A 55,897-nucleotide genomic window follows, 5' to 3' on the forward strand; every position below is an offset into this window, starting at 1 on the left:
CTCGATGTCGACCACGGCGCGGGCCTCTGCCGCGTCGCAGTCGGCGAGTCCGACGACGACGGCCTGCAAACCAACTGGATTCCCTGGCTCACCCCTGCGGCCGGCAGCACGCGCGAATGGCTTCCGCCGACGAAGGGCGAGCAGGTCGTGCTGCTCGGCCCGATGGGCGACTTCGCGCAAGCAGTCGCGCTGCGCGGCCTCTACTCGGACGCCGCGCCAGCGCCGGACAACTCCCCGAACACCCACACCCGCGTCTACGCGGACGGCGCGCGCGTCACCTATGACCATGCGGCGCACGCTCTGACGGCCGAGCTGCCGGCCGGCGCGACCGTGCACATCGTCGCGCCGGGCGCGGTGGTCGTGCAGACGAAGGATGCGACGGTACAGGCCGAGCACATTCTGCTCGACGGTGACGCGACCGTGACGAAATCGCTGACCGTGAAAGGCCCGTTCGCGTTCGAATCCGGTATGACCGGCAAGGGCGGCGACGGCGGCGCCGTGATGAAGATCGACGGCAGCGCTGACTTCACCGGCGACGTGCTCGCCAATGGCGTCAGCCTTGTCAATCACCCGCACCAGGCGCAGGGCGAGTTCGCCATTACGTCGAAGCCGATCCGGAGCGGTGCATGAAGGGCATGAACGCTGTCACCGGTCGCGCGATTTCAGGCGTCGACCACCTGTCGCAGTCGGTCGGCCGGATTCTGACGACCCCGCTCGGCTCGTGCATCCAGCGCCGTTCGTTCGGTTCGGAATTGCCCGACCTGATCGACGCACCGACCAATGGCGCGACGCGCATTCGCCTGTATGCGGCCGCCGCGACTGCGCTGATGCGCTGGGAACCGCGTCTGACCGTCACTCGCGTGCAGCTCGTGGCGGATACCGATGAGGCGCTCGCCGGTCAGCAGCTCGTCGACATCGAAGGATGGACCGACGAGCGCGACGAGCCCGTGTCGCTGCGCGTCCCCGTTTTGAACGGAGTCGGCGCATGAGAACGACCCCGATCGACCTGTCGCAACTGCCGGCGCCCGATATCGTCGACCCGCTCGACTTCGAAACGGTCTTTGCTGAACGCAAGGCGCGGCTCATTTCCCTGTACCCGGCCGACCAACGTGCCGAGATCGCCGCGACGCTCGCTCTCGAATCCGAACCGCTGACGCGATCGTTGCAGGAGAACGCTTATCGCGAAGTGCTGCTGCGCCAGCTCATCAACGACAAGGCGCGGAGCATCCTGCTCGCGTATGCACGCGGCACGACGCTCGAACATATCGCCGCCCTCTTCGATGTAGAGCGCCTGGTCATCTCGGCCGGCGATCCTAAGAACGGCGTCGATCCGGTTTACGAGGATGACGACAGCCTGCGCGAGCGCGTGCAGCTCGCGCCGCGCGGTTTCTCCGTCGCCGGCCCTGAAGAAGCGTACGTGTTCCATGCGCGCTCGGCTGATGGCCGCGTGCTGTCTGCCGCTGCGTTCAGCCCGGAACCGTGTGTGATGGTCGTCACGATCCTGTCGCGCGAAGGTGATGGCACAGCGAGCGACGAGCTGATCGAGATCGTGAAGAAGAGTCTGGAGGGCAAGCGGCCGCAGACCGACGAAGTGATCGTGCAGAGCGCGAAGATTGTGCGCTACGCGATCCGCTCGACGCTGCGCTTCTTCTCCGGCCCGGACCGCGCCGTCGCGCTCGCGGAAGCGAACAAGCGCACGGCGAAGTTCGCCGCCGACATGCACCGGATCGGCATGGAAGTGACGGTCGACGGCCTGCACGCGGCGATGCGCGTGGCGGGCGTGCAGAAGGTATTGCTCGACTCGCCGGCCGGTGGCGTCGCCGTGACGGGCGAGCAGGCGCCGTACTGCACGGGAATCGAGCTGATCGATGGCGGGGTCGCGGATGAATAAGCCGATGCCCTCGTTGCTGCCGCCGAACGCGACCGCGCTCGAGCGGCGCCTGGCCGAGACCAACGCGCGAATCAGCGGCATCCCGGTCGACATCGGCACGCTGATGGATCCGGACGCGATCCCGCTGGCGTTCCTGCCGTGGCTCGCCTGGCACGTCGGCGTCGAGACCTGGAAGGACTACTGGCCCGAGCAGGTCAAGCGCGCGCGCGTGAAAACCGCGATCCGCATCGCACGCATCAAGGGTACGGCCGAAGCCGTGCGCCAGGTGTGCGCGTCGTTCGGCGCGAACGTGGCGATGCGCGAATGGTTCGAGATGACGCCGCGCGGCCGGCCGGGAACGTTCGACATTGTGCTGACGGTCGGCAGCCGCGACGGTGTGCCTGTGACCGCCGAATACGTCGCCGATATCCGCGCGGAAGTCGATCGCGCGAAGCGCGGTACCGCGCACTACACCTTCAAGCAGGGCTTTGGCGCGACCGGCGCGCAGCGCGTCGGCGCCGGCGCGCGCGCCGCGGTCTATTGCCGCCTTTCCCTCTCGGATACCTGAACATGGCTGGAAACCTGATCCAAATCACCGACGCCGGCCGCGCGGCGCTCGTCGCGGCGGGAAACACCGGCACCGTCGCGCACCGCGTCACCGAAATCGGTCTCGGCACCGCCGCTTTCGCTTTCGACAAGGGCATGAAGACCCTGCCGAACGAGCGCAAGCGCGTGACGACGTTCGGCGGCGAAAACGTAGCGCCGGACACCGTGCACGTCGTCATCCAGGACGACACGAACGACCAGTACACGTTGTACGCGTACGGCCTGTACCTGGACAACGGCGTGTTGTTCGGCGTCTATGTGCAGAGCACGCCGATTCTTGAAAAGTCACCGGCCGCAATGCTGCTGCTCGCGAGCGACATCGTGTTCGCGTCGATCGATGCGGCGCAGCTTCAGTTCGGCCCGGCCACATTTCTGAACCCGCCGGCGACGACCGAACGCAAGGGCGTCGTAGAACTCGCCACGCAGGCCGAAGTCGACGCCGGCGCGGACGACACGCGCGCCATCACGCCGAAGACCGCTGCGGCCCGGTATGCTGCGCTGACTGGCGCGAAATTTACGGGACCGATCGTCGCGGAGTTTGACGCCGGCCCGGACACCGCCCATGTCAAGGTCATCCCGCCATCCGGCAAGACCGGCCGTGAAAGTCGTGTTCGACTGTACGGCACGTTCGGCGGCAACATCGCCGACACTGGCGCCCGTCTGGTCGCGACCATCCGGTCAGGGTTCGACAACGGTGCGTGGGGGCGCGAATACCTCGATATCTGGCTCAACAAAACGGGCAACGATACGCAGACCGACGCGTACCAGGCGCGCGCCGTACGCATCGCATACGGCGGCCGCGTTTTGGTCGGCGACGTGAAGAACGACGACAGCGGCTCGCGCCTTCTCGTCGGCGGCAACACCCTCACCGAAGGCACCAGCTATTCGAAGGCCGTTTCGATCGACGGCGGGGCCGGCAACTTCTCGACGCTGTTCTTTGCCGATGGCGGCAAGGTGCGGTGGTCGCTGTTCAAGCGGGAAGGCGCCGCGACCGGCGGCAATGCGGGCAACGATTTCGGATTGAACGCGTTCGCCGACGACGGCGTCACCCAGTTCTCGGCGTTTCGCGTCAATCGCAGCACGCTGGTGTTTTCGCTCGCGAAGCGCCTGCTCGTCGGCGACGTGTCCGATGACGGTCGAAATGTCATTCAGGCGGGCGGAAATGTCGCCGTCAAGGGTGGCGTGACCTCGCGGGAACTTGATGCCGGTGGTGCGAATTTCCGGGCAACTTGCGGCGACTTCGGCGCGTTCCTGCGCAACGACGGCACAAATTTCTATCTGCTGTCGACGGTGAAGGGCGATCCGGAAGGCATGTTCAACGGATTCCGCCCGTTCACACTGAATTTCGCAACGGGTCGTGTCACGATCGACGACACGGGAGCCGGTACGTTGATTGGCGGGCCCGCAACGGTGCGCGGCGAGCTTTCGGTCGGGCGCTCCACACCAGAAGGACAATTGCGCCTCGGCCCCATCGACGGCTACCTGTACGGTAATACGCAATCGTTCGGCTGGTGGGCAGGCAACGCGGGCTCATTCCAATACTTCACGGCCGACCATACCTTCCGAATTGATGGAAAGCCCGTGTGGCACTCGGGCAATGTAACGCCACTCGATCGCGCGAAGGGCGGCTCGATGGCGGGTGATCTGTGGTTCGATCCGGGTAAGCGCATTTTTCTGTCGGAAGGTAGCGTCGGGGCTCCTTCGCTCACGTTCCAAAACGACGGAGCGCCAGACACGGGCTTGTATCACATCGCTGACGGTTCGTTCGGGGTCACTTGCAACTCACTCCCCCAAGTGGCGCTTACGCCGAACGGAACGAATTTCGAAAGGCCGGTACAGGGACCAACGCCCCCACAAGGTGATCGCTCGACGCGCCTCGCGACGACGGAATGGGTGCTGTCGGCCATCTCGACTACGACGGTCGGTCAGATTGTCTTCGAGCCCCGCACCCTGGCGCGCGCCGGCTTCCTGAAAGCCAATGGCGCGCTCGTCAATCGCGCCGACTATCCGGCGCTGTGGGCCTACGCCCAGGCAAGCGGCGCACTCGTGTCCGACTCCGAATGGCAAAACGGCCGCTGGGGTTGCTTCTCGACCGGTGACGGCGCGACGACCTTCCGACTGCCTGAAATGCGCGGCGAATTCATCCGCTGCTGGGCGGATGGCCGTAACGACATTGACGCGCAGCGCGCCATCGGCTCATCCCAGGGCGACCAAAACCGCTCGCACGCACACGGTGCATCGGCCGCTGCTGTCGGCGACCATGCGCACTCGGCCTGGACAGACGCGCAGGGCAACCACGCACACTCGGTGGGTCAGGACGCACACGCGCACGGTGTTGGACTCGGCGCTGACGCCGCCCATGCAACGACCGTTGGACGCGCCTACGGCCCGGACAACGGGCGGCAGTACAGCATCGGCACGGACGGAGCGACCGTCAATATCTGGATCAACGCAGACGGCAATCACGGCCACAACGTCGGCATCGGCGGGGCCGGCGGCCACTCGCACGCAATCACGATCGGCGCAGACGGCGGCAACGAAGCGCGGCCGCGCAATATCGCGCTGCTTGCCATGATCCGCGCCTACTAATTTACGGACCTCGAAACATGCTGATTCACCACTACAGCCCATCGACCGGCGAATACCTGACCAGCAGTCAGCCCGACGCCGATCCACGCAATGACGGCCGCTGGCTCATTCCGTCATCCGCCACGCTCGACGCACCGCCGCCGCGCACGCCGACGACCTGGCCGTTCTATCGTGACGGCGCATGGTTCCTGCTGCCGGACTACCGCGGGCGAGTCTGCTACCGCACCGATACCGGCGAGCCCGTTGAAATCGCGATTGCCGGCAAGACGCCCGACGATCTGGAGCTGACGACCGAGCCGCGGCCGTCGCCGCGCCACGCGTGGATCGACGACGCATGGACCGTTCCGCCCGAGCTGATCGCGCGCGAAAAGCGCGACGCCGCGATGGCCGAGTTCGAACGGCTGATGGAAATCGCACGCCGCGCGAACGCGGGGAAGGCCGACGCGTATGCCGCCGGCTTGCTCGACGACGAAGGCACCTACTACTTCAAAGCCTGGTCCGCGTACCAGATGGCGCTCGTCTCCGCGATCAACGCCGACACGTTTCCGGATGCCGTGGCGTGGCCCGAGACGCCCGCGCCATACGTGGCGCCGGCCGAGCCGATCGAACCGCAAAAGCCGGCCCCCGTCACATCGACCTGACAACGGGCTTTCCCGTTTCCTCTCACCTGTACACCTATAGGAGCTGCACACCATGCCGCAGGATTACCACCACGGCGTACGCGTCATCGAAATCAACGAAGGCGGCCGGCCGATTCGCACGGTCTCCACGGCCGTGCTCGGCATCGTCTGCACCGGCGCCGACGCTGACCCGGCGACCTTCCCGCTCGACACGCCGGTGCTGCTGACGAACGTCATCGCCGCGCTTGGCAAGGCCGGAACGAAGGGCACGCTGCGTCGCACGCTGGATGCGATCGGCAAGCAGACGAAGCCCGTCACCGTCGTCGTGCGCGTCGCGGACGGTAAGGATGAAGCCGAAACGACTTCGAACGTCATCGGCACCGTCACGCCGGACGGCAAGTACACCGGTATGAAAGCGTTGCTGGCCGCGCAGGGGAAGCTCGCCGTGAAGCCGCGCATCCTGGTCGCGCCCGGCCTCGACACGCAGCCCGTCGCCGCGGCATTCGCGACGATTGCACAATCGCTGCGCGCGATGGTGTACGTCGCCGCGCACGGCTGCAAGACGAAGGAAGAGGCGGTCGCGTACCGAAAGCAGTTCGGCCAGCGCGAAATCATGGTGATCTGGCCGGACTGGCTCGGCTGGGACGACGTGACGAACTCGACCGTCGCCATCCCGGCGCCGGCGATCGCGGCAGGCCTGCGCGCGAAGATCGACAACGACATCGGCTGGCACAAGACGCTGTCGAACGTCGTCGTCAACGGCGTGACCGGCATCAGCGCGGACGTGTCGTGGGATTTGCAAGACCCGGCGACGGACGCTGGCTATCTCAACGAGAACCAGGTCACCACGCTCGTCAACCGAAACGGCTTCCGCTTCTGGGGCTCGCGCACGTGCGACGCGGACGGCAAGTTCTTCTTTGAGAACTACACGCGTTCCGCGCAGGTGATCGCCGACACGATTGCCGAAGCGCAGATGGGTGTCGTCGACGGGCCGCTCAATCCGTCGCTCGCGCGCGACATCATCGAGAACATCAACGCGTGGTTCCGCCGCGAAGTCTCGGTCGGCGAGCTGATCGGCGGCGGCGCCTGGTACGACCCGGAGCCGAACACGACCGACGAGCTGACGTCGGGCGGTACATGGATCGACTACGACTACACGCCGGTCCCGCCGCTCGAAAACCTGAAGCTGCGCCAGCGCATCACCGATCGCTATCTCGCCGATTTCGCCTCGCGCGTGTCGGCCTAACCAGGAGTCACACACATGGGTATGCCCCGCAAGCTGAAAGGCTTCAACCTGTTTCACAACGGCACCAACTTCGTCGGCGAGACGAAGGAGATCCAGCTCCCGAAGCTGTCGCGAAAAATGGAGGACTACCAGGGCGGCGGCATGAGCGGCCCGATTCCGATCGACTTCGGCCAGGAGGCTATCCAGCTCGAATGGACGTGCGGCGGCTTTATGGAGGATGTCGTTCGTATGTACGGCATCACCACGCACGACGGCGTGCAACTCCGTTTCTCGGGCGGCTACCAGCGCGAGGATTCGAAGACCTACGATTCCGTCGAAATCGTCGTGCGCGGACGCCACAAGGAAATCGACATGGGTTCCGGCAAGCCGAAGGAAGACACCGATTTCAAGGTCACGACCGCGGCCAGCTACTACAAGCTGTCCATCAACGGCCAGGAGCTGATCGAGATGGATTTCATCAACATGATCGAGAAGATCAACGGTAACGACCTGCTCGCCGGTCTGCGCCAGGCGATCGGCCTGTAACCGCTTGTTCCCACCCCGCCCGCGCACGCCGCGGGCACCCTTTGAATCATCATCAGGACACGCAACATGACGACCATCGACACCAACAACACCCCCACCGGCGGCGCCGTACTCGACGCGATCGCGGCCAACACGCACACCTTCGACACGCCGATCGTGCGCGGCGATCAGACCATCACGCACGTGACGCTCGCGAAGCCGTCCGCCGGCGCCCTGCGCGGCACGTCGCTCGCGGCGCTCGTGAATCTCGACGTGGACGCGCTGCGCAAGGTGCTGCCGCGCATCAGCACGCCGACGCTGACCGAAATGGATGTCACGTTGATGGACCCGGCCGACCTCGTGGCATTGGGGGGTATCTTCGCCGGTTTTTTGATGCCGAAGGCGCTGAAAGCGAGCATGGAATCCCAGAACGCGTAGAAGACGCGATGGCCGATGTCGCGACGGTGTTCGGCTGGACACCGCGCGACATGGACGACTTTTCACTTTCTGAGCTGATGGATTGGCGCGAGCGCGCCCGGATACGAAGCGGACACGAGTAACGATGGACAGCGCCCTGAAACTGCGCGTCATGTTCGACATGGTCGACAACTGGACGAAGCCCTTGCGGAACATGCTGAACAGCAACAAGGGGCTCGCGCAGTCGTTGAAGGCGACGCGCGGCGAGCTGGCCGAACTCGGCAAGCAGCAGAAGGCCGTCGCCTCGTTCCGCGAGATGCGCACCGGGCTCGCTGACACCACGAAGAAGCTCGGCGCGGCGCAATCCAATGTGAAGGCGCTCGCCGGTTCGCTGCACGCGTTCGGCCCGCCCACTCGAAAAATGGTCGACGATCTGGCGCGCGCGCGTCAGGCAGCGTCGCGCCTGCGCGCCGAGCAGAAGAAACAGACGGCCGCCGTCGACGAGATGCGCGGCCGGCTCGCTCAGGCCGGTATCGAGACGCGCAACCTTTCGCAGCACGAGCGCACGCTGCGCTCGAGCATCGCGTCGACGACGGCCACGATGCAGGCGCAGACGCGCCAGCTCGAAGCGCTGACGGAGCGCGACCGCAAGCTCGCCGCAGCGCGCGGCAAGATGCAGGCGATGCAGGGCGTCGCCGGCGGGATGGCGATCGGCGGCTACGCCGCTCGCTCGACCGGCATGCGGATGCTCGGCGGCCTCGGCGGCACGCTCGACGAAGCGAAGAAGATGACGAACGAGCGCGCGCGCATCACGGCGCTCGGCCTTGGCGACCAGGCGACGCAGGACGCCGAGAAATACGTGCGCGCGATGAACATGATGGGCGTCAGCACGTCCGACAACATGACGCTGATGCGCGACGCGCTGTCGATCTTCGCGGACGAGCATCACGCGCAGATGGTGATGCCGACGCTAGCAAAAATGAAGTTCGCGAACGAAACACTGTTCGGCGCGGAGGACGCCCACGCGAACGAAGAGAAGTTCATGAACATGCTGAAGGTGATCGAACTGCGCGGCGGCACGAAAGACGAAGCGACGTTCAAGAACGAAGCGAACATGGTGCAGAAAGTGCTGTCCGCAACCGGCGGCCGTGTCGGCGGCGACGAGTGGCGCAACTTCATCCAGACCGGCGGCGTCGCCGCGAAGCAGATGCGCCAGGACGCGTTCTATTACCAGATGGAACCGCTGATTCAGGAAATGGGCGGCCACGGCGTCGGCACTGGCCTCATGTCCGCATACAGCAACGCGTACCAGGGCAAGACAACGAAGCGTGCGGCGAACCAGATGATCGCGCTCGGTCTGCTCGACAGAAAAAAGGTCGTCGACACGAAAATCGGCACGATCAAGGAAATCAAGCCCGGAGCGCTCACCGGTGGCGATCTGTTCAAGGCGTCGCCGCTCGAATGGCTGGAAAAGGTGTTTCTCCCGAAGCTGGCCGCGAAGGGGATCACCGATCCGGACAAGGTGAAAGACATGATTTCGACGATCTTTACCAACCGGACTGCATCGAATCTGTTCACGACCATGTACATGCAGCGGGACCAGATTCACAAGAATGAAAAGCTCAATCGCGGCGCATACGGCATCGACGACGCGGCGAAGCTCGCAGCGCTGCAAACCCAGGGCAAGGAAAACGACCTGCTCGCGAAGGGGCGCGACTTGCGCCGCGAGATCGGCGAGCGCATCGCACCGCTGTACAACGCGGCGCTCGACAAGACCCGCGAGATTCTCGACGGCCTCATCGGCCTGATCCAGCGCCACGGCGCCGCGGCGAAGGTCATTCTGTCCGTGCTCGCCGCGTTCGCCGCGCTGCTCGTCGTGATGGGAACGTTCACGATCGTGCTCGCGGGCATCCTCGGGCCGCTCGCGATCGTGCGGTTCAGCATGGCGACGCTCGGCATTCAGGGCGGCTTCCTCGCGCGCACGCTCGGTGCGAGCGCGACCGGCTTCGGCCGGTTGTCGGGTGCGGCTTCCCGGTTCTCTGTTGTCGGCAACGCTGTGCGCGGGACCGCCGCTCGCATGCGCACAGCCCTGGCCGCCGCCTGGTCAGCGTCATCGCCGCGCACGGCCTGGTCGACGTTGCGCGGTTATGCACGGACGCTGCGCGAAGGCATTCCGGCCGCCGGCCGCGCTGCCGTGTCGACCGTCGCACAGTGGGGGCGCACGGCGACCTTGACGATGAAAAGCGGTCTGGTCGCAGCTCGGCAATACACCGCCCAGGTATGGCGCGCTGTCGCCGCGCAGGCGGCCGCGTCGCGCGCGGCCGTTGCCTCGCGCTGGACCGCCGCCCGGCAGTACACCGGCCGCCGCGGCGTCGCCGGGATGTCGGTCGATGCGCTCAAGGGTGCGGGCGGTCTCATCAAGGGCGGTGCAGTCGGCACAATCAACGGCGTCGGCGCCGCGCTCGGCGGACTCGCGCAAATGCTGATGTTCGTCGGCCGCATCGCGCTCATGAACCCGGTCGGCCTCGTCATCACCGGGATCGCGCTGGCCGCGCTGCTGATCGTTCGATATTGGGAGCCGATCAAGGCGTTCTTTTCCGGCTTCTGGCAGGGCTTGACCGAAGGTCTGCAACCGCTCGCGCCGATCTTCAACCGAGTCTTCGGCGTGCTCGGCGCGATGTTCGAACCGCTCAAACCTGCGTTCAACTGGCTGATGGATGCGGTCAAGGGCGTATGGGACTGGATTTCCCGTCTGCTGTGGCCGGTCGACGCGAGCAAGGAAAGTCTGGACAAGGCCAGCAACGCGGGCCGTGGCTTTGGCGAATGGCTCGCGAACATCATCGTCGTGGCCGCCAAGGTCGCCGAGAAGATGGCCGAATTCGGGGCGAACCTGATATCCGGCCTGGTCAACGGCATCACGAACGGCCTGGGCGCCGTGAAGGAAGCCATCACGAACGTCGCGACCTCGACCGTAACGTGGTTCAAGGAAAAGCTCGGCATTCGCAGCCCGAGCCGCGTGTTCGCCGAGCTGGGCGGATTCGTCGGTGAGGGGGCGGCGCTTGGCATGGAAGGCGAAGCGCCGAGCGTCGCGCGCGCGGCGCTGGGGCTCGCGACGGCTGCCGTGACCGGATTCGGTACGCCCGCACTATCGACGGCCGCGCCGCTCGTGCCAATCGACCGGCGGCCGCCGATCGCGGCGTCGGGTCCGGCTGCAGCGTCGTCTGCATCGGCCGCCGCGCCCGCGTCGATCATCATCAACATCTACCCGCAGGCCGGTGACGATCCGCGTGCGATCGCGCGCGCCGTGGCCGCCGAGCTGGATCGTCGCGAACGCGCGCAGCGTGCGCGCGCCGGCTCGCGCCTGTCCGACTGACATTCACGGAGGATCTGTCCCATGTTGCTGTCGCTGGATCAGTTCGTGTTCAGCCTGACTACCGCCCCCTTCCACGAGCTGAAGCGGCGCCGGAACTGGAAGCATCCGAAGAAATCGCGTATCGGCGCACGCGATGCTCGCCAGTACACCGGCCAGGGCGACGATGTCATCACGCTCGATGGCCTCATTGCGCCAGATCAAATCGGCACGAGCGCGTCGATCGACCAGCTCGTCCAGATGGCGAACGTCGGCGAAGCGTACGTGTTGGTCGACGGTCTAGGGACTGTCTACGGCGCGTACCTCATCGTGGGGCTCGACGAGACGCGACGTTACTTCACCCGCGAAGGCACTGCGCGCCGGATCGAATTCACGTTGACGCTCGAATGCGTCGACGACGACGCGCTGCGCATCGACCAGGATGCAGCGCTGGCCGATGATTCGGAGACCGATGCCGAAGTGGACGCGGAGCCGAAGGCATGACAACGCGCGTGATGGAACACTCGAACGCAGCCGTGTATCGCCTCGAACGTGTTGAGCCGATGGCCGACTACCGCATTACGCTCGGCGGCCGCGACATCTCGCGGCGGTTCCTGCCGCGGCTCGAATCGTTGACACTCACGGAATCTCGCTCTGACGATGCGGATACCGTCGACCTGGTGCTCGACGACTCGCGCGGCGATCTGGCGCTGCCGAAGCGCGGCGACGAAATCAAGGTGTCGATCGGCTGGGCCGGCGAGCAGCTCGTCGACAAGGGCACGTTCGTCGTGACCGAGTTCGAGCACAACGGCGCGCCGGATACGCTGGTCGTGCGCGCACGCTCGGCCTCGATGTCGAACGGCATGCAGGAGCGTCGTGAGAAGAGCTGGCACAAGCAGACGATCGGCTCGATCGTGCGCGCGATCGCGGCGCGCTACAAACTGACGCCCGCCGTCGCCGACACGCTGGCGAAGATCGTGATCGCGCATATCGACCAGACGCACGAAAGCGATATGTCGTTTCTGACGCGCCTGGCGAAGCGCTACGACGCCGTGATGAACGTGAAGGATTTGCGGTTGCTGTTCACGCCGATCGGCACCAGCAAGACAGTCAGTGGAAAAGCGTTCCAAGTGTTAAACCTGACACGCACGAGCGGCGACCAGCACGCCTACCACGTGTCCGAACGCGAGAACTATTCCGCCGTGCGTGCGCATTACCATTCGAACGGCAAGGCGAAGCGGAAGTCAGTGATTGTGGGCGGGGAGAACAACAAGAACGTGAAGGTGCTGCCGGAAGACTACGCGAATGAAGCTGAGGCACGAGCTGCGGCGCAAGCCGAGTTCAAGCGCATGCAGCGCAGCCAGGCGACGATGCGCTATTCGCTCGCGCGCGGCCGCGCCGATCTGTTCCCCGAAATGCCAGTCACGCTGTCTGGCTTCAAGCCCGAAATCGACGAAACCGCGTGGCTCGTGAAGAAGGCGACGCACACCATCGACAGTGACGGCGGATTCACGACCGGGCTCGACCTCGAAATGCGCGACGATCCGACGACCGATCGGCACCGGTCGCATTTCAAGAAGGGCGGAAAGTAAAAAGCCCGCACGCGGCGGGCTTCAGGTTGCTTGCTATGGGAGTCGGTCAGCGCGACTTCTAGTGATCGTTCATATTCGCTCGGATTGGCGGCCCGTCGTCGCACCGTCCAAGCGCCGCGCGCGCGACACGAAGATTTCCCATCGCCTGAATCGCAACTTCGAGCACGTGGCTGACCGACTGCATGGCATCGTCGATCGCTGCGCGTGCAACATCGCGCTCACCGCCGGTCATGTCCGAGCGGACTCGCCCCTCGCCCATCGCTTGGGTGCGTGCGTCCGCATGACGGGCGGCCATGCCAACCGTGCCGTTGTTGTGCTTCATGTCGATGCTCATTCTTCTGGTCCCTCACAAACATGTTCATGGACCGACGACACGCAACACGACGCGGTTGCCTCGGAATCTCCCACGTCGCCAGCATCGCCGGCTTTCAGGATGCTAACTCAATACTGGATGGATATACAGTGTTTGTGTGAAGAATGGCTGGCGTGCGGCGACGCGCCCGGACTACTTCTTTCCGTCCTTCGCAGCCCGCTCGGCGCGCACGCGTTCGATTTCGGCCATCGCACGATCAACGTTCTCTGCCATGCGTTCGTCGAGCGCTGCGCGGCGGTTTTCAGGCAGGCGCTTCGCGCGCTGCGGCGTGCCAGTCTTAAGCATGACGGCCTGATTTAGAACGCTACCAATGAACGACTGCAAGGTGGCTTTGCCTGTTTCGTTGAGTTGCCGATATATGGCAACGAGTTCGGCCTCCTCTGCATCAGTTTCTGAGCGCGTATCGCTCTGGCGCCCCGCCTCCAATCTCTCGCCAGTCAGCACGTAGACGATGTCGACCCCGATCGAGCGCAGTGCCAAAAGAAAGCTGGTATCAGGCGCTCTTTCGTCCGATTCGTAGAACGCCAATGTCTTCCGGCCGAGTTGGCCGATCGCAGCGAACTCGTCCTGGCTCAAACCGATGCGCAGCCGCTCTTCACGCAGGCGCTTACCTACAGTTTCCATTTGTACCCATTTCTTGTTGACGTGTACTTTTGTGGCCATTACACTAGCCTTACCGTAACGCAAGGCTAACTATCAAAGTATACCGACCATGACTACCGCCAAAGGCCCGCGCCGATCACCACGCGGCACCCTGTCGGACAAGCCCGTATACGTCCGGCTGACATCCACCGAGCGCGACGAGCTCGAACAATTCGCCGCGCAGCGCAATCGCTCGATTTCGAGCATGGCGCGCGAGCTGATCCGTATCGGCGCGCGCCAGCTTCGCGTCATCCCTCGTTCCCGTTCCGCCCGCTCGTGAATTGAGGAGCCCGCATGTATCCCGATCCCAAGCGCATCCGCAACAACAAGCACACCGTCCGCTTCGACGACTACGAGCAAGCCGTGTTGACGGCTCTCGCGAACTACCAGGGCGAGCAACTCGCCGTCTTGATTCGCGAGATCGTCATGCGTGAAGCGACCGCCGTGCTCGCCGAACGCAATGCCACGATTCTGGACCACGCCGGCGCCTGAACGAAGGCACCGAACCGCCAACAATGAGTAGCTCCTACGATGCCCGAAACCAGCACGGAGATTTCTTTCTCGGATGCCGACCGCGACGTGCTGGAACGTGTGCGCCAGCAGTACAGCCTCCCGTCGATCGAGGCGGCCGCCGAGTGGCTCGTGAAGCGTCGCCTGCGCCTCACTTCGAAGCAACTGAACGGTCGCGGCCGCGCCCTGTATCTCGTCCGGAGTAAGCCGAAATGCGCATCCTGAACCGCTGCCCCCACTGCCGCACGCGCGCGACCGCACGCAGCAGCCGCGAAATGTCTCAGACCTTCCGGGAAGTCACGTACCAGTGCAACAACGTCGAGTGCGGCCACACGTACGTCGTGAACATGGAGTTCGCCCGCACCCTGTCGCCGTCCGCGACCCCGAATCTGTCGCTAAACCTGCCGCTCTCGCCAAACGTGCGCGAGCGTCTCGTCGAGCAGCTCGAACTGCCCGTCTAGCGCCCTAAACCCCTTCCCCTGTTTTCCCCTCGCATCGTGCCTATCCGGCGCGAGGGGCTTTTTTTGCCCGAAAAAAGGAGATCAGCATGGCCACCCTCGCTTCCGCCGCAGTCGTTATGCCGTTCGATCCGGCCCGCCTGTCGCTCGACAAACGCCGCGAATACCTGCGCGCACTGTGGCGCGCCGACGTGGATCCGTTCCTGTTCGTCGGCACCGCCCGCCGGCTCGGCTACGTGTTGGGCTGTCATTGGGACGCCGACGCCGGCATGCCTGTCCTGACGCCCATCGTTCTGCACTGATCCGATGCGCGCGCCCCTCACCGACCTCGACCTGCGCGCGATGTGGCGCCGCCTGCGCATGGTCGGCAGTTTCGACGCCCTATGTCCGGCCGCCCGCCACGCCTTCGAATGCACGGCGAACGTATGGCGCGATCGCGAACCCGCGCCCGAGTTGCCCGCCGTCGACGGGAAACGCTGCGCCGCGAACGACTTCGACTGACCCATCCGCGCCGGCCGTCGGCGCACTCACCTGGAATCACACCATGAAGCCCTACGTTTTCAGCATCGGCGTGCTGCTGATGCTTTCCCTCTCCCTCACCGGCGTCTACTACCTGGCCGCCGACGTGCTGCGCCTGTTCGACGTTCGGCTCGCCCGGCCGATCGCTTTTGTAATCGGCGTCGTCGCAATGATCGTCCTGGTCGCAGCGCTGGCCTGGGCCGTTCCGCCGCGGGGCTGACACGATGACGAACGAGCCCACCATTCGTTACGAGCTGCTGACTCCGGCTGGTCTGCGCACTGTCACAGGCGATCACGTCGCTATCCCAAACGACGCCGGCGCCACGTTCGGCATTCACATCGAGTCGCACCTGCACGACGGCCACCCCGAAAAGTGCGTCGTCACGCACCTGATATCGGGCATCCGCATCGGCCACGGCGCGACGCGTACCGCAGCCCTCGCGAACGCGACGTCGAATCTCGAACGCAACCGCAAGCGCCTGCGCACCATGCTCGACCAGGCGATCGCCTCGCGCTACGAGCTGCAGCACGCCGTTCAACGCCTGCAACAGAACCATCACGACATCCTCGGAGGCGCAGCAGCATGACGCACACCACCCCTCACGACGCCGCGCTCGCGGCTTCCATCGCGGCGGCCGCCGACGTTCTTCGCTTCGACCATGAACCCGGCGGCCTCCAGCGCGTCGCGGTGCTCGCGCTGTTCGTCAGCGTCCTCGGCGATCGACTGGCCCTTGCCTTCCCCGCGTCGGCCGGCGCGCTGCGCGCGCTCGTCGACAGCCCCGCGACGCCCGGCAACCCTGCCGCCCTCTCTCTGCATCAACCGCAACAGTAATAACGATGGCTTCGATCGACGAACTGAAACAACGCATCGACCTGCACGACCTCGCCGACCGGCTCGGCTTGAAGCGCGGTCGCGGCGGCGACCGCGCGCTGTACCACTCGCCGCAGCACGACGACAAGAGCCCGTCCCTGTCGATCTACGTGAACCACCCGAAGCACGGCACCGGCTGGCGCGACCATAGCGCCGACGTTGGCGGCTCGTGTATCGACCTGGTCATTCACGCGCGCGGCGGTACGGTCGCCGACGCGGTGCGATACCTGCACGACGCGTACGGCATCCCGCTCGACCGCCAGGCGCCGGCCGAGCGCCGCGAGAAAACGAAGTTCGAATACATCGCCGACTGCTGCTTCGCCGAGCGCGACCAGGTGCGCGAATACCTCGTCGGCCGCGGCATTTCCGCCACGGCGATCGACGCCGCCATCAGCGCGCGCACGCTCGGCTTCAACACCTGGACGAGCGCGAAGGTCGCGGCCGGTGAAGTCGGCCACGGCGGGCCGGCCGCCGCATTCATCGTGCGCGCACCGGGCGACGGCCGCGTCGTCGCCGTCGACATGCGCTATGTCGATCCGGCGCTGAACGGCGGCGTCAAGACGCAGACCCAGGGCGACAAGGCCGGCTACGGCTGGACCGCCGATGCTCGCCGGCTCGACAAGGCGAAGCGCGTGTTCATTGTCGAAAGCGCGATCAACGCGCTGTCGATCGACACCTGCGCGATGCCTGGCGCCGCCGCCCTGGCGCTTCGCGGCCTGGCAAACGTGGACGGCATCGACTTCGCCTTCCTGCGCGGCAAACAGGTCGTGATCTGCTTGGACAACGACGAACCGTTCGCGGACGGCCACCCGCGCGCCGGCCGCCGGCCTGGGCCGGAAGCCGCCTGGGCGCTCTACGAACGGCTCACGGCGCTGAACATCAGCGCCGTGCTCGTCGACCAGGCGAATTGGTTCGCCGACCTCGCGGACGGCGAGAAGGCCGTCAAGCCGATCAACGACGTCAACGACTACCTGCAACTGCGCGGCCCGGCCGATCTGCAGCGCGCACTCGACCAGCTCGAGCCGTGGCTCATCGCCGGCCTCGCCGGCGACGCCACGCGTCGCGGCCGACCGCGCATCTTCCTGCCATCGCATGACTTCGCGCAGTACTGGCGTTTCCGTGTCCGGCCGGACTTCACCAGCTACATCACGAAGATGGACAAGAACGAGGAAAGCGGCGTCGAGACGCCCGTCATGACGGACCTGTGCGGCTTCCGCATTGCCGGCATCAGTCGCGTGTCCGTGGCAAGCGCGACGTCGACGATGACGGGCGACGCCGACCAGGCGCCCACCGTCTATTTCGCCGTATCTGTCCAGGCGCCGCGCCACGGCGCGCAGCTCGTGCGCCGCGTGATGCTCGACGATCAGCTGCACAACGTCGACCAGTGGGGCAAGTTCGGCCCGATCTGGTCGCCGGCGCCGTTCAAGCGCATGGTCAACATCCTGGAGCGCGGCGCCGACCTCGGCGCGCGCCAGGCGGCGAACTTTGTCGGGCTCGCCTGGCGCGATGGTCGCCTGATCGTCAACGAGGGGCCGGACTGCTATTTCACCGAAGCCGATAAACAGTGCCCGTACCACAACCTGACCTTCCCGACAGGCCCGGCCAGCGACGCGCGCCGCGTCATTGCTGCGTACCAGGCGACGTTCAAGCAGAACGCCGCGACGATCCCGCTCGTGTGGGCGCTCGGTGGCCACCTGAAGGCGTTGCTCGGTTTCTGGCCGCACATCACGATCCAGGCGAACAAAGGCGCCGGCAAGTCGACGCTCATCAAGCGCCTCGAGCGCTCGCTCGCGTTCACGATGTTTTCCGGGCAGTCGCTGCAGACCGAGTTCCGCCTGCTGACCAGCATCAGCCATACGAGCCACCCGGTCGGATGGGAAGAGCTGTCCGCGCGCCGGCAGGACGTGATCGACAAGGCGGTCGGCCTGCTGCAGGAGAACTACCAGTACACCGTGACACGTCGCGGCACCGACATGACCGAATACCTGTTGTGCGCGCCCGTGATGCTGGCCGGCGAAGACGTGCCCGTGCGCAGCCTGCTCGGCAAGCTCGTGCGCACGACGCTGACCGGCAAGCGCGGCCCGCTGATGCCCGACGACCTGCCGCGCTTCCCCGTGCGCCAGTGGCTCGAATTCCTCGCCGGCCTGGACAAGCGCACCGTGTCCGAGCAGTACGCGACGCTGCGCGACAAAGCGCTTGGGAAGTGCATCGCGAGCGGCGAGGACGACGGCGCGAAGCGGATGGCCGGCAACTATGCGGCCGTCGCGCTCGCGTGGCGCTACCTGTGCGAGTTCGCCGGCATGGACCCGAGCGAAGGCGACTTCCCGCGCGACCTGCTCGCCGAAATGAACGGCCACGTCGCCGAGACGAGCGCCGATCGCGAGCCGTGGGTCTGGATCATGGAAACCGTGCTGTCGGAGATCGACGGCGGCAACTACAAGCACCCATTCACGTTCGATACCGTCGACGGCGAGTTCTGTCTGCTGCTGCGCACAGGCCACGTGATGGACCACATCGCCCACACGAGCGCGCTGCGCGACAAGTGGAACGGCCTGCCCGTGAAATCCGACCGCGTGTTCAAGGCGCAGCTCAAGCACGCCGGCGTCGTGGTCGGCGAGAAGGAAGTCGAACGGCGGATCTATACCCGACGCGTGCCGTACCTCACCCCGATCTCGCTGGACCGCCTGGCCGGCTTCGGGCTGCACGTGTCCATCCGTGAAGACCTGGCTACCGACGCGACCGCGCAGCGGGGTCGAGCATGACCCGCTCTCAGCAGATGCGGCCGCCGTGCGGCCGTACCCCTTCCCTCATTCTTTCCGGCCGCGTAGCGGCCCTGTATTCGGGTTTCCGGTGCGTGCGTCGATGCGCGCAGCAATCGGCGCACGTAGTCACGCGGCCGCCGTGCTGTCCATTTCCCCCCGTCCCCCCCGCGAGTCGAAACGGCTGGGCAACTACGCGGACCTTGAGGGAGAGGGGGCGCGCGGGCCGGATTTTCCACAGGGAGCAGGCAGGCAGCGCACGCGAATCGTGGTTTTCGAGGCTGTCCGCTCGTAAGTCTTTGATTCTTGAAGCGAGTGCCGCCATGAATCGCATTCGAATTGCCACTAGTCGATGCGTTTTTGCCACTAGTTCGGTTTTTGCGCCGGCCGCCGCCGTCCCTTTTTCTCTTCTCTCTAATTCATTGAAAAAGAAGAAGAAAGAAGACGTAGAAGGGGCGGAAATCGACCGAAAAGCCATGCCACGAGTCGGGCGCCCTTTGCCACGAGTCGCGGACGCTGCCTATTTTTTAGGCCACGAGTCGGAAGGGGGTACCACGGGTTTTTCATGGCAAATGATGGCAATCAAAAACCTTATTAATCAGTTGGTTACGCATGAAAAACAGGGCATGCCACGAATCCACGAGTTGTTTTGCCCCTCCCCCCGCCGCGTCGCGCTCGGGAGATAGCCCGATGAACACCGTGAACCTCGAACAAGCCGCCGCGCTGCTCGGCGCGCACCCTGAAACGGTGCGCCTGAAAGCGAAGGCTGGCGCGCTGCCTGGTCGGAAGGTCGGCAAGCGCTGGATGTTTTCGACAGTTGCCCTGCAGCGTTACCTCGCCGGAGAATGGATTCCGCGAGTTGTGCAGGGCGACCCGCAGGAGAAACTCGAATCATGTCGCTCTATAAACGCAGTAACAGTCCCAACTGGTATTACCGTCTCACCCCGCCTGGCGGCGGTCCGGTCATACAAGGCAGCACTGGCACCAGCAACAAAGCACAAGCCCAGGAGTTCTACGACCGCCTGAAGGTCGAGCTTTGGAACCAGGCGAAGCTCGGCCACAAGCCCCGCTATACCTGGAACGATGCGGTTGTCCGTTATGTCGGCGATCGCGAAGGGCTGCCGAGCCTGGAAACGTCGAAAACGCACCTTCGCTGGCTTGACCAACACCTGTCCGGCGTCGCGCTGGCCGACATCGACCGCAACCGCATCGACGCGATCGCGCTCGCCAAACGGAGGGAACCGAAGGTGATCCGCACGAAGGGCGGCATCGTGACCACCGACCAGTGTGTCAGCGCCGGCACCGTGACGCGCGTCATCGGCGTGCTGAAGGCCGTGCTGAACGCGGCCGTCGAGTGGGAATGGCTGGACCGCGTGCCGGTCACGAAGCGCGGGAAGGTCGTGCAGAAGCGGATTCGCTGGCTCACGCCGGCCCAAGCCGAACGGTTGCTCGCCGAGTTGCCGGATCACCTGGCCGACATGGCCCGCTTTGCGCTTGAGACAGGCTTGCGCCGCTCGAATGTGACCGGGTTGCAGTGGTCGCAGGTCGACATCGTGCGGCGCGTCGCCTGGATTCATCCGGACCAGGCGAAGGCGAAAAAGGCGATCACGGTGCCGCTGTCCGATACGGCGATCGCCGTGCTGCTGCGCCAGCGCGGGAAGAAGCGCGCGCCCGAGTTCGTCGACAGCGTGTTCGTCTACCACGGTCGGCCGGTCTATCAGACCGTGACCGAAGCCTGGCGCAAAGCGTTGAAGCGCGCCGGCATCAGTGACTTCCGCTGGCACGATCTGCGTCACACCTGGGCGAGCTGGCACGTCCAGCGCGGCACGCCGTTACAGGTGTTGAAGGAACTGGGCGGGTGGGAAACGCTGGAAATGGTGCAGCGCTACGCGCACCTGTCGGCCGCTCACCTGGCGCAGTGGGTGCAGCCGCACTTGCCGGTGGCGCAGGTGATCGAGTTGCCGCGTGAAACAGCGTCAACGCCGCCAGAAACACTGCTGACCGCAGCCGGCTAACTGTAATTTCACTGTAACAGGGGAAAACGATGAAGTAACGAAACCGCTGAGAGCCTTACTAGGCTTGGCGCGCCCGGCTGGGATCGAACCAGCAACCCCTGCCTTCGGAGGGCAGTACTCTATCCATTGAGCTACGGGCGCGTGAGACAGTGAAACGACCCCAATATACAGGCCGCCCACGATTGGCAAGACGGCAAGGATACCCGGTTTCCCATGACGCGTCCACCTTGCCCGACGAATCCCCGCCGCACCGCGCTGCGTGCGGGTAAACACGCGCCATCGCACCGCTCGCCGTGATGTAAACGTTCCGTCTATAATCGTCCGTGCTTCATTGGACTGCCATTTTGCCGTTGCACCGCGCTCACAATTCCTATTCACGGAGACGAGGCAAGCATGAGCGAAGCACCCCACGAATCTCCCGTCAAAACCCCCGGGCAGCTGATTGCCGTCATCATCGCGTCGTTCGCGATTCCGATCATCCTGATCGTCCTGTTCGCCAATTATGCGAACCATGCGTTCCGCGCCGGCGCCGGCACGGACGCGCTATCCGACGAGCAGGTCGCCGCGCGTATCGCCCCGCTCGCGCAGGTCGAAGTGAAGGACGCCAACGCGCCCCGCACGTACAAGACCGGCGAGGCTGTCTACAAGGCCGTCTGCGTGACCTGCCACGGCACGGGCGCCGCCGGCGCGCCGAAATTCGGCAACAAGGACGACTGGGCGCCGCGCATCTCGCAAGGCTTCGACACGCTGCTGAAGACGGCACTGGCCGGCAAGGGCGCGATGCCGCCGCGCGGCGGCACGAGCCCCGACGACGTCAGCGACTATGAAATCGCCCGCGCGATCGTCTACATGGCGAACAACGACGGCGCGAACTTCCCCGAACCGGCCGCACCGGCCGCCAACGCGGCGCAACCCGCCAGCGGCGCGGCAGGCGCATCGGGCCCGGCCGACGCCGCGAGCGCGCAGATCGCCGCCGCGCAGGCCGCGATCGCCGCGATCCCGAAGGCCGGCGAACAACCGGCGGCCGCCCCGGCCAGCGCCGATGCGGCAACCGCCGGCAAGGCGCTGTACTCGTCGACCTGCGTGGCCTGCCACGGAGCCGGCGTGCTCGGCGCGCCGAAGTTCGGCAGCAAGGAAGACTGGGCGCCGCGCCTGAAGGACTCGATGGACACGGTCTACAACTACGCGCTGCACGGCAAGGGCGCGATGCCGCCGAAGGGCGGGTCGAACGCATCCGACGCCGACGTGAAGGCCGCCGTCGACTACATGGTCAACTCGGCGAAGTAACACCGGCCGGCCAGAAAAAACCCCCGCGGCGCATGCGCACCGCGGGGGTTTGTTTTTTGCCTGGCCGGCTGACCGGCTGACCGGCTGACCGGCTGACTGTCAGATCGTCGAATCGTCGAAACACCGCACGCCCGACAGCGCCGCGGCGTCACTTCTGCAGCAGCGCCTTCAGGCTGGCGAGCCGGTCCTTCGGCGACATCGGCGCCTCTTCCGGGGTAGGCGGCGGCGCATCGTCGAGCCCCATCTCCGGAATGAAGCGCGACGGCTCGCACACGACCGTCTCGCGCGCCCGCTTGCGCTTCTTGCACCAGTTCAGGTGCAGGCTGCGCTGCGCACGCGTGATCGCGACGTACATCAGCCGGCGCTCCTCCTCGATCCGCTCGTTGTCGATCGGGCCGTCGTCCTCGCTGCCGCCGCGGTGCGGCATGATGCCTTCCTCGACGCCGACCAGGAACACGTGCGGATACTCGAGCCCCTTCGACGCATGGACGGTCGACAGCCGCACGGCGTCCGGATCCTCGTCCTTGCCCTCGAGCATCGACATCAGCGCGACGGTCTGGATCAGGCCGAGCAGGTTCTTGCCGGTATCGGCGAGCCCGTCGGCGTTGTGGAAGCCTTCGGCCTCGCCGTCGACGGCTTCCGTCTCGGGCTTGGTGCCCTTGCGCTTCAGCCATTCGAGGAATTCGAGCACGTTCTGCCACTTCGACTGCGCCTGGCGCTCGTCGAACGCGTCGTACAGGTACGCCTCGTAGTGGATCGCCTCCATCATGTCGTCGAGCACGACGGTCGCGGGCTCCTTGTCCGCGCGCTCGGTCAGGCGCTGGATGAAGTCGCAGAACATCCGCAGCGGCTCGACCTGGCGCGCCGACAGCCGCGCCTCGATGCCGCCCATGTACACCGCTTCGAACAACGACACCTTCGCCTGGCCCGCGAACGAGCCGAGCGCCTCGAGGGTCGTGTTGCCGATCCCGCGGCGCGGCGTCGTGACCGCGCGGATGAACGCGGGATCGTCGTCGGCGTTCGCGATCAGCCGCAGGTACGCGCACAGGTCCTTGATCTCGGCCTTGTCGAAGAACGACTGGCCGCCCGACAGCACGTACGGAATGCGTTCGCGCCGCAGCACCTGCTCGAAGATGCGCGCCTGGAAGTTGCCGCGATACAGGATCGCGTAATCGCGAAACTGCGCGCGCCGCTCGAACTTGTGCGCGGACAGCCGGAACACCACCGATTCGGCTTCATGCTCCTCGTCGTTGCACGCCGTGACGGTGATCGAATCGCCCATCCCATGCTCGGACCACAGCTTCTTCTCGAACAGTTTCGGGTTGTTCGCGATCACGTTGTTCGCGGCGGTGAGGATGCGCACCGTCGACCGGTAGTTCTGCTCGAGCTTGACCAGGTGCAGCTTCGGAAAATCCTTGCCGAGCTGCGCGAGGTTCTCGAGCGTCGCACCGCGCCAGCCGTAGATCGCCTGGTCGTCGTCGCCGACCGCCGTGAACGCCGCACGCGGGCCCGCGAGCAACTTCAGCAGCTCGTACTGGCACGCGTTGGTGTCCTGGTACTCGTCGATCAGCAGGTAGCGCAGCTTGTTCTGCCAGCGGTCGCGCACCTGCTCGTTCTTAGCGAACAGCTCGGCCGGCAGGCGGATCAGGTCGTCGAAGTCGACCGCCTGGTACGCGTGCAGCGTCGCGACGTAGTTGCGGTAGACCAGCGCGGCCTGGTGCTCGTCCTCGTTGGCCGCGATCGCCATCGCCTCGTCGGGCATGATCAGGCCGTTCTTCCACAGCGAGATGATGCTCTGGATCTTGCGGATCAGCCCCTTGTCGGTCGTGCCGAGCTGCTCCTGGATCATCCCGAAGCAGTCGTCCGAATCCATGATCGAGAACTGCGGCTTCAGGCCGACGTGCTCGGCCTCCTGGCGCAGGATCTGCACGCCGAGCGAGTGGAACGTGCAGACGGTGAGCTGGTTGACGGGCACCTTGCGCCCTTCCTTGCCGGGCGTGGTGAGCGTCTTGCCCTCGAGCAGCTTCCCCACGCGCTCGCGCATTTCGGCGGCCGCCTTGTTCGTGAACGTGACGGCCGCGATGTGGCGCGGCTCGAAGCCTTTCGCTTCGATCAGGTGCGCGATCTTCTGCGTGATCACGCGGGTCTTGCCGCTGCCCGCGCCGGCGAGCACGAGACAGGGACCGTCGAGGTAGCGCACCGCTTCGTTCTGGGCGGGATTGAGGCCTGCGGACATGATGGCGGATGGTGTTGCGGTTGACGGCGGAACGCCGGGAGGATGCCGTGCGCGGCGGGCCGGCGAAGCAGGCGGACACGCGGGGCAGGACGCGCATGTTAACACGTCGGCGGCGCGCTTTTCGGGAGCGCCGCCGGACGGGGCCGCGCAGCCGGATCCCGCGGCCGCCCCTTGTCCGTCCGGCCAATCCGGCCCCGTTCGCGCAGCGATCGGCCACAATATCTCAACCCGGCACCGCCCCGTGCCCAACCGCCTGGATCGCCTGAATCGCCTGAATCGCCACCGGATCGACATCATGGGATACCCGTTCGCCACCGCCGCCCTTGGCCCGCTGCTGTTCGCGCAGGGGCGCTACGTGCGCCGCGTCACGCCGCGCCTGCCCGAGGCGGCCGGCCCGCGCGACGGCGTGGCGGGCGACGGCCCGCCGCTGCGCGTGCTGGTGGTCGGCGATTCGGCCGCCGCGGGCGTCGGCGTCGCGACGCAGCGCGACGCGCTGTCCGGGCAGCTGGCGAACGCGCTCGCGGCCACGCACCGCGTGCACTGGAAGCTGCTCGCGCGCACGGGCCTGACCACGCGGGAGCTCGTCGACTGGCTCGCCGCCGAACCGGCCGAGCCGTTCGACGTGGCCGTCACGTCGCTCGGCGTCAACGACGTGACGGGCGGCGTGCCGCCGGCCCGCTGGCAGGCGCAGCAGGCCGAGCTCGTCCGGCTGCTCGCCACTCGTTTCCGGGTCGGCCACGCGATCCTGTCGGCGGTGCCGCCGATGGAGCGCTTTCCGGCGCTGCCGCAGCCGCTCGCGTGGTATCTCGGGTTGCGCGCGAAACGGCTCAACACGGCGCTCGCCGGCTGGGCCGCCACGCAGCCGCACTGTACGTTCCTGCGCGTCGAGCTGCCGCTCGAGCGCCACCTGATGGCCGCCGACGGCTTCCACCCCGGTGCCGCCGCCTGCACGGTGTGGGCCACGCAAGTCGCCGCCGCCGTGCTGCGCCGGACGGCCGCATGACGTACCACGACGCCCCGGCACCGGCCTTTCACCGCGCGGGCTGGCAGGCAAAACCCCGCACGGGCGGCACACGGGCCCGCGCAAAATGCCGGCCTTCGTTGCGCAAGCGCCGCATCGCACGGCGCGTTTCGCCCGAACGCCCCGGTACGAGCGGCGGCGCCATGCCAAAATAGCCGGTCGTCTTCGCGCCGTCTCGGCGCACCATCCTTTAGTTTCCTTCGCAGCCAGGGATTGCCATGTCGTCATTGCTCAGGATTGGTTTGATGGGTTTCGGTTTCGCCGGCGCGACGTTCCATGCGCCGGTCATCGCCACGAGCGGCCGCACTGAAGTCGCCGCGATCGCGACGGGGCAGCCCGATCGCGCGCAAGCCGCGTATCCGGGCGCGCGCGTCGTCCCCGATCTCGACACGCTGCTCGGCCTCGACGACATCGAATGCGTGGTGATCGCCACACCGAACGACACGCACTTCACGCTCGCGCGCCAGGTACTCGAAGCCGGCCGCCACGTGGTCGTCGACAAGCCCGTCACGCTCACCGCCGACGAGGCGCTTGCGCTCGCGCGGCTCGCGAACGCGCGCAGCCGGCTGTTCGCGCCGTTCCACAACCGCCGCTGGGACGGCGATTTCCTCACCGTGCGCCGCATCGTCGAATCGGGCGAGCTCGGCCGGCTCACGTATTTCGCGTCGCACTTCGACCGCTTCCGCCCGACGCCGCGCACGCGCTGGCGCGAGGAACCCGCCCGCGGCGGCGGCCTGCTGCTCGACCTCGGCCCGCACCTGATCGACCAGGCGCTCGCGCTGTTCGGCCTGCCCGAAACGGTGGGCGCGACCGTCAAGACCCGTCGCGACAACGGCACGGCGCCCGATTTCGTGCACCTGCAGCTCGGTTACCCGGACAAGGACGTGGCGCTGCATGCGAGCGCGCTGTCGGCGATCGAACCCGCGCGCTTCACGCTGCACGGCACACGCGGCAGCTACCAGAAGTTCGGGCTCGACACGCAGGAAGACCAGCTCAAGGCCGGCCTCACCGCGGACGACGTCGAATTCGGCGGCGGCAATCCGCCGGGCCTGCTGCGCGTGCTCGACGGCGAGGTCGAGGTCGAACGCCCGGTGCCGACACTCGACGGCCAGTACGCGGAGTTCTACCGCGCGCTCGCCGCGTCGATCCGCGACGGCGCGCCGTTTCCCGTCACCACGCAGGATGCCGTCGACGTGATGACGATCATCGAGCTCGCCGCGCAGAGCGAGCACGACGGCCGCCGGCTGCCGTTCGTGCGCCGCACGATCTGACACCGCGCGCCGGCCGGTCGCGGCCGGCCGGCACGCGCGCGGCCGGCCCGGCGGATTCGATTACAGGAACATTCGGTTACAAATGCCGGGGGAACGAAAGTCAGCGTCCGACCGGTCTGACGCGTTTCTCGAAAAAGTCGATCCGACACCAATCCGTCTGGAGAATGTTGATGCAACGGTTGATTCGCGCAGCAGCGTGCTGCGTCCTGGTTTCCTCGCTTGCGGCCTGTATCGTGCAGCCGCAGCAGCCGGTTCGCCCGGCCCCTCCGCCGCGGCCGAATCCGCAGGTCGTCGCGAACGAGCGGATGCAGCAGATCCAGGGCCGGATCGAGAACCTGCACCGCCGCATCGATGCGCGCGTGAACGGCGGCTACTACCCGCCGCCGTACGGCGCGCAGCTTCACCACCGCCTCGACGTGATCCGCCAGGAAGCGAACGACATGTCCGCGCAGCACAGCGGCGGCCTGTCCGGCGACGAGCAGCGCGTGCTGAACCAGGAACTCGACACGGCCGCGCGCGCGATCGGCGAGTAACGCACCGGCGCCCGCCGGCGCGGAAAAAGCGGCGGCACCGCTTGTCGCCGCTTGTCGCCGCTTGTCGCCGCTTGTCGCCGCTTGTCGCCGCTTGTCGCGAAGCGACATTCTTTTGCTCAAATTGACAAGGCCCACCTGCTCGCGTACAGTCGCCCGCACGCGTCGGGAGAGCGTGTGACCGTGCTGTTTCAGCCGGTTGCGCCGCCGAAGGGGCACACCCGCAAACTCTCAGGCAAAAGGACCGACCGCGTCGGGGAACCTCGTCCGTGCATCGCGCGGGCCACACACTCCCCGCACTCTGGAGAGCGGCAGTAGCCCGCAGCGCATAGGCTGCGCGGGCAGGCTGCCCACCGAAGGGGCGCGCGTTCGCCAGGCCTGGCCGGCAGCGCAATCTCTCAGGTATCGAGGACAGAGGGGCATGTACCGGATCGCTCGCAGGCCGTCGGCCGCGGTGGTCGGCACATGGCCGTTCTGATCCGCGCGCAAGCGCCTTGCCTGAGGCCTCGATGACTGCACTGAATCACACCCCGCTCAACGCCGCGCACCGCGCGCTCAATGCCCGCATGGTCGACTTCGGCGGCTGGGACATGCCCGTCAACTACGGCTCGCAGATCGAAGAACATGAAGCCGTGCGCACCGACGCCGGCATGTTCGACGTGTCGCACATGTGCGTCGTCGATTTCACCGGCAGCCGCGTGCGCGCGTTCTTCGAGCACGCGATCGCGAACAACGTCGGCAAGCTCAAGACGCCCGGCAAGGCACTCTACTCGTGCCTGCTCAATCCGCAGGGCGGCGTCATCGACGACCTGATCGTCTACTACTTCACCGAAGAATTCTTCCGCGTCGTCGTCAACGCCGGCACGGCCGAGAAAGACATCGCGTGGTTCAACCAGCTGAACGAGCAAGGCGGCTACGGCGTCACGATCGCGCCGCGCCGCGATTTCGCGATCATCGCCGTACAGGGCCCGAACGCCCGCGAAAAGGCCTGGGCGACCGTGCCCGCCGCGCGTGCCGCGACGAGCGAGCTGAAGCCGTTCAACGCCGCGCAGGTTGCCGGCACGCCGTTCGGCGATCTCACCGTCGCACGCACCGGCTATACCGGCGAAGACGGCTTCGAAGTGATCGTCCCGGCCGTGCACGTCGAAGCGCTGTGGAACGCGCTGCAGCAGAGCGGCGTGCGCCCGTGCGGGCTCGGCGCGCGCGACACGCTGCGCCTCGAGGCCGGCATGAACCTGTACGGCCAGGACATGGACGACACCGTCTCCCCGCTCGACGCGGGCCTCGCGTGGACGGTCGACCTCGGCGCGCCGCGCGACTTCGTCGGCCGCGCCGCCCTTGAAGCCAACGGCACCCGCGCCGCGTTCGTCGGCCTGATCCTGCAGAAGGAAAACGGCAAGGCGGGCGGCGTGCTGCGCGCGCACCAGAAGGTCGTCACGCCGCACGGCGAAGGCGAGATCACGAGCGGCACTTTCTCGCCGTCGATGCAGGAATCGATCGCGTTCGCGCGCGTGCCGGCGGCCGTCCAGATCGGCGACATCGTCCAGGTGCAAATTCGAGACAAGAATCTTCCCGCGCGCGTGGTAAAACTGCCGTTCGTGCGCAACGGCAAGGTCCTCGCTGCGTAACGGCCGGGCGGCCCGCCTCCCGGAAAGCCGGGAGATGGCGCCCGGCGCAACACCACACCCGGCGCGCCCCGGCGGGCGCGCCAGCAAAACGAACAAACCCTTTTATCAGGAGCATCCGATGAGCAACGTCCCGGCCGATCTGAAGTACACCGACGAACACGAGTGGATCCGCACTGAAGCCGACGGCACGCTGACGGTCGGCATCACCGATCACGCGCAGAACACGCTCGGCGACATCGTTTTCCTCGAACTGCCGGCCGTCGGCAAGCAGGTGAAGGCGGGCGACGCGATCGGCGTCGTCGAATCCGTGAAAGCGGCGTCGGACATCTATTCGCCGGTGTCGGGCGAGGTGGTCGCGATCAACGCGGACGCCATCGACACGCCGGAAGAGGTGAACAGCGACGCGTACGACACGTGGCTGTTCAAGATCAAGCTCGCCGCCGGCGCATCGACCGACGGCCTGCTCGACGCCGCCGCCTACAGCAAGCTGATCGACTAATTCCCTTACCCGAACCGCGCGACGCCGGCCGCCGGCCGGCCCGCGCGGGACCAGAGTCACGCCATGAAGCTCGAACACCCGGACCGCCTGATGAACCGCACGCCCCTCTCGCTCGCCGCGCTCGAAACGCACGACGCGTTCGCCGAACGCCACATCGGCCCCGACGCCGCCAGCCAGCAGGCCATGCTCGACACGCTCGGCTTCGCGTCGCGCGCCGCCCTGATCGACGCCGTGATCCCGGCCTCGATCCGCCGCGCCGAAACGCTGCCGCTCGGCCCGTTCGCGCAGCCGAAGAGCGAGGCGGAAGCCCTCGCCGCGCTGCGGGTTCTCGCGGACAAGAACCAGGTGTTCCGCTCGTATATCGGTCAGGGTTACCACGACACGCACACGCCGGCCGTGATCCTGCGCAACGTGCTCGAAAACCCGGCGTGGTACACGGCCTACACGCCGTACCAGCCCGAAATTTCCCAGGGCCGCCTCGAGGCGCTCCTGAACTTCCAGCAGATGGTCGCCGACCTGACGGGCCTCGCGATCTCGAACGCGTCGCTGCTCGATGAAGCCACCGCCGCCGCCGAAGCGATGACGCTGCTGCAGCGCACCGGCAAGCCGGCATCGAACGTGTTCTACGTCGCCGACGACGTGCTGCCGCAAACGCTCGAAGTGATCCGCACGCGCGCGCTGCCGGTCGGCATCGAGGTCAAGACGGGCCCGGCCGCCGACGCGGCGCAAGCGAATGCATTCGGCGTGCTGCTGCAATACCCGGGCGTGAACGGCGACGTGCGCGACTACCGCGCGCTCACCGAAGCGATCCACGCGGCCGGCGGCCACGTGGTCGTCGCGGCCGACCTGCTCGCGCTGACCGTGCTGACGCCACCCGGCGACTGGGGCGCGGACGTCGCGATCGGCAACACGCAGCGCTTCGGCGTGCCGATGGGCTTCGGCGGCCCGCACGCCGCCTACCTGGCCGTGCGCGACGAATTCAAGCGCCAGATGCCGGGCCGCCTCGTCGGCGTGACCGTCGACGCGCAGGGCAAGCCCGCGCTGCGCCTCGCGCTGCAGACGCGCGAACAGCACATCCGCCGCGAGAAGGCGACGTCGAACGTGTGTACCGCGCAGGCGCTGCTCGCGATCATGGCCAGCATGTACGCGGTCTACCACGGCCCGCACGGCCTGAAGACGATCGCGCTGCGCGTGAACCGCATCGCGGCCCTCTTCGCCGCCGGCGTGAAGCAGCTCGGCTTCGCGACCGTCAACGACACGTTCTTCGACACGCTGACGATCGACACCGGCGCGCGCACCGCGCAGGTCCATGAACTCGCGAAGGCCAGGCGCATCAACCTGCGCCGCGTGAGCGACACGCAAGTCGGCGTATCGGTCGACGAAACGACGACGCGCGACGACCTCGCCGATCTCCTCGACGTGTTCGCGCAGGCCGCGGGCGGCACCGCGCCGGCCGTCGATGCGCTGGACGCGGGCCTCGCCGGCGTCGCCGCGCTGCCGGCCGGCCTCGAGCGCACGAGCGCGTACCTGACGCACCCCGTGTTCAACCGCCACCATTCCGAAACCGAAATGCTGCGCTACCTGCGCAGCCTGTCGGACAAGGATCTCGCGCTCGACCGCTCGATGATCCCGCTCGGCTCGTGCACGATGAAGCTGAACGCGACGTCGGAAATGCTGCCGGTCACGTGGCCCGAATTCGGCGGCATCCACCCGTTCGCGCCGGCCGAGCAGACCGTCGGCTACCGCGAGATGATCGACCAGCTCGAGCAGATGCTCGTCGCGGCCACCGGCTACGCGGCCGTGTCGCTGCAGCCGAACGCCGGCTCGCAGGGCGAGTACGCGGGCCTGCTGATCATCCACGCTTACCACGCATCGCGCGGCGAAGCGCACCGCGACGTGTGCCTGATCCCGGCATCCGCGCACGGCACGAACCCGGCCTCCGCGCACATGGCCGGCATGAAGGTCGTGGTCGTCGCCTGCGACGCGCAGGGCAACGTCGACATCGCCGATCTCAAGGCCAAGGCCGACGAGCACGCGAAGAACCTCGCGGCGATCATGATCACGTATCCGTCGACGCACGGCGTGTTCGAGCAGAACGTCCGCGAGATCTGCGAGATCGTGCATGCGCACGGTGGCCAGGTGTACGTCGACGGCGCGAACATGAACGCGATGGTCGGCCTGACCGCGCCGGGCCAGTTCGGCGGCGACGTGTCGCACCTGAACCTGCACAAGACCTTCTGCATCCCGCACGGCGGCGGCGGCCCGGGCGTCGGCCCGGTCGCGGTCGGCGCGCACCTCGCGAAGTTCCTGCCGAACCAGCGTTCGACCGGCTACTCGCGCGACGAAAACGGCATCGGCGCGGTGTCGGCCGCGCCGTACGGCTCGGCGTCGATCCTGCCGATCTCGTGGATGTACATCGCGATGATGGGCGCGAAGAACCTGACCGCCGCGACGGAAACCGCGATCCTCAACGCGAACTACATCGCGAAGCGCCTCGCGCCGCACTACCCGGTGCTGTATTCGGGCCCGGGCGGGCTGGTGGCGCACGAGTGCATTCTCGACCTGCGCCCGATCAAGGAATCGAGCGGCATCACCGTCGACGACGTCGCGAAGCGCCTGATGGATTACGGCTTCCACGCGCCGACGATGAGCTTCCCGGTGCCGGGTACGCTGATGGTCGAGCCGACCGAATCGGAATCGCAGGAGGAACTCGACCGCTTCATCGCCGCGATGATCGCGATCCGCGAGGAAATCCGTGCGGTCGAGGAAGGCCGCGCCGACCGCGAGGACAACCCGCTGCGTCACGCCCCGCACACGGCGGCCGTCGTCACCGCGAACGAATGGCCGCACGCGTACTCGCGCGAGCAGGCCGCGTACCCGGTCGCGTCGCTCGGCACGAACAAGTACTGGCCGCCAGTCGGCCGCGCGGACAATGTCTACGGCGACCGCAACCTGTTCTGCTCGTGCGTGCCGATGTCGGAATACGCATAACGCACACGAGGCCAGGAGCCGTCCGATGGTGCCCGCACCGCACGCAACCCGGGGTTGCGTGCGGTTTTTTTGTTCGCCGCTCGAACCCGTGCACGTTCGTGCGCCAATCCAGCTAACATCACACGCGATCCAGCCAATGAAGGAGTTCCGCATGGTGCGTCCGATGTTTCCGGGCCATGGTGCACTGCAAGGGCGGCCGCGCGCGCGCCGTGTCGTGCCGATGTTCGTCGCGTCGCTGTCGTTGGCCGCTGCCGGCCTCGGCGCGTGCGGCAGCGCGCGCGCGGCGATGAATTTCTGCGCGGCGCCGGCCCTGCAGGCGAGCGAGACGACGCAGGCCGAGCCGGGCGTCCAGGCGCTGATCCGCAGCGTCGACGCACGCATCGGCGAGCAGCCGAAGGCGATGGCGCGCGTGCACACCGAGGGCACGCTGCCGCACGAAGGCATCTACGACCAGAGCGCCGCCGCGCTGAAGGATCTCGACCTGATGCGCGATGCCGCGCTCGCGTGGCGCGTGACGAACGCGCCGCGCTACCTGCAGCTCGTCGACCGCTTCCTGTCCGCGTGGGTCGGCACCTACCAGCCGAGCTTCAACCCGATCGACGAGACGCGTTTCGACAGCCTGATCGTCGCGTACGACATGACGGCAAGCGCGCTGCCGGTGAAGACCCGCAATGCGACCGCAGCGTTCATCGCGAAGCTCGGCGCCGGTTATGTCGCGCAGATCGACGCGCAGAAGCGCCCGCTCACCGGCACCTGGCGCAACAACTGGCAGAGCCACCGGATCAAGCTGATCGCGCTGTCCGCGTTCACGCTCGGCGACCGCAGGATGATGAACGCCGCGCAGCGGCTGTTCGTCGAGCATCTCGCCGACAACATCGGCCCGGACGGCAAGACGTGGGACTTCGAGGAGCGCGATGCGCTGCACTACGCGGTCTACGACCTGCAGCCGCTGGTGACGGCCGCGCTCGCCGCACGCCGCTTCAACCGCAACTGGCTGCGCGAGCGCGGCACGAACGGTGCGACGCTCGCGGCCGCGCTCGACTGGCTCGTGCCGTACGCGCTCGGCGAGAAAACGCACGAGGAATTCGTGAATTCGCCGGTGCCGTTCGACGCGAAGCGCCGCGAAGCCGGCCTGCCGGGCTACACGGGGCAGTGGGACCCGAAAAACGCCACCGAACTCTTTCATCTGGCCGCGCGGCTCGACGGGCGTTATGCCCGCGTCGCGCAGCAACTTTCCCCAACGCCGCCCGCATGGCTCGCCGCGTGCCTGCCATTGCAGGCGCGCTAGCACTACTCTTAAAGCAAGGCAGGAATCGAAATGGCAGTCAGCGTCTTTGACCTCTTCAAGATCGGTATCGGTCCATCCAGTTCGCATACGGTCGGGCCGATGCGCGCGGCGCTGATGTTCGTCCAGGGCCTCGAGCGCGACGGGATGCTCGACGCGACCGCTCACGTGAAGGTCGAGCTGTACGGCTCGCTCGGCGCCACCGGCAAGGGCCACGGCACCGACCGCGGCGTGATGCTCGGCCTGCTCGGCGACGCGCCCGACACCGTCGATCCCGACACGATCGACGCGCGGCTGGAAGACGTCCGCAAGTCGAAGAAGCTCGCGCTGCTCGGCACGCACCCGGTGCCGTTCGTGCTGAAGGAGAACATCGCGTTCTACCGCCAGGCGCTGCCCGAGCATCCGAACGGGATGAAGCTGCGCGCGAGCGACGCGAACGGCGCGGTGCTGGTCGAGCGCACCTACCTGTCGGTCGGCGGCGGCTTCGTCGTGACGGCCGGCGCGCCGAACACGAAGGTGCTGAGCGCGGCCGAGCAGATGACGCACCCGTTCCGCACCGGCGCCGAGCTGCTCGCGCTGACCGAGTCGACCGGCAAGTCGATCGCGCAGCTGATGTGGGAAAACGAGCGCGCGTGGCACACCGAGGAAGAGACGCGCGATGGCCTGCTGAAGATCTGGGCGGTGATGCAGTCGTGCGTGTCGCGCGGCTGCGGAATCGGCAACCCGGATGCCGACGGCAACCTGCCCGGCCCGTTCCAGGTCAAGCGCCGCGCGCCGCAGCTGTACCGCACGCTGACGGGCAGCCCGGAGCGTGCGCTGCAGGATCCGCTGTCGATGATCGACTGGATCAACCTGTACGCGATCGCGGTCAACGAGGAAAACGCGGCCGGCGGGCGCGTCGTGACCGCGCCGACCAACGGCGCGGCCGGCATCATCCCCGCCGTGCTGCACTACTACACGCGCTTCACGCCGGGCGCGAACGAGCAGGGCGTGATCGACTTCCTGCTCACCGCCGCCGCGATCGGCATTCTTTACAAGCTGAATGCGTCGATCTCCGGCGCGGAAGTTGGCTGCCAGGGTGAAGTGGGCGTCGCGTGCTCGATGGCGGCGGGCGCGCTCGCGGCCGTGCTCGGCGGCACGCCGCAACAGGTCGAGAACGCGGCCGAGATCGGGATGGAGCACAACCTCGGCCTCACCTGCGACCCGGTCGGCGGGATGGTGCAGATTCCCTGCATCGAGCGCAACGCGATGGCGTCGGTGAAGGCGGTCAACGCGGCGCGCATGGCGTTGCGCGGCGACGGCTCGCACTACGTGTCGCTCGATTCGGTGATCAAGACGATGCGCGAGACCGGTGCCGACATGAAGACGAAGTACAAGGAAACGTCGCGCGGCGGGCTCGCGGTGAATATCGTCGAGTGCTGATGCGGATTCCGGCGGTCACGCGGGGCGAATCGATACCCTGCCGTGCCGCCGGACATGACCGGGCACGCTAGTCGTTCAGCCAGTTCTCCAGCCGCAACCCCGGGTAACTCGCGAACTCCCGCTCGTTGTTGGTCACGAGCACGGCGTCGAGCGACACCGCGTGCGCCGCGATCAGTTTGTCGAGATGATCCCTCTTCCGCTCGCGGGTCGCTTCGCGAACAGGGCCGTACGCTTGCGCGGCCGCCGCGTCGAACGGCGCAACCGGAATATCCTCGATCAGGTCGGCAAGGTTGCGGCGCTCCCGGACCGCATTCGCACACGCGGCCACGCCGTATTCGAGCTCGGCGTACGTAATCGCCGACATCACGACGTCCCCCGTGTAGCACTGGGCAAATCGTTTCGCGACCTGTTCCGGCTGATGCTTCATCAAATAGATGCACATGTTGGTGTCGAGCATGTAGCGCGGCATCACAAACCCTCGCGGTCGGCCTGCTCGTGGTCGCCACGCCCTTCAGCCATGAAATCCGGTGCGAATTTCGCGAACTTCTCGAGCACGCCAGCCAACGGCCGTCGCACGGGACGAATACGGATTTCGTCGCCGATCCGTTCGATTTCGAGCTCGATATCGCTGCGCTCGTAGGCAAGGTCCGCCGGAATCCGTACGGCCTGCGAGTTGCCGTTCCGGAACACCCTCGTGGTATGCATGTCGATCTCCCATGCGTGTGTACGATGGATGTACTTTAGGGTGTTTCCGAGGCAATGTAAATCCATGTGTGTACACGGCTCCGAAGTGATCATGCGGGCGGCTCGCGATATGCCGGAGATATCCACTGCCGGCGGCCGGTCAATTGCGGCGAAAAGACACGGGGTTCGACGCAATTCGCCACCCGCCTGACCGTGGCAGCGGATCGTCCTGTCCGGCTCGATGCCGGCAGCCTCCACTGTCCACCGTCCGGCAATCACGCACCAGTCGTCCTTTCGGCCAGCCGAACCCGGCGAGCACGCAAGACGCGCCGCCCGACCCGCTCCGGGTTCCGACACTTTTCACCGGCCGGCGTACCGGCGCCCGGCCGACAGGCGTAAGCTGTACGTCCCGCTACCCAGGGAGACGGCAGCCCATGTCGCATTCCAAGGATCTCGAGCAGCCCGCCACCACCGGCGCGCGACTGCTCGTCGATGCGTTGCTCGCCAATCACGTCGAACGCGTGTTCTGCGTGCCCGGCGAGAGTTTCCTCGCCGTACTCGATGCGCTGGCGGACGACACCGCGCGCATCCAGACGGTCGTCTGCCGCCACGAGGCGGCCGCCGCGAACATGGCCGAGGCGGTCGGCAAGCTGACTGGCCGCCCCGGCATCGCGTTCGTCACGCGCGGGCCCGGCGCGACCCATGCGTCGATCGGCGTGCACACCGCGTTCCAGGATTCGACGCCGATGATCCTGTTCGTCGGCCAGTGCGCGCGCGAGCACCTCGACCGCGAAGCCTTCCAGGAAATCGACTACCGGCGGATGTTCGGCCAGATGGCGAAATGGGTCGCGCAGATCGACGATCCGCGCCGCATTCCCGAGTACCTGAGCCATGCGTTCCACGTCGCGACCGCCGGCCGGCCCGGCCCGGTCGTGCTCGCGCTGCCGGAGGACGTGCTGTCCGAAGCCTGCGCGCCGCAGCCCGTCGTGCCGGCCGCGAAACGCGTCGCGGCCGCGCCGTCGGCCGCGCAGCTCGACGAGCTGCGCGAGCGGCTCGCGCGCGCCGAGCGTCCGTTCGCGATCGTCGGCGGCAGCGGCTGGACGCCCGACGCGTGCGCGAACCTGCGCACCTTCGTCGAGCGCTGGCAGTTGCCGGTGGCCTGCGCGTTCCGCTACCAGGACACGATCGACAACGCGCACCCGAACTATGCGGGCGACGTCGGGCTCGGGATCAACCCCGCGCTCGCGAAGCGCATCCGCGACGCCGACCTGCTGCTCGTGATCGGGCCGCGGCTCGGCGAAGCGACGACCGGCGGCTACACGCTGCTCGACATCCCGAAGACACGCCAGACGCTGGTTCACGTGCACCAGGGCGCGGACGAGCTCGGCCGCGTGTATGCGGCCGACCTGCCGATCGTGTCCGGGATGCCCGAGATCGCCGCGCCGCTCGCCGCGCTCGAGCCGCCCGAGCATCCCGCGTGGGCCGGCAGCGCCGCCGACGCGCATCGCGCGTATCGCGAATGGCATGCGCCGCTGCCGATGCCCGGCGACGTCCAGCTCGGCGACGTGATGGTGCAGTTGCGCGAGCGCCTGCCGCACGACGCGATCCTCACCAACGGCGCCGGCAATTATGCGATCTGGCTGCATCGCCACTTCGCGTACCGGCACTTCCGCTCGCAGCTCGCGCCGACGAGCGGCGCGATGGGCTACGGGCTGCCGGCCGCGCTCGCCGCGAAGTCGTTGTACCCGTCGCGCGCCGTCGTCGCGCTCGCGGGAGACGGCTGCTTCATGATGGCCGGCAACGAGCTCGCGACCGCGATGCAGTACGGGCTGAACATCGTGGCAATCGTCGTCAACAACGGCCATTTCGGTACGATCCGCATGCATCAGGAGCGCAACTACCCGGGCCGCGTGCACGGCACGGGGCTCACGAATCCCGATTTCGCCGCGTATGCGCGCGCATTCGGCGCGCATGGCGAGACCGTCGAGCGCACCGCCGATTTCGCGCCCGCGCTCGAACGCGCGCTGACCTGCGGGCTGCCCGCGCTGATCGAGATCCGCATCCCGCAGGACGCCAGCACGCCGGCCGCGACCCTCGAACAGATCCGCGAACAGGGCCGCCGCGCGCGCGGCGGATGACGGTGAGCACGCACGCCGCGCCCCCTGCCGCCGCGCTGTCGCACGACGACGCGCTGGCACTCCCCGGCACGCTGCTCGCACCGGACGGCACGCTCGTCGCGCCTTACGACCTCGAGCACGGCGCCGCGCGTGCCGCCGGCCACGTGGCGGCCGCGCCCGCGCTCGGCCTGCTGCACGCGGCGCACCGGCCGTTCCGGCTCGACTATGGCCGCGCACGGCAGGTGCATGTGATCAACGGGATGGGGGTCACGCTCGGCGATTCGGTGATCGGGCTCACCGCCCTGGCCGCGCTGCGCGCAGCGCATCCGGGCCTGGGCTTCATGCTGTACCGGCCCGCCCGCGCGCCGCGCTACGTCGATGCGCTGTACGCGCTCGCGGCCGACATCGTCGCGCCGTCGCGCGCGCTGCCGTACCCCGCCGACGCGCTGCCGGCGGACGCGCCGTGCATCGACGTCGGCAATCACCTGTACTGGCCCGCGTTTGCCCGGTTGCCGATGATCGATTTCTTCCTCGACGCGCTCGGCGTGGAGCCTGCCTCGGTGCCGGCATCGGCCAGGCGCAACCGCTGGCTCGCGCGGCTGCCGTTGCCCGCGTTGCCTGCGCAATGGCAGCGTCCGTACGTGCTGTTCTGTCCGAACGCGAGCACCGCGTTGCGCAGCGTGCCGCCTGCCCTCCGGGCAACGTTCGTCGAACAGCTGGCCCGGCGCTACGGCTTGCCGGTGGCCGGGTTCGGACCGGTCGCGCATCCCGCGTATGTCGACGTGAGCGCCGATGCGGCAGGCGATACGGCCCGGTTCATCGCATGGGTCAAGGGCGCCAGCCTGCTATTCGCGCCCGACACGGCCGCGCTGCACCTTGCCGACGGTTTCGACGTGCCGACGCTCGCGTGCTTTACAACGATCGAGCCGGCGCTGCGCGTACGCGACTATCCGCATTGCGTGCCGGTCGCGCTCGACGTGCCGGCCGAATTGCACGGGCTGCATCGCAGCGAGCGGCCGGCCGATCTCGCGGCGGTCGAGGCCGCTTACCGGGCGATCGACTGGGACGCGCTGGCCTGGCCCGCGCCGCGCAAAGCCGCGGCGACCGCTGATCAGGAAAACCGGACGCGAGCATCCGCTGCGTGGCCGACAGCGCAATAGCGTGCCCGCACCGCCTGAGCTGAGCTGAGCTGAGCTGAGCTGAGCTGAGCTGAGCTGAGCTGAGCTGAGCCTGATCCTGATCCTGAGCCTGAGCCCGAGCCAGGCTCACCCCGACTACCGCCCCGCGCTCACCCCGCCACCATCACCGCGCGATCGCGCAGCGTCTCCGACGGCCGCTTGCCGAACAGTCGCCGGTAATCGGTCGCGAACTGGCTGAGATGCCAGAAGCCCCACGCCTCCGCAACGTCCTGCACCGAACCGGCCGCGCGGCCGCACAGGTCGCGCCGCGCTCCGTTCAGCCGCAGCGTGCGCAGGTAGGTGGCGGGCGCCATGCCGAGCACGTCCTGGAAGCAGTACTGCAGCGTGCGCCGGCTCACGTGCAACTGCTCGCACAGTTCGGGCACGCCGACCGGGCGCGTGCGGTGCGCGAGCACGTAGTCACGCGCCTGTTCGACGATCCAGCGGCGCATCGACGGCGCGCGGCCGGCATCGTCGTCGGCCGGTTGCGCGCACACGTCGAACAGCGCGGCCAGCACCTCGGCCTGCAGGTCGTCGCGCTGCGCATCGGCCAGCGGGCCGGCCATCGCCACCGCCCCGTCGAGCCGGCGGCCGAGCAGTGCGCACAGGCGCGCGAGCCGCGCATCGCCGACCTGCATCACGCGCTGCGTGAACAGCCGCTCGTCGAGCGCACGGTGCTCGACCTCCTCCGCATAACGGCGCAGCACGTCGCCGCGCACGACGATGCCGTAGATCGAGAACTGCGCGGGCGTCACCAGTTCGAATTCGACGTTGCCGGGCCGGAACGCGAGCGCGCCGGGCCCGATGCGGCACGCATCGACGCGCGCGGTGCCGTCGCTCACGAGCGGGATGCCGAACCAGTACGCGTCGCCGCGCACCTCGCACGCCTGGCGCAGCAGGTGGCTCGTCGATTCCCGAAACAGTTTCATCGTGTCGAGCGGCAGCTCGGTCAGCGTGCCGACGAAACGGCCGGCCGCGAGCTGGTCGTAGGTCTGCCGCCAGCCGATCAGGTTGCGCGCCTGCTCGTCGGCGTCATGCGCGACGCTGACGACCGCCTGCCCGGCCAGCGCGTCGTCGCCCTGCGCGTTGCGCCGCGTGTCTTCGGCTGTCGGTTCTTCGCTACACGCCACGTGTTGGTCCATCGTGTCCTCCCTCACCTGCCCGGAACCGCGTCTGTCACGCAAGTCCCGTGCCGAACCGCGCGGTTCGGCGAACGGCCCGTCATTCCACGTTGTCCGGCCGTTGCGCGCCATCCGGGCGCACCCGAAGGCGGCGTGCCGCGCACGCCGCCGGTGCGATCCGCGCGACGACCGCGCATCTCGACCGCCGCCGGCCGCCGAATCCCGGCTACCCGGCCGGCTTCAGCCGCACGACCCGCGTGCCGCAATTGCCATACGCCTGCGCGACCGCCAGCTCGACGATCGCGCTTCCGGCCGGCCAGGGCGCCGCGTCCGCTTCGGGCAAATCGGCACGCAGCGTCGCGCGACCGTTGATCCGGTAGCGGATGCCGCGCACGAAGTCGACGAACAGCAACCCGACGCCGCTGCCGTCGCATGCCGCCGCATCGATCCGGCCACCGTCGCCGGGGGCGGCAGGCAACGCGAACCGCAGCGTCTTCGTGTCGATCACGCGGACGACCGGCAGCAGATCGCCGTTCGCGTCGCGCATGCCCGGCACGATGTCGCAGGTCACGGATGCGCGCGAGCCGCCCGCAGTGGCGATGAACATGAACGGTTGAGATTCGACGAACTGCCGCACGCCGATGCTCACGCGTGTCGTCACCACGTCGCTCATCCGCTCGGCTTCGTCGGCCACGCCGAAGCGGTGCTGCGCGTCGAGTTCGCCCGCATGGAACACGGGGTGACGCGGAAAGGATCGGGGCAGTTCAGCCATGCTGGTTTTCGTTACACGCATCGGCGCGCCGTGCCGCAGCGACGACACGACGGCCGGTATCGTTTCCGGCGCCGGCCGCGACGATGCTCGGCCGACACCGGGGGTCGGATGTCGAAGTCGAAACTGGCGAAGCGCCGGGTGACCGGATGGGACGACGGCCAGCAGCCGATAGCAGGTAGCCGATAGCCGCCGCATCGCACCCGCATGCGCAACGCCCGACGGACGGGCAAACGTCACCCGGCCATCGAAGGTTGAACGCAGCCCGCGCGCCACGCGCCCCGCCAACGAACCCCGGCGATCGTCCCGGCCGGCGCTGCCCTGCCGGCCGGCCGATCCCGGCGCTCCGCCACTGCGTCGACGCCCCGGTCAGAAGAACCCGAGCGCCTCCGCCTGGTAGCTGACCAGCAGGCACTTCGTCTGCTGATAGTTCGACAGCGCCATCTTGTGCGTCTCGCGGCCGATCCCCGACTGCTTGTAGCCGCCGAACGCCGCGTGCGCGGGGTACAGGTGGTAGCAGTTGGTCCACACGCGGCCGGCCTCGACCTCGCGGCCCATCCGGTACGCCCGCGTGCCGTTGCGCGTCCACACACCCGCGCCGAGCCCGTAGAACGTGTCGTTCGCGAGTTCGATCGCTTCCTGCTCGTCCTTGAACGTCATCACCGACGCGACCGGCCCGAAGATCTCTTCCTGGAACACGCGCATCTTGTTGTTGCCGAGCAGCATCGTCGGCTTCACGTAGTAGCCCGTGTCGAGGCCGGCAGCCGGCGCCGTGCGTTCGCCGCCCGTCAGGCATTGCGCGCCTTCGCCGCGGCCGATGTCGATGTACGACAGGATCTTGTCGAGCTGCTGCTGCGACGCCTGCGCGCCGATCATCGTCTGCAGGTCGAGCGGGTGGCCGGCCTTGATGCGCTCGACGCGCGCGACCGCCTTCTCGATGAACTTCTCGTAGATCGATTCCTGGATCAGGATCCGCGACGGGCACGTGCACACTTCACCCTGGTTCAGCGCGAACATCGCGAGCCCTTCGAGCGCCTTGTCGAGGAACGCGTCGTCCTGGTCGAGCACGTCGGCGAAGAAGATGTTCGGGCTCTTGCCGCCCAGTTCGACCGTCGACGGGATCAGGCTGTCGGCCGCCGCGCGCAGGATGTGCTTGCCGACCGGCGTCGAGCCCGTGAACGCGATCTTCGCGATCCGCTTGCTGGTCGCGAGCGCTTCGCCCGCTTCCTTGCCGAAGCCGTTCACGATGTTGATCGTGCCGGCCGGGAACAGGTCGCCGATCAGCTCCAGCAGCACGAGCACCGACGCGGGCGTCTGCTCGGCCGGCTTCATCACGACGCAGCAGCCGGCCGCGAGCGCCGGCGCGAGCTTCCATGCGGCCATCAGCAGCGGGAAGTTCCACGGGATGATCTGGCCGACGACACCGAGCGGCTCGTGGAAGTGGTACGCGACGGTGTTGTCGTCGATCTCGGAGATGCCGCCTTCCTGCGCGCGGATGCAGCCCGCGAAGTAGCGGAAGTGGTCGATCGCGAGCGGCAGGTCGGCCGCCATCGTCTCGCGCAGCGGCTTGCCGTTGTCGATCGTCTCGGCCACGGCCAGCAGCTTCAGGTTCTTTTCCATCCGGTCGGCGGCGGCGAGCAGCAGGTTCGCGCGCTCGGCCACGGACGTCTTGCCCCACTTGCGGCGCGCGGCATGCGCGGCATCGAGCGCCAGCTCGATGTCGTCGGCGCCCGAGCGCGGAATGCGGCAGAACGGCTGGCCGTTGATCGGCGACACGTTCTCGAAATACTCGCCTTTCACCGGCGGAACCCACTTGCCGCCGATGTAGTTGTCGTATTGCTGACGGTACGGGTATTCGACGTCGAGGCCCAGTTGTTTCAGGTCAAACGGGTTCATACATGTCTCCTGTTCATCGTGCTTGTGTGCGTACAGCGCCGGTTGGATCGCGCTGCGTCGGTTTACGCAACATGCGTGCCAAACGGGACGGAAGCACGGCGACCACGGCCGGCCCGCGTGCGCACCGTGCCGTGTTCACCCACGCAGCACGGCGGGTGTACCCATTCTGAACAGCGCGATTGCGCAGCAGCCGGGCCGGTGTGCGAAATTTCCACAGTGCGCGGGCGCGCGGGCAGGCGGACGCCGGCCGCGACGCGTGGCATGTCGCTTGCGTGCGCATCGTGCGTTTCCACGCAACGGCGAGTGCGCCGACCGACACCATGAACGACCGCGGCCCCCTGACCGACGACGCCATCGCGTTCATCCGCGAGCAGGCGTTCCTGATCGTCGCGACCGCCGACGAAGGCGGCAACAGCGACTGCTCGTACCGCGGCCGCCAGCCGCGCGCCGACGGCTCGTTCGAGCCGCTCGTCGACGTCCCCGACCGCCGCACGCTCGTGCTGCCCGACTTCGCGGGCAACAACCTGTTCAACACGATCGGCAACCTGCTCGTGAATCCGGCCGTCGCGCTGCTGTTCGTCGATTTCGTGCGCCAGACGACCTGGCTCGTGCAGGGCCGCGCGACGATCGACGAGGATGTGCAAGGCCGCGCTCATCTGTGGCCGGACGCGCGGCGCTATGTGGTGGTTGACGTGGAACGGGCGCAGGCGCGCGCGGATGCGGCGCTGCCGCCGCTGGTGCTGGCGTGATTCACGCGATGCGCTGGACGGATCGTCGACTCGCGACGCAAACGACGATGAAACGGCGCGGCGCTCCGGCTGCCGTGGCCGAAGCGCCCATGCATGGCGATACGCCGCTCAACGCCCGCGCGTTTCCGTGCAGGCCGCATCGATCCAGCTGCGCACCGGCGCGTCGGCATGTGCGTGCCGGCCGGCACCGTCGCCCGCTTCGGCAGCCACCCGCCGCCCGCCGAGAAACACGAACACCACCAGCGCACACAGCACGGTGACGACCGCCAGCCCGATCAGCAACCGGTCGAATGCATGCGCGTAACTCGCGAGCAGCGCCGCATGGCCGACATCCGGCAATGCAGCCGCCGCGCCCGCGAGATCGCCGGTCGCGAGCCGCGCGGCCGCACGCAGCGTCGCGTCGGGCGTGCCGGCTGCGCCCGCCGCCTGTCGCAGCCCCGTCTGCGCGAGTGCGGCCAGTACCGCGCCGACGATCGCGAGCGCGATCCCTTCGCCGGCCACGCGCGTCGTGCTGAAGATGCCCGTCGCCATCCCCGCGCGCTCCTTCGGCACGACGCTCACCGACAGCCCGTCCATCAGCCCCCACGGCATCCCGGCCCCGACGCCGATCGCGAGCATCGGCGCGATCGCCGCCGGCCCCGCGCCGCCGCGCAGCGCGACGTCCAGCCACACGAGCCCGGCCGCCGCGATCAGCAGCCCGAGCCCCGAGATCACGCCGGCAGTCAGCCAGCGCGTGAGCGTCGCCGCGACCAGCGGCACGACCAGCATCGGCGCGGAAATCGCGAGCATCAGCCAGCCGGCGTCGATCTCGCTGAAGCCGTCGATGCCGATGAAGCGCAGCGGCAGCACGACGAGCAGCACGATGTAGCAGCAGCAGGTCGACACCGGCAGCACCTGCACGCCGACGAAACGCGCGATCCGGAACAGCGACAAGTCGAGCATCGGCCGCGCGACCCGCGTCTCGATCGCGACGAACGCGCAGGCGCCGAGCGCCGCGCCGGCCAGCAGCGCGATCACGAGCGCGTTCGACCATCCGCGTCCGGGGGCTTCGATCACGCCGAACGTGAACAGCGTCAGCGCGGCTGTGAACGCGGCCGTGCCGGGCCAGTCGAGCCCCGTCGCGTGCGGGTCGCGCGACTCGTGCATGCGTGGCAGCCCGAAGCCGAGCGACAGCCCGCCGGCCACCGCGCTCGTCACGAAGATCGTGCGCCAGCCGCCGTGCCCGATCAGCGCGCCGGCCAGCACGGGCCCGAACGCGAGCCCGATGCCGAAGGTCGTGCCGAGCAGGCTGAAGGCGCGCGTGCGCGCCGCGCCGTCGAACTCCTGCGCGAGCGCGGCCGTGCCGCCCGCGAGCGCCGCGGCCGCCGCGAGCCCCTGCGCGGCGCGCAGCAGGTCGACCGCGAGCATCGACGGCGCGAACGCGAGCGCGACCGACATCAGCGTGAAGCCGCCGACACCGATCGCGAACACGCGCTTGCGGCCGAACTGGTCGGCCAGCGCGCCCGCCGCCATCAGGCAGCTGCCGAACGCGAGCATGAACGCGTTGGTGATCCAGTTCATCGCGACCGTGCCGCCGTGCAGGTCGCGGCCGATCGCGGGCGTCGCGACCGCGCCGCCCGAAAACGACAACGGCAGCGCGACGGCGGCCATGCAGACGGCGGCCAGCACCCACGCGCGCCGGCGTGCCGACTGCGTCGATGCGGCTGAAAAAGGCTGATCCATCATCGCTCCTCAAAAGGCCGGCGCGGATGCGCCGTCAGAGCGACAGACGATAAATCCGATTCAATCGAAGAAAAACCACGCGAAGTTCCGCATATACCGGACTAAAATTCCGCAATTCACTTCACAGCGCGTGTCGTCGTGCGCGCTTCGATTCAATGGAAAACCTGTCCGGCATCGTCGCGTTCGTCCGCACCGCCGAAGCGCTGAGCTTCGTCGCGGCCGGCCGCGCGCTCGGCATCTCGGCGTCGGCGGTCGGCAAGACGATCGCGAAACTCGAACAGTCGCTGGGCGTGCGCCTGTTCAACCGCACGACCCGCCGCGTCACCCTCACCGAAGAGGGGCGCCACTTCTACGAACGTTGCCAGCGGATCCTCGAGGATTTCCGCGACGCGGAAGCGACCGTGACGGCGTCGGCGCAGCGCCCGCGCGGCAGGCTGCGCGTGAGCCTGCCGGTGATCGGCTACCGGTTCCTGCTGCCGGTGCTGCCCGAGTTCCGGCAGCGCTACCCGGACGTCGAGCTCGATCTCGATTTCAACGACCGGATGGTGGATGTCGTCGAAGGCGGCTTCGATGCGGCGATCCGCAGCGGCCCGCTGTCCGATTCGAGCCTGATGTCACGGCGGCTCGGCCCGTTTGCGTTCGTGCTGTGCGCGACGCCCGCGTATCTCGCGCGGGCCGGCACGCCGCGCACGCCGCGCGATCTCGAAGCGCACGAATGCGTGCGCTACTGCTTCCCGACCACCGGCAAGCTGCAGGACTGGGCGCTCGCGGCCGCCGACGGCACGCCGGCGAAGCTGCGCACCGCACTGACCTGCAACAACATGGAAGCCCTGCGCGGCACCGTGCTCGCGGGGCTCGGCATCGGCTACATGCCCGACTTCCTCGCGCGCGACGCGCTCGAACACGGCACGCTCGTCACCGTGCTCGACGACTACCGAATCGCACCGGGGCAGTTCTCGATCGTGTGGCCGTCGAGCCGGCAGTTGTCGCCGAAACTGCGCGTGTTCGTCGATTTTCTGTGCGAGCGGCTGTTCAGGTAGCCGGGTAGCGGGCGCCTCGACAGCCGCCCCTCGTGCCGCTCATGCCGCTCGAACGGCACGCCCCCCGCGATGCGGGAGCGGCCCGCGTGCGACCGTTTTCAGTCCGCCCCGATCCGCTCCGCTTCCGCCTGCGGCAACAGCGCATCGCTGTCGTCCTTCAGCCCGACGCCCGTCAGCTGGAGCCTGCGCGCGTGCGTCATCAGGTAATGCAGCTTGTGCGCGGCCGCCGCGTACGGCAGCCCTTCGGGCCGCACGTTCGAGATGCAGTTGCGCAGCGCGTCGTGGCAGCCGACCTTCGGCGCCCACGTCAGGTACACGCCGAGGCTGTCCGGCGAGCTGAGCCCCGGCCGTTCGCCGATCAGCATCGCCACGACCTTCGCGCGCAGCAGCTCGCCGATCTCGTCGCCGAGGGCGACGCGCGCCTGCGTCGCGACCACCACCGGGCCGATCCGCCAGCCGTCCGCGTCGAGGCGCGGCCGCACCGCCTGCAGCAGCGGCAGCGCCTGCTTCGCGGCCGCGAACGCCGAGAGCCCGTCGCCGACCACGAACACGACATCGGGCGCATCGTCGAGCGCCGCGCCGTAACCGGCGAGCAGCCCGCGGCTGTCGTCCGACAGCTTGCGGCCGAGATCGGGCCGGCGCAGGTAGTGGTCGCGGTCCGGCGCGGCGCTCTGCACGCCGAGCGTCGGCAGCAGGCCGGCCGCCTCGATCTCGCGCCGCAGCGCGTCCGAGTCGAGCGGCTGGTGCACCGCGTCGCGCGCCTGCGCGTGCGACAGGTTGAAGGCCAGCAGCGGCGCGGTCGGCAGGCTGTTGCCCGCACGGCCGAGCGCGATCCGCGCGTTCGTGAACGACTTCAACTGGCCCCACGGATTCTTTTCGACGGCGTCGCTCATGCCGAAATCCCCATCCAGTCGTTCGCGCCCGCGAGCAGCGGCACGCGTGAGCTCGCGGCGCGCAATGCACCGTGCGCGTCGACGATCTCCATCGTCTCCAGCCACTCCTCGAATTCCGGCGCGCGGCGCAGGCCGAGCACCTCGCGCACGTAGAGCTGGTCGTGGAACGACGTGCTCTGGTAGTTCAGCATCACGTCGTCCGCGCCCGGAATCCCCATGATGAAGTTGATGCCGGCCGCGCCCAGCAGCGTCAGCAGCGTGTCCATGTCGTCCTGGTCGGCTTCCGCGTGGTTCGTGTAGCAGATGTCGCAGCCCATCGGCACGCCGAGCAGCTTCCCGCAGAAGTGATCCTCGAGCCCCGCGCGGATGATCTGCTTGCCGTCGTACAGGTATTCGGGCCCGATGAAGCCGACCACCGTGTTCACGAGGAACGGCTCGAACTTGCGCGCCACCGCATACGCGCGCACCTCGCAGGTCTGCTGGTCGACGCCGAAATGCGCGTTGGCCGACAACGCGCTGCCCTGGCCCGTTTCGAAGTACATGAGATTGTTGCCGACGGTGCCGCGCTTGAGCGACAGCGCGGCCTCGCGCGCCTCGCCGAGCAGCGCGAGCGAGATGCCGAAGCTCGCGTTCGCCTTCTCGGTGCCCGCGATCGACTGGAACACCAGATCGACCGGCGCGCCCTTCTCGACCGCCGCGATCGTGTTGGTCACGTGCGTGAGCACGCACGACTGCGTCGGCACGCCGTAGCGTTCGCGGAACGCGTCGATCATCGCGAGCAGCTTCACGATCGCCGCGAGGCTGTCGGTGGCCGGGTTGATGCCGATCATCGCGTCGCCGCAGCCGTACATCAGCCCGTCGAGCATCGACGCGGCGATCCCCTTCACGTCGTCGGTCGGGTGGTTCGGCTGCAGCCGCACCGACATCCGGCCCGGCAGCCCGACCGTGTTGCGAAAGCGCGTGACGACGCGGCGCTTTCTCGCCGCGGCGATCAGGTCCTGGTTGCGCATCAGCTTCGACACGGCGGCGACCATCTCGGGCGTGAGGCCCGGCGCGATCCGTTCGAGCGCCGCGCCGTCGGCGGCGGGCGACAGCAGCCAGTTGCGGAAGTCGCCGACGGTGAGATGCGAGATTTCCGCGAACGCCGCCGCATCGTGATCGTCGACGATCAGGCGCGTGACCTCGTCGTCTTCATACGGGATCACCGCCTCGTTCAGGAACGCCTTCAGCGGCACGCCCGCGAGCGCGATCTTCGCGGCCACGCGCTCCTCCTCGCTCGCCGCCGCGACACCGGCGAGCTGGTCGCCGGAACGCAGCGGGCTCGCCTTCGCGAGCAGCGTCTTCAGGTCCGCGAAACGGTACGTGCGCGGGCCGATCGTCTCCGTATAGGACATCGTGCGAGTCTCCTTGCCTTGCCAAAAGCCGACGGCGCGCCCGTTCGACGGGGCGCGCCGGATGCCGTCAGGAACGGCCGTTCACCTTCACCTGCTCACTCCTCCACCAGCGCGTCGCCCGGCGCGCCCTCGCGCTGCGAACGCGTCGCGAGGAAGTACGCGTAGCCGACCGCGAGGAAGCCGACGAACACCAGCGCGACCAGCCCGTTGAAATACACCATCGTAGCGAGGCAGACGAGCGCCGCGAGGATCGCGAAGGCCGGGAAGATCGGGTACAGCGGCGCGCGGAACGGCCGCGCCATGTTCGGCTGCGTGCGGCGCAGCTTGAACAGCGACGCCATGCTCACGATATACATCACGATCGCGCCGAATACCGACATCGTCACGATATTCGCGGTCAGCGTCTGCCCGCCGAACTGGATCAGCTCGTCGCTGTAGATCGCCGCGATGCCGACCACGCCACCCGCGAGAATCGCGCGGTGCGGGGTCTTGAAGCGCGGATGCACCTTGCCGAGCCACTCCGGCAGGTAACCTTCGCGGGCCAGCGCGAAGATCTGGCGCGAATAACCGAGGATGATCCCGTGGAACGACGCGACGAGGCCGAACAGCCCGAGCCACACGAGCATGTGCATCCAGCCGCTGTTCGCGCCGACGATGTACTTCATCGCCTGCGGCAGCGGGTCGTTGATGTTCGCGAGCTTGGTCCAGTCGCCCGCGCCGCCGGCGAACACCATCACGCCGATCGCGAGTGCCACGAGGGTCAGGATCCCGGCCACGTACGCGATCGGGATCGAGCGCTTCGGGTTCTTCGCCTCTTCGGCGGCCATCGCGACGCCTTCGATCGCGAGGAAGAACCAGATCGCGAACGGAATCGCCGCGAACATCCCGTGGAACGCGCCCATGCTGAAATGATCGGCGCCCGACCAGCCGCCCTTCATGAAGTTGCTCCACGCGAAGCCCGGCGACACGACGCCCATGAACACCAGCAGCTCGAAGATCGCGAGCAGCGTGACGACGAGCTCGAAGGTCGCGGCGATCTGCACGCCGACGATGTTCAGCGCCATGAACACGAGATACGCGCCCATCGCCGCATGCTTGGGCTCGAGCCCCGGAAACTGCACGTGCAGGTACGCGCCGATCGCGAGCGCGATCGCGGGCGGCGCAAACACGAATTCGACGAGCGTCGCCGCGCCGGCGAGATAACCGCCGGTCGGGCCGAACGCGCGGCGCGCATACGCGAACGGGCCGCCCGCGTGCGGGATCGACGTCGTCAGCTCGGTGAAACTGAAAATGAAGGTCGTGTACATCGCCGCGACGAACAGCGCGGTGACGACGAAACCCAGCGTGCCGGCGCTCGCCCAGCCGTAACTCCAGCCGAAGTATTCGCCGGAGATCACGAGGCCGACCGCGATGCCCCACAGTTGCCAGGTCCCGAGCGTCTGCTGCAGCGCGGGCTGGCCGGACGACTTGGCGCCGGCTGCGGGCCGGCCATTCGACTCTGCTTTCATCGGACTCTCTCCTCAAATGCGCCGGGCCTGGCGGCCTGCGCGACTGAGAATCGATGCTAGAGAGTCATTAAACGACGTGTTATCGAAATTCGGCAAAGATCGCGGCTGACATTTCGCTGACGGAAACGCCTGTTCCGGGCTTGGGTGGCCTCCCGCTGCGCGAAAGGCACCGATGCCGGGCCCGCCCCGCTGCGACCGCCGCCGCCGGCCGCACGCAGCGGCCGGACGGACGATCGACGCGAAAGACTTATTGCCCGCCGCCGCGCTGGTTGAACCAGCGGTCGAGTAGCTTGCCGGCCGCTTCGCGGCCGCCGAGGCCGAACGACAGCGCCACCGCCACCGCGATCGCGCCGAGCACGAGGCCGAACGCGAGCTGCACGATCTCGTTCGCGATGCCCATTGCGCGCAGCCCCATCGCGAACACGAGGCCGAGGATCGCGAATTGCGCGATGCGCGCGAACAGCACGCTGTGCTCGCGGTCGGCCTGCTCGATCACGCGGCGCGCGAGGCTGGCGAGCCACACGCCGATCACGAGGATCACGCCGCCCATCAGCACGTGGCCGCCGAATTCGATGAACAGCGTGACGACGTCGCGCACCTGCGAGAAGCCGAGCCGGTTCGCCGCTTCGACCGACGCGAACAGCATCGCGAAGAACACGATCAGCCGCGCCACCAGCACCGAGGGCTGCAGCATCCCCGAGAACACGCGTTCGACGCCGAGCACGGCCGGGAGCCCGTCGGCGCCCGCGGCTTCCAGCAGCTTCTGCGCGAGCGACGCGACGAAGCGCGCGAAGTAGAACGTCACCAGCACGATCACGATCGCCGCGACGATGTCCGGCACCGCGCCGAGGAACTGGTTCAGCATGTTGGTGGCCGGCACCGAGATCGCGTCGATCTTCAGCGCGTCGAGCGCGGAGATCAGCGTCGGCACGAACACGAACACGTAGACGACCGTGCCGATCAGGCTCGACACGCGCACGGGCGTCGGGCTGTCGAGACGCTGCGTGAGTCGGTCGGCACCGGCGGCGACGAGCAGGTTCGTCACGAGACCGCGCAGCACGCGCGCGACGATCCAGCCGACGATGCCGATCACCGCGGCCGCGAACAGGTTCGGCACGATCGCGAGCAGCTTGTCGACCATCCCCTGCACGGGCGTCAGCAGCCCCGACAGCGCGAACGACGCGAGGATCGCCGGCAGGAACATCAGGATCACGAGCCAGAACAGCACGTCGCCGAGATAACCGCTCATCGGCTGCAAGCCGGCGCCTTCGGACAATTTGTCGTCGATCTTGCTCGCCTTCAGCGCGCGGTTCGCGAGGCTGCGCAGCAACGACGCGATGAGCCACGCGATCAGCGTCAGCGCCGCGCCGCCGATCAGGTTCGGCAGGTAGTTGACGATGTGGGTGACGAGCAGCGAGAACGGGTTGGAGACCGCATACAGGTTGAGCACGTTGAAGATGCCCACCGCGGTGACCAGCAGCACGAGCCAGAACAGGCCGCCGGCGATGATGCGCTCGACGCATGCGCCCTGGCCGGTACTTTCGCTGATCCGCTGGTCGACCTTCAGCGCGCCGAGCAGACGCATCGCGCCGGCACGCACCACGACGGCGATCAGCCAGCCGATCACCAGGATGCCGATCGCGCCGGCAATCTTTGGCAGATACCCCCCTAGCGTGGTCTGCAGCGACGTGATGAAGCTGGAAGCATCCATTTCTTCTTCTCCCGAAAACGTGGTGTTGCGATTGGACATCGACGAACTACCTGCGTACTTCGAAAAGCGTGCTGCCCCGACGGAGCAACTTACCCGAGAAAAATGACGCGATCACCCGATTTCACCGTCTTTAACTTTAGTCATAGATCGCAGAGGGGCAAGACCCCATTTCGTCAAAATGAAAAAGGGCCTGACGGGTCGGCGCGCCTGCGTATTTCCGCAAGATTTATCAATTCGCACCGTGCTACCGTGGCGTCGGTTCCTGCCGGATACGCCGATGACCGTCGAAACGAAACCCGACCAGCCTGCCTGGGCCCGCTACGCGGCAAGCGTGGCGCGCGTCCACGAATACATCCGCGCGCACCTCGACGGCCCGCTCGACCTGAACCGGCTCGCCGAAGTCGCGTGCCTGTCGCCGTATCACTGGCAGCGCGTCTATCGCGCGCTGTACGGCGAATCGATCGTGCTGACGGTGCGGCGGATGCGGATCGTGCGCGCATCCGAGGATCTCGTGTGCACGGCGCGTCCGATCGACGAGATCGCGCGGCGCGCGGGCTACGGTTCGACGCACGCGTTCGCGCGGGCGTTTCGCGACGCATACGGTGTGCCGCCCGCGCAGCACCGGCGCACGGGCAGCCACCGGCCCATCTATCCACTACAGAGAGGAGAGGAAGACATGTTCAAGCATGAAGTCGAAATCCGGCGGCTGCCGGAACTGCGTGGCTACGCGGTGGCGCACACGGGCGCGTACCTGAAGGTCGGCGACGCGTTCGGGCGGATCGGCGCCTGGGTCGGGCAGCACGGGCTGATCGGCCCGGGCGCGAAGATGATCGGCATTTTCTACGACGATCCGGACACGACGCCCGAAGCGCAGCTGCGCGCGAAGGCGTGTTTCATGCCGGCCGACGGCGCGCCGGACGTCGAGCCCGTGCCGCCGGTCGAACGCGCGACGGTCGCGGGCGGCGAATACGCGGTGCTGCTGCACACGGGGCCGTACGCGGACCTGAAGACGGCCTACCAGTGGCTCTACGGCGACTGGCTGCGTCATTCGGGCCGCGAAGCCGCCGACGCGCCGCCGTTCGAGCTGTACCTCAACACGCCGATGGATGCGGCGCCGGCCGACCTGCGTACCGAGATCTACCTGCCGCTGCGCTAATCGAAGGGTGCGTCGTGGAGCCGTGTATCTGGACGGACCGCGACGATATTGCCGGCGCGAACCCGCCCGGGACGATATCGGGCAGGCTGGTGCGCTGGCCGTCGAACGAAGCGCGCCGGCCTGTGCTCATGCGCAGCCGGCAAGAACGCGCGGACAGCTTCAAGCCGCCTGCGTCCCGCAGCCGGGACAGAACCGCGCGTCGGCCGCCAGCGCCGCATGGCAGCGGCTGCAGGCCTTGCCGCGTTGCGCCGCGCCGCACTGCGCGCAGAAGCGCGCATCGGCCCCATTGAGCGCGCCGCATCCGGCGCACGCGAGCTGGCTCAGCGGCACGTTGCCGCCCTGGCCGCCTCGCCCGCCACTGGTGTCGGCCGGCGCCTGCCAGCCCCAGCCGTGGCGATCGCGGCCGCGCGCATCGTGGCCGCCGTGTGCGTCCCGGCGCTGCCCGCCGTGATGCCCGCCTCCGCCGCCGTGGCCGCCATTGCCATGGCCACCGCCGTGGCCGCCCAGGATTCGCTTCAGAAAGCTCATCGCCCGCTCCTCAACGCTTGGCCTGCGCGCCGCCGAACGCCCCGGAGGACGACAGCAGCCGCAAGCCGTTGGCCACGACGATCAGGCTGGCGCCCGCGTCGGCAAAGACCGCCATCCACATCGTGCCGAGCCCCGCGACCGTGAGGCCGAGGAACACGACCTTCACGCCGAGCGCGAAGCCGATGTTCTGCACCAGGACGCGATGCGTCGCGCGCGACAGCCGCACGAACGCGGGAATCTTGCGCAGGTCGTCGTCCATCAGCGCGACGTCGGCCGTCTCGATCGCCGTGTCGGTGCCCATCGCCCCCATCGCGAAGCCGATGTCGGCACGTGCGAGCGCCGGTGCGTCGTTGATCCCGTCACCGACCATCCCGACCGCGCCCGCGCCGCCGGCCGACAGCTCCTCGACCGCCGCGAGCTTGTCTTCCGGCAACTGGTTGCCGCGCGCGTCGTCGATGCCGGCCTGCTTCGCGATCGCCTGCGCGGTATGCGGGTTGTCGCCCGTCAGCATCGCGGTGCGGATGCCGAGCGCGTGCAGATCGGCGATCGCTTCACGGCTCGTGTCCTTGATCGTGTCGGCCACCGCGAAGATGCCGAGCACGCGCGCTTCGTCGACCAGCACCACGACGCTCTTGCCCTGCCGCTCGAGCGCATCGAGCTTCGCTTCGAGCGCCGTCGAGCAGCGCTCGAGCTCCTCGACGAGCCGGTGGTTGCCGAGCCAGTAGCGCGTGCCGTCGATCGTGCCGCGCACTCCGCGCCCGACGATCGCTTCGAAGTCCTGCACATCGGCGAATGCCGTCGTGCCGGCGTCACGGGCCGCGGCGGCGATCGCCTGCGACACCGGGTGATCGGAGCGGGCCGCGAGGCTCGCACCGAGGTGCCGCACCCGCACCGCATCGGCATCGGTCGCATGCAGGTCGAAGTCGGTCTGCACCGGCTTGCCGTGCGTGATCGTGCCGGTCTTGTCGAGCGCGAGCCAGGCGAGCTTGCGCCCTTCTTCCAGATAGACGCCGCCCTTCACGAGAATCCCGCGTCGCGCCGCGGCCGCGAGCCCCGACACGATCGTCACCGGCGTCGAGATCACCAGCGCGCACGGGCAAGCGATCACGAGCAGCACCAGCGCACGGTAGATCCAGTCGTGCCACGCACCGCCCATGACGAGCGGCGGCACCACCGCCACCAGCAGCGCGACCGCGAACACGATCGGCGTGTAGACACGCGCGAACTGGTCGACGAAGCGCTGCGTCGGCGCCTTCGCGCCCTGCGCCTCCTCGACCGCGTGGATGATCCGCGCGAGCGTCGAGTTGGCCGCCACCGCCGTCACGCGGTATTCGAACGAACCCGATTCGTTGATCGTGCCCGCGTACACGGCGTCGCCGGTCGCCTTTTCGACGGGCAGGCTCTCGCCGGTGATCGGCGCCTGGTTCACCGTCGAGCGGCCGGCGACGACCTCGCCGTCCAGCCCGATCCGCTCGCCCGGCTTCACGCGCACGACCGCGCCGAGCGCCACCTGCGCGGCCTCGATCGTGCGCCACGAGCCATCGGCGTCCTGCACGGTCGCGGTGTCCGGCGCGAGCTGCATCAGGCCCTGGATCGCATTGCGCGCGCGGTCGAGCGACTTCGCCTCGATCAGCTCGGCAATCGTGAACAGCACCATCACCATCGCGGCTTCGGGCCACTGGCCGATCGCCATCGCCCCCGTCACCGCGATGCTCATCAGCGCGTTGATGTTCAGGTTGCCGTTGCGGATCGCGATCCAGCCCTTCTTGTACGTGGTGAGCCCGCACGCGAGTACCGCGGCGAGCGCGAGCGCGGCCGCGAGCCACACCGGCAGCCCGGCCCACGTCGCGCCCTCGGATGCGATCGCGGCGACGCCGGCCAGCGCCAGCGGCCACCACGGCTTCGCGGGCGGCGGCGCGGCGGGCGCTGCCGGTGCGTCGGCCGACGCGGCTTCCGGCGTCATGCCGAGCGAGCGGATCGCGCTTTCGATCGCCGGCTGCGCGCCGGGCACGTGCTCGACGCTCAACATCCGCTGCATCAGGTTGAATTCGAGCGCCGAGACCTGCTGCATCCCGCCGAGCTTCTTGCGGATCAGCGTTTCCTCGGTCGGGCAGTCCATCTGCATGATCCGGAACGCGGAGCGCACGTGGCCCGACGCGGTCGCCTGCGCGACCGGCAGCGGCGCGAGCGTCAGCGCGGCAGGCGCGCAGCAGTTGCCGGCCGCGTGGTCGTGGTCGTGGTCGTGGTCGTGGTCGTGACCGGCATGGTCGTGCTTGCCGTGGTCGTGAGAGCACGCGTCGCCGTGTACATGGCCGTTGCCT

54 protein-coding genes, 1 tRNA gene, 1 pseudogene and 2 riboswitches (2 of these 58 running past the window's edge) are annotated in these 55,897 nt (G+C 67.7%); of the genes and pseudogenes, 40 read left to right on the top strand and 16 right to left on the bottom strand.

The genetic code is table 11. From position 1 onward, the window contains the following. The 13 genes from FOZ70_RS25895 to FOZ70_RS25955 all read left to right on the top strand — a co-directional run. A protein-coding gene (locus tag FOZ70_RS25895; protein ID WP_219707168.1) for a phage baseplate assembly protein V crosses the window boundary here: on the top strand, positions 1–630 show its 3' portion. The gene continues 57 nt to the left of window position 1, outside the view; only the last 630 of its 687 coding nucleotides appear in the window; the start codon falls outside the window, past its left edge; its stop codon occupies positions 628–630. Further along, positions 627–989 (top strand): GPW/gp25 family protein, encoded by a 363-nt coding sequence (locus FOZ70_RS25900; protein WP_016038204.1) that lies wholly within the window; start codon positions 627–629, stop codon positions 987–989. Before FOZ70_RS25895 ends, FOZ70_RS25900 begins: the two co-directional genes overlap by 4 nt. Continuing rightward, positions 986–1,891 (top strand): baseplate J/gp47 family protein, encoded by a 906-nt coding sequence (locus FOZ70_RS25905; RefSeq protein ID WP_059620855.1) that lies wholly within the window; start codon positions 986–988, stop codon positions 1,889–1,891. Before FOZ70_RS25900 ends, FOZ70_RS25905 begins: the two co-directional genes overlap by 4 nt. Continuing rightward, the gene (locus tag FOZ70_RS25910; protein ID WP_059620911.1) at positions 1,884–2,438 is read left to right on the top strand and encodes a phage tail protein I; all 555 of its coding nucleotides are present in this window, start codon (positions 1,884–1,886) and stop codon (positions 2,436–2,438) included. Before FOZ70_RS25905 ends, FOZ70_RS25910 begins: the two co-directional genes overlap by 8 nt. A gap of 2 nt (positions 2,439–2,440) precedes the next feature. Beyond that, on the top strand, positions 2,441–5,065 hold the full coding sequence (locus FOZ70_RS25915) for a phage tail protein (protein ID WP_219707169.1): 2,625 nt from the start codon (positions 2,441–2,443) through the stop codon (positions 5,063–5,065). A gap of 17 nt (positions 5,066–5,082) precedes the next feature. Beyond that, positions 5,083–5,706, top strand: a complete 624-nt coding sequence (locus FOZ70_RS25920) for a tail fiber assembly protein (RefSeq protein WP_059620853.1) — start codon at positions 5,083–5,085, stop codon at positions 5,704–5,706. A 52-nt stretch (positions 5,707–5,758) separates the two neighbouring features. After that, positions 5,759–6,931, top strand: a complete 1,173-nt coding sequence (locus FOZ70_RS25925) for a phage tail sheath protein (protein ID WP_059620852.1) — start codon at positions 5,759–5,761, stop codon at positions 6,929–6,931. Positions 6,932–6,946: 15 nt separating this feature from the next. After that, entirely contained in the window at positions 6,947–7,456 is a 510-nt protein-coding gene (locus FOZ70_RS25930) for a phage major tail tube protein (RefSeq protein WP_016038198.1), read from the top strand. Between the two features lie 66 nt (positions 7,457–7,522). Next, positions 7,523–7,873 (top strand): phage tail assembly protein, encoded by a 351-nt coding sequence (locus tag FOZ70_RS25935; protein WP_059620851.1) that lies wholly within the window; start codon positions 7,523–7,525, stop codon positions 7,871–7,873. An 8-nt stretch (positions 7,874–7,881) separates the two neighbouring features. Beyond that, positions 7,882–7,995 (top strand): GpE family phage tail protein, encoded by a 114-nt coding sequence (locus FOZ70_RS25940; RefSeq protein WP_027811792.1) that lies wholly within the window; start codon positions 7,882–7,884, stop codon positions 7,993–7,995. 2 nt (positions 7,996–7,997) lie between these two features. Next, positions 7,998–11,225: a hypothetical protein gene (locus tag FOZ70_RS25945; protein WP_219707170.1), complete on the top strand. Its 3,228-nt coding sequence runs from the start codon at positions 7,998–8,000 to the stop codon at positions 11,223–11,225. 21 nt (positions 11,226–11,246) lie between these two features. After that, the gene (locus FOZ70_RS25950; protein ID WP_059620849.1) at positions 11,247–11,705 is read left to right on the top strand and encodes a phage tail protein; all 459 of its coding nucleotides are present in this window, start codon (positions 11,247–11,249) and stop codon (positions 11,703–11,705) included. Next, positions 11,702–12,793, top strand: coding sequence for a phage late control D family protein (locus FOZ70_RS25955; protein WP_059620848.1), 1,092 nt, complete (start codon positions 11,702–11,704; stop codon positions 12,791–12,793). The genes FOZ70_RS25950 and FOZ70_RS25955 overlap by 4 nt, the downstream gene beginning before the upstream one ends. Before the next feature lie 58 nt (positions 12,794–12,851). Here the strand turns inward: FOZ70_RS25955 and FOZ70_RS25960 are convergent, their stop codons facing one another. Next, a complete protein-coding gene (locus tag FOZ70_RS25960; protein ID WP_059620847.1) occupies positions 12,852–13,127 on the bottom strand; it encodes a hypothetical protein in 276 nt (91 codons plus the stop codon). Positions 13,128–13,298: 171 nt separating this feature from the next. Further along, positions 13,299–13,829: a helix-turn-helix transcriptional regulator gene (locus FOZ70_RS25965; protein ID WP_081057206.1), complete on the bottom strand. Its 531-nt coding sequence runs from the start codon at positions 13,827–13,829 to the stop codon at positions 13,299–13,301. A gap of 49 nt (positions 13,830–13,878) precedes the next feature. Here FOZ70_RS25965 and FOZ70_RS25970 point away from each other — a divergent pair, with 49 nt between their 5' ends. The 13 genes and pseudogenes from FOZ70_RS25970 (at position 13,879) to FOZ70_RS26025 (ending at position 20,940) form a co-directional block, all read left to right on the top strand. Further along, the gene (locus tag FOZ70_RS25970) at positions 13,879–14,088 is read left to right on the top strand and encodes a hypothetical protein (protein WP_059620846.1); all 210 of its coding nucleotides are present in this window, start codon (positions 13,879–13,881) and stop codon (positions 14,086–14,088) included. Between the two features lie 14 nt (positions 14,089–14,102). Then, the gene (locus tag FOZ70_RS25975) at positions 14,103–14,300 is read left to right on the top strand and encodes a hypothetical protein (protein WP_016038189.1); all 198 of its coding nucleotides are present in this window, start codon (positions 14,103–14,105) and stop codon (positions 14,298–14,300) included. Between the two features lie 39 nt (positions 14,301–14,339). Beyond that, positions 14,340–14,543: a hypothetical protein gene (locus tag FOZ70_RS25980; RefSeq protein WP_016038188.1), complete on the top strand. Its 204-nt coding sequence runs from the start codon at positions 14,340–14,342 to the stop codon at positions 14,541–14,543. Continuing rightward, entirely contained in the window at positions 14,531–14,779 is a 249-nt protein-coding gene (locus tag FOZ70_RS25985) for an ogr/Delta-like zinc finger family protein (RefSeq protein WP_016038187.1), read from the top strand. The genes FOZ70_RS25980 and FOZ70_RS25985 overlap by 13 nt, the downstream gene beginning before the upstream one ends. An 86-nt stretch (positions 14,780–14,865) precedes the next feature. Further along, a complete protein-coding gene (locus FOZ70_RS25990; protein WP_059541883.1) occupies positions 14,866–15,078 on the top strand; it encodes a hypothetical protein in 213 nt (70 codons plus the stop codon). 4 nt (positions 15,079–15,082) lie between these two features. Next, positions 15,083–15,277 carry a hypothetical protein gene (locus tag FOZ70_RS25995; RefSeq protein WP_059541886.1) on the top strand — a complete coding sequence of 65 codons (195 nt, stop codon included), beginning with the start codon at positions 15,083–15,085 and terminating at the stop codon, positions 15,275–15,277. 43 nt (positions 15,278–15,320) lie between these two features. Beyond that, positions 15,321–15,515 (top strand): hypothetical protein, encoded by a 195-nt coding sequence (locus FOZ70_RS26000; RefSeq protein ID WP_017424050.1) that lies wholly within the window; start codon positions 15,321–15,323, stop codon positions 15,513–15,515. Positions 15,516–15,519: 4 nt separating this feature from the next. Then, positions 15,520–15,882 carry a hypothetical protein gene (locus FOZ70_RS26005; RefSeq protein WP_059620845.1) on the top strand — a complete coding sequence of 121 codons (363 nt, stop codon included), beginning with the start codon at positions 15,520–15,522 and terminating at the stop codon, positions 15,880–15,882. After that, entirely contained in the window at positions 15,879–16,127 is a 249-nt protein-coding gene (locus tag FOZ70_RS26010; protein ID WP_059620844.1) for a hypothetical protein, read from the top strand. Before FOZ70_RS26005 ends, FOZ70_RS26010 begins: the two co-directional genes overlap by 4 nt. 5 nt (positions 16,128–16,132) lie before the next feature. Next, positions 16,133–18,928 (top strand): toprim domain-containing protein, encoded by a 2,796-nt coding sequence (locus FOZ70_RS26015; protein ID WP_219707171.1) that lies wholly within the window; start codon positions 16,133–16,135, stop codon positions 18,926–18,928. Positions 18,929–19,248: 320 nt separating this feature from the next. Beyond that, complete coding sequence (locus tag FOZ70_RS38205; protein ID WP_230948333.1) at positions 19,249–19,611, top strand: hypothetical protein; 363 nt, start codon at positions 19,249–19,251, stop codon at positions 19,609–19,611. 4 nt (positions 19,612–19,615) lie between these two features. Further along, positions 19,616–19,705 (top strand): annotated as a pseudogene (locus tag FOZ70_RS38210) (DNA-binding protein); the annotation flags it as partial. Between the two features lie 113 nt (positions 19,706–19,818). Beyond that, complete coding sequence (locus FOZ70_RS26025) at positions 19,819–20,940, top strand: site-specific integrase (protein WP_059541896.1); 1,122 nt, start codon at positions 19,819–19,821, stop codon at positions 20,938–20,940. Positions 20,941–21,005: 65 nt separating this feature from the next. Here the strand turns inward: FOZ70_RS26025 and FOZ70_RS26030 are convergent. Continuing rightward, positions 21,006–21,081: transfer RNA gene (locus FOZ70_RS26030), tRNA-Arg, on the bottom strand. 252 nt (positions 21,082–21,333) lie between these two features. Between FOZ70_RS26030 and FOZ70_RS26035 the strand changes: the two genes are divergently transcribed. Then, positions 21,334–22,227, top strand: coding sequence for a c-type cytochrome (locus FOZ70_RS26035; protein WP_048025223.1), 894 nt, complete (start codon positions 21,334–21,336; stop codon positions 22,225–22,227). 148 nt (positions 22,228–22,375) lie between these two features. Here the strand turns inward: FOZ70_RS26035 and FOZ70_RS26040 are convergent, their stop codons facing one another. Continuing rightward, positions 22,376–24,463 (bottom strand): UvrD-helicase domain-containing protein, encoded by a 2,088-nt coding sequence (locus FOZ70_RS26040; protein WP_048025221.1) that lies wholly within the window; start codon positions 24,461–24,463, stop codon positions 22,376–22,378. 295 nt (positions 24,464–24,758) lie between these two features. Here FOZ70_RS26040 and FOZ70_RS26045 point away from each other — a divergent pair, with 295 nt between their 5' ends. The 8 genes from FOZ70_RS26045 (at position 24,759) to FOZ70_RS26080 (ending at position 35,110) form a co-directional block, all read left to right on the top strand. After that, positions 24,759–25,466 (top strand): SGNH/GDSL hydrolase family protein, encoded by a 708-nt coding sequence (locus tag FOZ70_RS26045; RefSeq protein ID WP_060313948.1) that lies wholly within the window; start codon positions 24,759–24,761, stop codon positions 25,464–25,466. Positions 25,467–25,702: 236 nt separating this feature from the next. Further along, complete coding sequence (locus FOZ70_RS26050; RefSeq protein WP_042978333.1) at positions 25,703–26,755, top strand: oxidoreductase; 1,053 nt, start codon at positions 25,703–25,705, stop codon at positions 26,753–26,755. 170 nt (positions 26,756–26,925) lie between these two features. Next, positions 26,926–27,288 (top strand): hypothetical protein, encoded by a 363-nt coding sequence (locus tag FOZ70_RS26055; RefSeq protein ID WP_021164193.1) that lies wholly within the window; start codon positions 26,926–26,928, stop codon positions 27,286–27,288. Between the two features lie 153 nt (positions 27,289–27,441). Next, a riboswitch (glycine riboswitch) is annotated at positions 27,442–27,543 on the top strand. A 33-nt stretch (positions 27,544–27,576) separates the two neighbouring features. Continuing rightward, positions 27,577–27,710, top strand: a riboswitch (glycine riboswitch). 84 nt (positions 27,711–27,794) lie between these two features. Next, positions 27,795–28,913 (top strand): glycine cleavage system aminomethyltransferase GcvT, encoded by a 1,119-nt coding sequence (gene gcvT, locus FOZ70_RS26060; protein ID WP_219707172.1) that lies wholly within the window; start codon positions 27,795–27,797, stop codon positions 28,911–28,913. A gap of 118 nt (positions 28,914–29,031) precedes the next feature. Next, positions 29,032–29,412, top strand: a complete 381-nt coding sequence (gcvH, locus tag FOZ70_RS26065; protein ID WP_021164191.1) for a glycine cleavage system protein GcvH — start codon at positions 29,032–29,034, stop codon at positions 29,410–29,412. Positions 29,413–29,475: 63 nt separating this feature from the next. Then, positions 29,476–32,403: an aminomethyl-transferring glycine dehydrogenase gene (gene gcvP / locus FOZ70_RS26070; protein WP_059490276.1), complete on the top strand. Its 2,928-nt coding sequence runs from the start codon at positions 29,476–29,478 to the stop codon at positions 32,401–32,403. 151 nt (positions 32,404–32,554) lie between these two features. Then, the gene (locus tag FOZ70_RS26075) at positions 32,555–33,691 is read left to right on the top strand and encodes an alginate lyase family protein (protein WP_059490381.1); all 1,137 of its coding nucleotides are present in this window, start codon (positions 32,555–32,557) and stop codon (positions 33,689–33,691) included. Between the two features lie 30 nt (positions 33,692–33,721). Beyond that, a complete protein-coding gene (locus FOZ70_RS26080) occupies positions 33,722–35,110 on the top strand; it encodes an L-serine ammonia-lyase (protein WP_021164187.1) in 1,389 nt (462 codons plus the stop codon). Positions 35,111–35,177: 67 nt separating this feature from the next. On the opposite strand, the gene FOZ70_RS26085 is transcribed toward FOZ70_RS26080, so the two are convergent. Beyond that, complete coding sequence (locus FOZ70_RS26085) at positions 35,178–35,579, bottom strand: type II toxin-antitoxin system VapC family toxin (RefSeq protein ID WP_059857586.1); 402 nt, start codon at positions 35,577–35,579, stop codon at positions 35,178–35,180. Next, positions 35,579–35,815: a type II toxin-antitoxin system VapB family antitoxin gene (vapB, locus tag FOZ70_RS26090; protein ID WP_048025212.1), complete on the bottom strand. Its 237-nt coding sequence runs from the start codon at positions 35,813–35,815 to the stop codon at positions 35,579–35,581. The genes FOZ70_RS26085 and vapB overlap by 1 nt, the downstream gene beginning before the upstream one ends. A gap of 413 nt (positions 35,816–36,228) precedes the next feature. Here vapB and FOZ70_RS26095 point away from each other — a divergent pair, with 413 nt between their 5' ends. Further along, complete coding sequence (locus FOZ70_RS26095) at positions 36,229–37,932, top strand: thiamine pyrophosphate-binding protein (protein ID WP_059678233.1); 1,704 nt, start codon at positions 36,229–36,231, stop codon at positions 37,930–37,932. Continuing rightward, positions 37,929–39,071 carry an ADP-heptose--LPS heptosyltransferase gene (locus FOZ70_RS26100; RefSeq protein ID WP_219707173.1) on the top strand — a complete coding sequence of 381 codons (1,143 nt, stop codon included), beginning with the start codon at positions 37,929–37,931 and terminating at the stop codon, positions 39,069–39,071. Before FOZ70_RS26095 ends, FOZ70_RS26100 begins: the two co-directional genes overlap by 4 nt. Before the next feature lie 128 nt (positions 39,072–39,199). Here the strand turns inward: FOZ70_RS26100 and FOZ70_RS26105 are convergent, their stop codons facing one another. From FOZ70_RS26105 to FOZ70_RS26115, 3 genes are all read right to left on the bottom strand, one after another. After that, positions 39,200–40,231, bottom strand: a complete 1,032-nt coding sequence (locus FOZ70_RS26105) for a helix-turn-helix domain-containing protein (RefSeq protein WP_042978041.1) — start codon at positions 40,229–40,231, stop codon at positions 39,200–39,202. 205 nt (positions 40,232–40,436) lie between these two features. Further along, entirely contained in the window at positions 40,437–40,982 is a 546-nt protein-coding gene (locus tag FOZ70_RS26110) for a hypothetical protein (RefSeq protein WP_059863971.1), read from the bottom strand. Positions 40,983–41,348: 366 nt separating this feature from the next. Next, positions 41,349–42,875 (bottom strand): aldehyde dehydrogenase family protein, encoded by a 1,527-nt coding sequence (locus tag FOZ70_RS26115; protein WP_027788684.1) that lies wholly within the window; start codon positions 42,873–42,875, stop codon positions 41,349–41,351. A 320-nt stretch (positions 42,876–43,195) separates the two neighbouring features. Between FOZ70_RS26115 and FOZ70_RS26120 the strand changes: the two genes are divergently transcribed. Beyond that, a complete protein-coding gene (locus tag FOZ70_RS26120) occupies positions 43,196–43,624 on the top strand; it encodes a pyridoxamine 5'-phosphate oxidase family protein (protein WP_226194039.1) in 429 nt (142 codons plus the stop codon). Positions 43,625–43,732: 108 nt separating this feature from the next. Here FOZ70_RS26120 and FOZ70_RS26125 read toward each other — a convergent pair whose 3' ends face one another. After that, the gene (locus FOZ70_RS26125) at positions 43,733–45,346 is read right to left on the bottom strand and encodes an MFS transporter (RefSeq protein WP_219707174.1); all 1,614 of its coding nucleotides are present in this window, start codon (positions 45,344–45,346) and stop codon (positions 43,733–43,735) included. Between the two features lie 155 nt (positions 45,347–45,501). Between FOZ70_RS26125 and FOZ70_RS26130 the strand changes: the two genes are divergently transcribed. Then, positions 45,502–46,386, top strand: coding sequence for a LysR family transcriptional regulator (locus FOZ70_RS26130; protein WP_021164099.1), 885 nt, complete (start codon positions 45,502–45,504; stop codon positions 46,384–46,386). A 98-nt stretch (positions 46,387–46,484) separates the two neighbouring features. On the opposite strand, the gene eutC is transcribed toward FOZ70_RS26130, so the two are convergent. From eutC to FOZ70_RS26150, 4 genes are all read right to left on the bottom strand, one after another. Further along, a complete protein-coding gene (gene eutC, locus FOZ70_RS26135) occupies positions 46,485–47,279 on the bottom strand; it encodes an ethanolamine ammonia-lyase subunit EutC (RefSeq protein ID WP_021164100.1) in 795 nt (264 codons plus the stop codon). Beyond that, positions 47,276–48,673 carry an ethanolamine ammonia-lyase subunit EutB gene (locus tag FOZ70_RS26140; protein WP_219707175.1) on the bottom strand — a complete coding sequence of 466 codons (1,398 nt, stop codon included), beginning with the start codon at positions 48,671–48,673 and terminating at the stop codon, positions 47,276–47,278. The genes eutC and FOZ70_RS26140 overlap by 4 nt, the downstream gene beginning before the upstream one ends. 95 nt (positions 48,674–48,768) lie before the next feature. Then, positions 48,769–50,181 (bottom strand): ethanolamine permease, encoded by a 1,413-nt coding sequence (gene eat / locus FOZ70_RS26145; RefSeq protein WP_048026174.1) that lies wholly within the window; start codon positions 50,179–50,181, stop codon positions 48,769–48,771. Between the two features lie 247 nt (positions 50,182–50,428). After that, entirely contained in the window at positions 50,429–51,892 is a 1,464-nt protein-coding gene (locus FOZ70_RS26150) for a mechanosensitive ion channel (protein ID WP_048026172.1), read from the bottom strand. Positions 51,893–52,169: 277 nt separating this feature from the next. On the opposite strand from FOZ70_RS26150, the gene FOZ70_RS26155 reads away from it, so the two are divergent. After that, on the top strand, positions 52,170–53,048 hold the full coding sequence (locus FOZ70_RS26155) for an AraC family transcriptional regulator (protein WP_021164104.1): 879 nt from the start codon (positions 52,170–52,172) through the stop codon (positions 53,046–53,048). Between the two features lie 159 nt (positions 53,049–53,207). Here FOZ70_RS26155 and FOZ70_RS26160 read toward each other — a convergent pair whose 3' ends face one another. Both FOZ70_RS26160 and FOZ70_RS26165 read right to left on the bottom strand, forming a co-directional pair. Beyond that, the gene (locus FOZ70_RS26160) at positions 53,208–53,576 is read right to left on the bottom strand and encodes a zinc ribbon domain-containing protein (RefSeq protein ID WP_059649986.1); all 369 of its coding nucleotides are present in this window, start codon (positions 53,574–53,576) and stop codon (positions 53,208–53,210) included. Between the two features lie 10 nt (positions 53,577–53,586). Further along, on the bottom strand, positions 53,587–55,897 hold the 3' portion of the coding sequence (locus FOZ70_RS26165) for a heavy metal translocating P-type ATPase (RefSeq protein WP_219707176.1). Its footprint extends 254 nt past the window's final position; 2,311 of the gene's 2,565 nt are visible here — the last part of the coding sequence; its start codon lies beyond the right edge, outside the window; the stop codon is at positions 53,587–53,589.

The organism is Burkholderia sp. COPS (assembly GCF_019425585.1).
Classification (GTDB): Bacteria; Pseudomonadota; Gammaproteobacteria; order Burkholderiales; family Burkholderiaceae; genus Burkholderia; species Burkholderia cepacia.

What these genes read in the sequence shown, in the direction of transcription:
- FOZ70_RS25950 (WP_059620849.1), top strand. Translation starts at nt 11,247, where the DNA reads ATGTTGCTGTCGCTGGATCAGTTCGTGTTCAGCCTGACTACCGCCCCC.
- FOZ70_RS25955 (WP_059620848.1), top strand. Translation starts at nt 11,702, where the DNA reads ATGACAACGCGCGTGATGGAACACTCGAACGCAGCCGTGTATCGCCTC.
- FOZ70_RS25905 (WP_059620855.1), top strand. Translation starts at nt 986, where the DNA reads ATGAGAACGACCCCGATCGACCTGTCGCAACTGCCGGCGCCCGATATC.
- FOZ70_RS25915 (WP_219707169.1), top strand. Translation starts at nt 2,441, where the DNA reads ATGGCTGGAAACCTGATCCAAATCACCGACGCCGGCCGCGCGGCGCTC.
- FOZ70_RS25990 (WP_059541883.1), top strand. Translation starts at nt 14,866, where the DNA reads ATGGCCACCCTCGCTTCCGCCGCAGTCGTTATGCCGTTCGATCCGGCC.
- FOZ70_RS26115 (WP_027788684.1), bottom strand. Translation starts at nt 42,875, where the DNA reads ATGAACCCGTTTGACCTGAAACAACTGGGCCTCGACGTCGAATACCCG.
- FOZ70_RS26100 (WP_219707173.1), top strand. Translation starts at nt 37,929, where the DNA reads ATGACGGTGAGCACGCACGCCGCGCCCCCTGCCGCCGCGCTGTCGCAC.
- FOZ70_RS26140 (WP_219707175.1), bottom strand. Translation starts at nt 48,673, where the DNA reads ATGTCCTATACGGAGACGATCGGCCCGCGCACGTACCGTTTCGCGGAC.
- FOZ70_RS25965 (WP_081057206.1), bottom strand. Translation starts at nt 13,829, where the DNA reads ATGGCCACAAAAGTACACGTCAACAAGAAATGGGTACAAATGGAAACT.
- FOZ70_RS25920 (WP_059620853.1), top strand. Translation starts at nt 5,083, where the DNA reads ATGCTGATTCACCACTACAGCCCATCGACCGGCGAATACCTGACCAGC.
- FOZ70_RS26105 (WP_042978041.1), bottom strand. Translation starts at nt 40,231, where the DNA reads ATGGACCAACACGTGGCGTGTAGCGAAGAACCGACAGCCGAAGACACG.
- FOZ70_RS25985 (WP_016038187.1), top strand. Translation starts at nt 14,531, where the DNA reads ATGCGCATCCTGAACCGCTGCCCCCACTGCCGCACGCGCGCGACCGCA.
- FOZ70_RS26000 (WP_017424050.1), top strand. Translation starts at nt 15,321, where the DNA reads ATGAAGCCCTACGTTTTCAGCATCGGCGTGCTGCTGATGCTTTCCCTC.
- FOZ70_RS26015 (WP_219707171.1), top strand. Translation starts at nt 16,133, where the DNA reads ATGGCTTCGATCGACGAACTGAAACAACGCATCGACCTGCACGACCTC.
- FOZ70_RS25945 (WP_219707170.1), top strand. Translation starts at nt 7,998, where the DNA reads ATGGACAGCGCCCTGAAACTGCGCGTCATGTTCGACATGGTCGACAAC.
- vapB (WP_048025212.1), bottom strand. Translation starts at nt 35,815, where the DNA reads ATGCATACCACGAGGGTGTTCCGGAACGGCAACTCGCAGGCCGTACGG.
- eutC (WP_021164100.1), bottom strand. Translation starts at nt 47,279, where the DNA reads ATGAGCGACGCCGTCGAAAAGAATCCGTGGGGCCAGTTGAAGTCGTTC.
- FOZ70_RS26075 (WP_059490381.1), top strand. Translation starts at nt 32,555, where the DNA reads ATGGTGCGTCCGATGTTTCCGGGCCATGGTGCACTGCAAGGGCGGCCG.
- FOZ70_RS25970 (WP_059620846.1), top strand. Translation starts at nt 13,879, where the DNA reads ATGACTACCGCCAAAGGCCCGCGCCGATCACCACGCGGCACCCTGTCG.
- FOZ70_RS26130 (WP_021164099.1), top strand. Translation starts at nt 45,502, where the DNA reads ATGGAAAACCTGTCCGGCATCGTCGCGTTCGTCCGCACCGCCGAAGCG.
- FOZ70_RS26045 (WP_060313948.1), top strand. Translation starts at nt 24,759, where the DNA reads ATGGGATACCCGTTCGCCACCGCCGCCCTTGGCCCGCTGCTGTTCGCG.
- FOZ70_RS25980 (WP_016038188.1), top strand. Translation starts at nt 14,340, where the DNA reads ATGCCCGAAACCAGCACGGAGATTTCTTTCTCGGATGCCGACCGCGAC.
- FOZ70_RS25935 (WP_059620851.1), top strand. Translation starts at nt 7,523, where the DNA reads ATGACGACCATCGACACCAACAACACCCCCACCGGCGGCGCCGTACTC.
- FOZ70_RS26125 (WP_219707174.1), bottom strand. Translation starts at nt 45,346, where the DNA reads ATGGATCAGCCTTTTTCAGCCGCATCGACGCAGTCGGCACGCCGGCGC.
- FOZ70_RS26035 (WP_048025223.1), top strand. Translation starts at nt 21,334, where the DNA reads ATGAGCGAAGCACCCCACGAATCTCCCGTCAAAACCCCCGGGCAGCTG.
- FOZ70_RS26120 (WP_226194039.1), top strand. Translation starts at nt 43,196, where the DNA reads ATGAACGACCGCGGCCCCCTGACCGACGACGCCATCGCGTTCATCCGC.
- FOZ70_RS25900 (WP_016038204.1), top strand. Translation starts at nt 627, where the DNA reads ATGAAGGGCATGAACGCTGTCACCGGTCGCGCGATTTCAGGCGTCGAC.
- FOZ70_RS26010 (WP_059620844.1), top strand. Translation starts at nt 15,879, where the DNA reads ATGACGCACACCACCCCTCACGACGCCGCGCTCGCGGCTTCCATCGCG.
- gcvT (WP_219707172.1), top strand. Translation starts at nt 27,795, where the DNA reads ATGACTGCACTGAATCACACCCCGCTCAACGCCGCGCACCGCGCGCTC.
- eat (WP_048026174.1), bottom strand. Translation starts at nt 50,181, where the DNA reads ATGAAAGCAGAGTCGAATGGCCGGCCCGCAGCCGGCGCCAAGTCGTCC.
- FOZ70_RS25910 (WP_059620911.1), top strand. Translation starts at nt 1,884, where the DNA reads ATGAATAAGCCGATGCCCTCGTTGCTGCCGCCGAACGCGACCGCGCTC.
- FOZ70_RS25960 (WP_059620847.1), bottom strand. Translation starts at nt 13,127, where the DNA reads ATGAGCATCGACATGAAGCACAACAACGGCACGGTTGGCATGGCCGCC.
- FOZ70_RS26055 (WP_021164193.1), top strand. Translation starts at nt 26,926, where the DNA reads ATGCAACGGTTGATTCGCGCAGCAGCGTGCTGCGTCCTGGTTTCCTCG.
- gcvH (WP_021164191.1), top strand. Translation starts at nt 29,032, where the DNA reads ATGAGCAACGTCCCGGCCGATCTGAAGTACACCGACGAACACGAGTGG.
- FOZ70_RS26040 (WP_048025221.1), bottom strand. Translation starts at nt 24,463, where the DNA reads ATGTCCGCAGGCCTCAATCCCGCCCAGAACGAAGCGGTGCGCTACCTC.
- FOZ70_RS25995 (WP_059541886.1), top strand. Translation starts at nt 15,083, where the DNA reads ATGCGCGCGCCCCTCACCGACCTCGACCTGCGCGCGATGTGGCGCCGC.
- FOZ70_RS26095 (WP_059678233.1), top strand. Translation starts at nt 36,229, where the DNA reads ATGTCGCATTCCAAGGATCTCGAGCAGCCCGCCACCACCGGCGCGCGA.
- gcvP (WP_059490276.1), top strand. Translation starts at nt 29,476, where the DNA reads ATGAAGCTCGAACACCCGGACCGCCTGATGAACCGCACGCCCCTCTCG.
- FOZ70_RS26005 (WP_059620845.1), top strand. Translation starts at nt 15,520, where the DNA reads ATGACGAACGAGCCCACCATTCGTTACGAGCTGCTGACTCCGGCTGGT.
- FOZ70_RS26150 (WP_048026172.1), bottom strand. Translation starts at nt 51,892, where the DNA reads ATGGATGCTTCCAGCTTCATCACGTCGCTGCAGACCACGCTAGGGGGG.
- FOZ70_RS26085 (WP_059857586.1), bottom strand. Translation starts at nt 35,579, where the DNA reads ATGCCGCGCTACATGCTCGACACCAACATGTGCATCTATTTGATGAAG.
- FOZ70_RS26160 (WP_059649986.1), bottom strand. Translation starts at nt 53,576, where the DNA reads ATGAGCTTTCTGAAGCGAATCCTGGGCGGCCACGGCGGTGGCCATGGC.
- FOZ70_RS26110 (WP_059863971.1), bottom strand. Translation starts at nt 40,982, where the DNA reads ATGGCTGAACTGCCCCGATCCTTTCCGCGTCACCCCGTGTTCCATGCG.
- FOZ70_RS25930 (WP_016038198.1), top strand. Translation starts at nt 6,947, where the DNA reads ATGGGTATGCCCCGCAAGCTGAAAGGCTTCAACCTGTTTCACAACGGC.
- FOZ70_RS26025 (WP_059541896.1), top strand. Translation starts at nt 19,819, where the DNA reads ATGTCGCTCTATAAACGCAGTAACAGTCCCAACTGGTATTACCGTCTC.
- FOZ70_RS26155 (WP_021164104.1), top strand. Translation starts at nt 52,170, where the DNA reads ATGACCGTCGAAACGAAACCCGACCAGCCTGCCTGGGCCCGCTACGCG.
- FOZ70_RS26050 (WP_042978333.1), top strand. Translation starts at nt 25,703, where the DNA reads ATGTCGTCATTGCTCAGGATTGGTTTGATGGGTTTCGGTTTCGCCGGC.
- FOZ70_RS25975 (WP_016038189.1), top strand. Translation starts at nt 14,103, where the DNA reads ATGTATCCCGATCCCAAGCGCATCCGCAACAACAAGCACACCGTCCGC.
- FOZ70_RS38205 (WP_230948333.1), top strand. Translation starts at nt 19,249, where the DNA reads ATGAATCGCATTCGAATTGCCACTAGTCGATGCGTTTTTGCCACTAGT.
- FOZ70_RS26080 (WP_021164187.1), top strand. Translation starts at nt 33,722, where the DNA reads ATGGCAGTCAGCGTCTTTGACCTCTTCAAGATCGGTATCGGTCCATCC.
- FOZ70_RS25940 (WP_027811792.1), top strand. Translation starts at nt 7,882, where the DNA reads ATGGCCGATGTCGCGACGGTGTTCGGCTGGACACCGCGCGACATGGAC.
- FOZ70_RS25925 (WP_059620852.1), top strand. Translation starts at nt 5,759, where the DNA reads ATGCCGCAGGATTACCACCACGGCGTACGCGTCATCGAAATCAACGAA.